General features: G+C 73.7%; 36 protein-coding genes and 1 tRNA gene. 23 read left to right on the plus strand and 14 right to left on the minus strand.

The window, feature by feature from the left end; translation table 11 throughout:
- Window positions 1–122 precede the first annotated feature (122 nt).
- The 3 genes from ACZ6NC_RS28670 to ACZ6NC_RS28680 all read right to left on the minus strand — a co-directional run bounded on the left by ACZ6NC_RS28670 (window position 123) and on the right by ACZ6NC_RS28680 (window position 2,786).
- Complete coding sequence (locus tag ACZ6NC_RS28670; RefSeq protein ID WP_465736651.1) at window positions 123–1,547, minus strand: trypsin-like serine peptidase; 1,425 nt, start codon at window positions 1,545–1,547, stop codon at window positions 123–125.
- 105 nt (window positions 1,548–1,652) lie between these two features.
- Complete coding sequence (locus tag ACZ6NC_RS28675) at window positions 1,653–2,171, minus strand: DinB family protein (protein WP_465736652.1); 519 nt, start codon at window positions 2,169–2,171, stop codon at window positions 1,653–1,655.
- 39 nt (window positions 2,172–2,210) lie between these two features.
- Window positions 2,211–2,786 carry a nucleosidase gene (locus ACZ6NC_RS28680; protein WP_465736653.1) on the minus strand — a complete coding sequence of 192 codons (576 nt, stop codon included), beginning with the start codon at window positions 2,784–2,786 and terminating at the stop codon, window positions 2,211–2,213.
- Between the two features lie 327 nt (window positions 2,787–3,113).
- On the opposite strand from ACZ6NC_RS28680, the gene ACZ6NC_RS28685 reads away from it, so the two are divergent.
- The 10 genes from ACZ6NC_RS28685 (at window position 3,114) to ACZ6NC_RS28730 (ending at window position 16,541) form a co-directional block, all read left to right on the plus strand.
- The gene (locus tag ACZ6NC_RS28685) at window positions 3,114–4,499 is read left to right on the plus strand and encodes a hypothetical protein (protein WP_465736654.1); all 1,386 of its coding nucleotides are present in this window, start codon (window positions 3,114–3,116) and stop codon (window positions 4,497–4,499) included.
- Between the two features lie 16 nt (window positions 4,500–4,515).
- The gene (locus ACZ6NC_RS28690; protein WP_465736655.1) at window positions 4,516–5,460 is read left to right on the plus strand and encodes a glutamate ABC transporter substrate-binding protein; all 945 of its coding nucleotides are present in this window, start codon (window positions 4,516–4,518) and stop codon (window positions 5,458–5,460) included.
- Between the two features lie 225 nt (window positions 5,461–5,685).
- Window positions 5,686–7,059, plus strand: a complete 1,374-nt coding sequence (locus tag ACZ6NC_RS28695) for a hypothetical protein (protein WP_465736656.1) — start codon at window positions 5,686–5,688, stop codon at window positions 7,057–7,059.
- A 5-nt stretch (window positions 7,060–7,064) separates the two neighbouring features.
- A complete protein-coding gene (locus ACZ6NC_RS28700; RefSeq protein WP_465736657.1) occupies window positions 7,065–9,620 on the plus strand; it encodes a serine/threonine-protein kinase in 2,556 nt (851 codons plus the stop codon).
- A gap of 3 nt (window positions 9,621–9,623) precedes the next feature.
- A complete protein-coding gene (locus ACZ6NC_RS28705; protein WP_465736658.1) occupies window positions 9,624–10,955 on the plus strand; it encodes a PP2C family protein-serine/threonine phosphatase in 1,332 nt (443 codons plus the stop codon).
- Between the two features lie 123 nt (window positions 10,956–11,078).
- Window positions 11,079–12,434: a vWA domain-containing protein gene (locus tag ACZ6NC_RS28710; protein WP_465736659.1), complete on the plus strand. Its 1,356-nt coding sequence runs from the start codon at window positions 11,079–11,081 to the stop codon at window positions 12,432–12,434.
- A gap of 72 nt (window positions 12,435–12,506) precedes the next feature.
- Entirely contained in the window at window positions 12,507–13,793 is a 1,287-nt protein-coding gene (locus tag ACZ6NC_RS28715; protein ID WP_465736660.1) for an FHA domain-containing protein, read from the plus strand.
- A 147-nt stretch (window positions 13,794–13,940) separates the two neighbouring features.
- A complete protein-coding gene (locus tag ACZ6NC_RS28720) occupies window positions 13,941–14,858 on the plus strand; it encodes an ABC transporter ATP-binding protein (RefSeq protein ID WP_465736661.1) in 918 nt (305 codons plus the stop codon).
- Window positions 14,855–16,045, plus strand: a complete 1,191-nt coding sequence (locus ACZ6NC_RS28725) for an ABC transporter permease (RefSeq protein WP_465736662.1) — start codon at window positions 14,855–14,857, stop codon at window positions 16,043–16,045. The genes ACZ6NC_RS28720 and ACZ6NC_RS28725 overlap by 4 nt, the downstream gene beginning before the upstream one ends.
- Before the next feature lie 91 nt (window positions 16,046–16,136).
- Entirely contained in the window at window positions 16,137–16,541 is a 405-nt protein-coding gene (locus ACZ6NC_RS28730; RefSeq protein WP_465736663.1) for a globin, read from the plus strand.
- 128 nt (window positions 16,542–16,669) lie between these two features.
- Here ACZ6NC_RS28730 and ACZ6NC_RS28735 read toward each other — a convergent pair whose 3' ends face one another.
- The 5 genes from ACZ6NC_RS28735 to ACZ6NC_RS28755 form a co-directional block, all read right to left on the minus strand.
- The gene (locus ACZ6NC_RS28735; RefSeq protein ID WP_465736664.1) at window positions 16,670–17,362 is read right to left on the minus strand and encodes a DUF8185 domain-containing protein; all 693 of its coding nucleotides are present in this window, start codon (window positions 17,360–17,362) and stop codon (window positions 16,670–16,672) included.
- Between the two features lie 110 nt (window positions 17,363–17,472).
- Entirely contained in the window at window positions 17,473–17,931 is a 459-nt protein-coding gene (locus tag ACZ6NC_RS28740) for an acyl-CoA thioesterase (RefSeq protein ID WP_465736665.1), read from the minus strand.
- A gap of 109 nt (window positions 17,932–18,040) precedes the next feature.
- Window positions 18,041–19,705, minus strand: a complete 1,665-nt coding sequence (gene ettA, locus ACZ6NC_RS28745; protein WP_465736666.1) for an energy-dependent translational throttle protein EttA — start codon at window positions 19,703–19,705, stop codon at window positions 18,041–18,043.
- Window positions 19,706–19,956: 251 nt separating this feature from the next.
- Window positions 19,957–21,414, minus strand: coding sequence for a Cys-Gln thioester bond-forming surface protein (locus ACZ6NC_RS28750; RefSeq protein WP_465736667.1), 1,458 nt, complete (start codon window positions 21,412–21,414; stop codon window positions 19,957–19,959).
- Between the two features lie 346 nt (window positions 21,415–21,760).
- Window positions 21,761–22,309 (minus strand): single-stranded DNA-binding protein, encoded by a 549-nt coding sequence (locus ACZ6NC_RS28755; protein ID WP_465736668.1) that lies wholly within the window; start codon window positions 22,307–22,309, stop codon window positions 21,761–21,763.
- A 651-nt stretch (window positions 22,310–22,960) separates the two neighbouring features.
- Between ACZ6NC_RS28755 and ACZ6NC_RS28760 the strand changes: the two genes are divergently transcribed.
- Window positions 22,961–23,033, plus strand: a tRNA-Arg gene (locus ACZ6NC_RS28760).
- A gap of 361 nt (window positions 23,034–23,394) precedes the next feature.
- Here ACZ6NC_RS28760 and ACZ6NC_RS28765 read toward each other — a convergent pair.
- Window positions 23,395–24,027, minus strand: a complete 633-nt coding sequence (locus tag ACZ6NC_RS28765) for a TetR/AcrR family transcriptional regulator (RefSeq protein ID WP_465736669.1) — start codon at window positions 24,025–24,027, stop codon at window positions 23,395–23,397.
- Window positions 24,028–24,114: 87 nt separating this feature from the next.
- On the opposite strand from ACZ6NC_RS28765, the gene ACZ6NC_RS28770 reads away from it, so the two are divergent.
- Entirely contained in the window at window positions 24,115–24,663 is a 549-nt protein-coding gene (locus ACZ6NC_RS28770; RefSeq protein ID WP_465736670.1) for a GNAT family N-acetyltransferase, read from the plus strand.
- 192 nt (window positions 24,664–24,855) lie between these two features.
- On the opposite strand, the gene ACZ6NC_RS28775 is transcribed toward ACZ6NC_RS28770, so the two are convergent.
- Window positions 24,856–26,331 (minus strand): MFS transporter, encoded by a 1,476-nt coding sequence (locus tag ACZ6NC_RS28775; protein ID WP_465736671.1) that lies wholly within the window; start codon window positions 26,329–26,331, stop codon window positions 24,856–24,858.
- 256 nt (window positions 26,332–26,587) lie between these two features.
- Between ACZ6NC_RS28775 and ACZ6NC_RS28780 the strand changes: the two genes are divergently transcribed.
- The 3 genes from ACZ6NC_RS28780 to ACZ6NC_RS28790 all read left to right on the plus strand — a co-directional run bounded on the left by ACZ6NC_RS28780 (window position 26,588) and on the right by ACZ6NC_RS28790 (window position 28,810).
- The gene (locus ACZ6NC_RS28780; RefSeq protein WP_465736672.1) at window positions 26,588–27,274 is read left to right on the plus strand and encodes a TetR/AcrR family transcriptional regulator; all 687 of its coding nucleotides are present in this window, start codon (window positions 26,588–26,590) and stop codon (window positions 27,272–27,274) included.
- Between the two features lie 68 nt (window positions 27,275–27,342).
- Window positions 27,343–28,152, plus strand: coding sequence for an enoyl-CoA hydratase/isomerase family protein (locus ACZ6NC_RS28785; protein WP_465736673.1), 810 nt, complete (start codon window positions 27,343–27,345; stop codon window positions 28,150–28,152).
- Between the two features lie 70 nt (window positions 28,153–28,222).
- A complete protein-coding gene (locus ACZ6NC_RS28790; protein ID WP_465736674.1) occupies window positions 28,223–28,810 on the plus strand; it encodes a hypothetical protein in 588 nt (195 codons plus the stop codon).
- A 37-nt stretch (window positions 28,811–28,847) separates the two neighbouring features.
- Here the strand turns inward: ACZ6NC_RS28790 and ACZ6NC_RS28795 are convergent, their stop codons facing one another.
- Window positions 28,848–30,068, minus strand: a complete 1,221-nt coding sequence (locus ACZ6NC_RS28795; protein ID WP_465736675.1) for an acyl-CoA dehydrogenase family protein — start codon at window positions 30,066–30,068, stop codon at window positions 28,848–28,850.
- A gap of 152 nt (window positions 30,069–30,220) precedes the next feature.
- Between ACZ6NC_RS28795 and ACZ6NC_RS28800 the strand changes: the two genes are divergently transcribed.
- Both ACZ6NC_RS28800 and ACZ6NC_RS28805 read left to right on the plus strand, forming a co-directional pair.
- On the plus strand, window positions 30,221–30,847 hold the full coding sequence (locus ACZ6NC_RS28800) for a TetR/AcrR family transcriptional regulator (RefSeq protein WP_465736676.1): 627 nt from the start codon (window positions 30,221–30,223) through the stop codon (window positions 30,845–30,847).
- Window positions 30,848–30,968: 121 nt separating this feature from the next.
- Entirely contained in the window at window positions 30,969–32,435 is a 1,467-nt protein-coding gene (locus ACZ6NC_RS28805; RefSeq protein ID WP_465736677.1) for a glycoside hydrolase family 5 protein, read from the plus strand.
- A gap of 42 nt (window positions 32,436–32,477) precedes the next feature.
- Here ACZ6NC_RS28805 and ACZ6NC_RS28810 read toward each other — a convergent pair whose 3' ends face one another.
- On the minus strand, window positions 32,478–34,502 hold the full coding sequence (locus ACZ6NC_RS28810; protein WP_465736678.1) for a M3 family metallopeptidase: 2,025 nt from the start codon (window positions 34,500–34,502) through the stop codon (window positions 32,478–32,480).
- A 171-nt stretch (window positions 34,503–34,673) separates the two neighbouring features.
- On the opposite strand from ACZ6NC_RS28810, the gene ACZ6NC_RS28815 reads away from it, so the two are divergent.
- Window positions 34,674–36,389 (plus strand): bifunctional 3'-5' exonuclease/DNA polymerase, encoded by a 1,716-nt coding sequence (locus ACZ6NC_RS28815; RefSeq protein WP_465736679.1) that lies wholly within the window; start codon window positions 34,674–34,676, stop codon window positions 36,387–36,389.
- A 20-nt stretch (window positions 36,390–36,409) separates the two neighbouring features.
- Here the strand turns inward: ACZ6NC_RS28815 and dhaM are convergent, their stop codons facing one another.
- Window positions 36,410–36,802 (minus strand): dihydroxyacetone kinase phosphoryl donor subunit DhaM, encoded by a 393-nt coding sequence (gene dhaM, locus ACZ6NC_RS28820; RefSeq protein ID WP_465736680.1) that lies wholly within the window; start codon window positions 36,800–36,802, stop codon window positions 36,410–36,412.
- Between the two features lie 160 nt (window positions 36,803–36,962).
- On the opposite strand from dhaM, the gene dhaK reads away from it, so the two are divergent.
- Entirely contained in the window at window positions 36,963–37,958 is a 996-nt protein-coding gene (gene dhaK, locus ACZ6NC_RS28825; protein ID WP_465736681.1) for a dihydroxyacetone kinase subunit DhaK, read from the plus strand.
- A gap of 14 nt (window positions 37,959–37,972) precedes the next feature.
- Complete coding sequence (gene dhaL / locus ACZ6NC_RS28830; RefSeq protein WP_465736682.1) at window positions 37,973–38,605, plus strand: dihydroxyacetone kinase subunit DhaL; 633 nt, start codon at window positions 37,973–37,975, stop codon at window positions 38,603–38,605.
- On the opposite strand, the gene ACZ6NC_RS28835 is transcribed toward dhaL, so the two are convergent.
- Window positions 38,596–39,771 (minus strand): PP2C family protein-serine/threonine phosphatase, encoded by a 1,176-nt coding sequence (locus ACZ6NC_RS28835; RefSeq protein WP_465736683.1) that lies wholly within the window; start codon window positions 39,769–39,771, stop codon window positions 38,596–38,598. The genes dhaL and ACZ6NC_RS28835 overlap by 10 nt on opposite strands.
- 106 nt (window positions 39,772–39,877) lie before the next feature.
- On the opposite strand from ACZ6NC_RS28835, the gene ACZ6NC_RS28840 reads away from it, so the two are divergent.
- The 3 genes from ACZ6NC_RS28840 to ACZ6NC_RS28850 form a co-directional block, all read left to right on the plus strand.
- On the plus strand, window positions 39,878–40,198 hold the full coding sequence (locus tag ACZ6NC_RS28840; RefSeq protein WP_465736690.1) for a PrsW family glutamic-type intramembrane protease: 321 nt from the start codon (window positions 39,878–39,880) through the stop codon (window positions 40,196–40,198).
- 391 nt (window positions 40,199–40,589) lie between these two features.
- Window positions 40,590–40,808 (plus strand): heavy-metal-associated domain-containing protein, encoded by a 219-nt coding sequence (locus tag ACZ6NC_RS28845; RefSeq protein WP_465736684.1) that lies wholly within the window; start codon window positions 40,590–40,592, stop codon window positions 40,806–40,808.
- Between the two features lie 85 nt (window positions 40,809–40,893).
- On the plus strand, window positions 40,894–42,911 hold a 2,018-nt coding region (locus tag ACZ6NC_RS28850; RefSeq protein WP_465736685.1), incomplete at its 3' end, for a heavy metal translocating P-type ATPase.

Here is a 42,911-nt window from a genome sequence, read left to right on the forward strand (position 1 = left end):
GGGGGGAGCGGTTTCGGGCTTGGCTTCTTTCGGGAGGGGGGGAGAGAAAGAACCAAGAAAAAACACAGCCCCCCCCCCCCCCGTCGCCTGTGTATGCCCGGTCCTCGTCAGCCGGCGGGGGCTCAGCCCTTCTTCGACAGGAAGTCGTAGGCGCCGGCGGCCACGTCGTCCAGGTACGGACCGGCCTGGAACTTGGGCTCGTGGTCGTGCTGGCCGATGGAGACGTTGCTGACCAGGACGGGCTTGCCGTCCTTGGTGGTCACCCAGCCGCCACCGCTGGAGCCGCCGGTCATGGTGCAGCCGATGGCGAGCATCGGCGGCCGGGTGGCGTCCCAGGACATGCGGCTCGGCTTGCCGCTGTCGCAGCGGTGCAGCTCGTTGCCGTCGTACGGAGGCGCGGCCGGGTAACCGTACTCGGTGATGCTCAGCTGGTCACGCGGGGCGTTGAACCAGACGGGCAGCGCGCCGCCGACCGTCTCCTCCAGCGACTTGCCGGTGTCCTTGTTCGCCTTGACCTTGACGATCGCGAAGTCGTACTGCGTCGCCGCGGAGCCGGTCTGGCCACCCTCCGCCTTCCACACCGGGGAGGTGACGTACTGCGTCGCCGTCCAGGTGCCGAACGGGGCGAGCTGCGACATGTCGGCCGCCTTGCCGCCGCTGCCGGAGCCGTTGCTGTTGAAGGCGGGGATGAAGGTGACGTTGGACCAGGGCGAACCGCCCTTGCCCTGGTGGACGCAGTGGCCGGCGGTCCAGACCAGGTTGCTCTTGCCCGGGTTCGCCGGGTCGGCCACCACGGTGCCGGAGCAGACGCGGTTGAACTCCTTCGTCCCCGGCTCGGCGAACATGATCTTTCCGTACGCCGCGAAGCTCTTGGTGTACGGGTGCGGAACCGGCTGCGCGTTGACGGTCTTCGGCTCCGGGTCGTTGCCGTTGTCACCGGGCTGCTGCGGCGCCTGGCCCGTGGGCTGCGCGGGGGCCTGGGTCGCCGGCGGTGCAGGTGGCTGGCTGGCAGGAGGCGCGGGGGCCTGGGTCGCCGGCGGCGCGGGCGCCTGGGTCGCCGGCGGCGCGGGCGCCTGGGAGGCCGGCTGCTGCGTGTTCGACGGCTTCGGCGCGGGCTGCGACGGCTGACCGGCCGGCGGCTTGGAGGCGGGTGCCGAGGTGGCCGGCGGCTTGGAGGCCGGTGCCTGGGTGGCCGGCGCCGAGGTGGCCGGCGCCTGGGAGGCCGGCGCCTGCGGAGCGGGCGGCGCGGCGGGCGGCGCGAGGTCGTCCGGCTTGGCGTGGAGGAGCCTGTCGAGGGTCCAGTACCCGTCGACGGCGGCCGGGAGGGCGTAGTCCTTCGCCCACTTCTCCCAGTCCTCGAACTTCCACTTCTTCAAGTCTTCGAGATTGGTCGGCAGCGCGGCGGCCGCGGCGCTGACCGCCGCGCCCGCGTCCGCCGAACTGTTGTCCGGACCGCACGCCGACGTGGTGGCGAGCAGGGCCAGCGTGAGCGCGGACGCGCCGGCGGCGGCCCGGGCACGCCGCATGGTTATACGTGGCGATGACATGAACTCTTGTTCCCCCTGTGTGAAAACGCACGGCGCCGTCAGAGCCGCGCCGTGGTGCGCGGGGGAGTATTCCACTGCCCGTCAGGAACGGGTGCACCGCCCCCGCTACCGCCCGACCGCGCCGTCCAGCTGCTCACGGATGATGTCGGCATGGCCGGCGTGCCGGCCGGTCTCCTCGATCATGTGCACCAGCAGCCAACGCATCGACGGCGCTTCGGCGTTGGGCCGCAGCGAGCGGACGCCCGGGCGGTCCAGGTCACCGGCCGCGGCCGTGATGACCTCGTTGGCCCGGGCGATCGCCTCCCGGTAAGCGGCGACCGACCCGGCCACCGTCTCGTCGCCGGGCGAGGGCGCGTCGTCGTCCCAGGGCTCGACGTCGTCGCCGCGGTAGGCCCAGAGGAACCAGTTGAGTTCGACCGCCGTGAGGTGCCGGACCAGCCAGAGCAGGCTGGTGCCGGAGGCGACGCCGGGGCGGCGGGCGTCCTCGTCGGAGAGGCCGCCGGTCTTGCCGATGACGGCCTCGCGCAGGTAGTCGAGGAAGGTGAGCAGGGTGGTCGGCTCGTCGGCGTTGAGGCCGGGCGGGCGGGAGTCGGAGCGCTTGCGCGCGACGGTGTTCTCGGTCACGCCCGCCAGCCTAGCCACAACCCCATGACTGACGAAGCGTCACCAACCTTGCCCGTGGAGCCACTCCGCGAGGTGGCGGGAGCAATCGTCGACCGACTCCCGCCAGGTGTGCCCGGCGCCGTCGCCGGCCTCGTCGCTGACGTGCTTGACCAGCCGGACGGGCACCCCGGCCCGGTGGGCGACGGCTGCGAGCGCGTAGCCCTCCATGTCGACCAGGTCGGCGTGCTCGGCCAGCCGGTCGCGGGCGGCGGAGGAGGAGACGAAGAGGTCGCCGGTGGCCAGGATCGGGCCGTCACCCTTGCCGACCACCAGCGGGGCGCCGTAGGTGCGGCCGGTGAGCTCGAACAGGGCCGGGCTGTCCAGGTCGTGCTGGATCACCTGGGTGACCGCGTGGGTGCCCTCCCAGCCGGGCCGCAGCGCGCCGGCGGTGCCAAGGTTGAGGACTTCGGAGGGGTGCTCACCCTGGGCCAGCACGGTGGCGAGCGCGGCGGCCGCGTTGACCTTCCCTATTCCGGTGAGCAGCACCGGCAGCCGGTCGCCGAGGTGGGCGGCCTCCTCCCGGACGGCGACGACGACGAGCGGGCGGTCGGCGGAGATCGTTCCCATCAGACGCATACCGCCATGGTACGGACGAGCACCCGTCCGACCACCGATCACACACACAACCGGACCCCTACCCTCCGGCTGTCCGGGGAACCGCATAGGGTGCATCCCGCGTCGACCCGATCGCCGCCCGCCCCGCATCCGGGGGCCCGGCAGTGTTCGGCGACAGTGCTTCGAACCGGCGCTCGGGGAGAGTGCCGGCGGAGAGTGCCCTTCGGACGGCACTCGGAGATGCTCAAGATCGGCGCAAGTCGGGTGTGGCCGCGGGGAGCGACGGCCATACTGCAGGCAACGGCCGGGCCCGGACGACGGGCCGGGCCACAGGGGAGGGTGGGGCAGGTGGCGACACCAGTACGTACGGAGGGGCCGGGCACGGTGGCGCCGGGGCCGGGCGGATCGGCCGCGGGCCGCGGCCCGATGGCCAGGCTCGGCCGGGCCACCCGGACGGCACCGGGCCGGCTGCGGCTGGCCGGGGCGCTGCTGGTGGTGGTCACCGTCGCGTTCGGCGCGCTCACCGCCTGGCAGGTCAACTCCCGGGCGCAGGCCGCGGAACGGGTGGTTTCGCAGCGCCAGCCGCTGAGCCAGGCGGCCGCCGACATCCACCGCTCGCTGGCCGACGCGGACACGACGGCGGCCACCGGCTTCCTGCTGGCGGGTGCCGAGCCGAAGGCCGTCCGGGACCGCTACGAGCAGGACCTCGCGACGGCCTCCCGGCTGATCGCCGAGGCTGCCGCGCGCACCACCGCCTCCTCCCCCGCCCAGGGCTGGCTCGCCACCCTCAACCAGCAGGTGCCGGTCTACGCCGGCCTGGTGGAGAGCGCCCGCGCCGACAACCGGCAGGGCTTCCCGCTCGGCGGCGCCTACCTGCGGTACGCCTCCGACCAGATGCGCACGGTGCTGCTGCCGGCCGCCGCGCAGCTCAGCGCCGCCGAGAACGAGGAGCTCGCGGCCGACTACCGCGAGGCCCGGGCGGTGCCGTGGGCCGCGTACGGGCTGGGCGTGCTGGCGCTCGCGGCGCTGGTCTCGGTGCAGGTGGTGCTCCTGCGCCGGACCAACCGGGTGTTCAACATCGGGCTGCTGGGCGCGACCGCGGCCGTGCTGGCCGGGGTGCTCTGGCTGACGGTCGCCGGGACGGGCGCCGACTCCGCGCTGCGCGACAGCGAGCGCAACGGCGCGGCCCCGCTGCGTGCCCTGAACGCGGCCCGGGTCGACGTGCTGACGGCCCGGCTCGCGGAGAACCTGCACTTCGTCGCCCGCGGCTCCTCCACCAAGTACTCCGAGCTCTGGACGAAGACCACCGAGCACATGACCGGCTCGGACGGCGCCGCGGGCGCGCAGACCGGCACCCTGCCGGACGCCCTGCGGCTCGCCCCGGCGGACGCCCGGGCCGCCATCGCCGACGCACAGCAGCAGTACCAGCAGTGGCGCGACCGGCACGTCGCGGCGAGCAAGCTGGAGAACATCGACGCCGACTACCAGGGGGCGCTGGACGCCACGGTGACGGTCAAGGAGGCGGACGTGCCGAAGACCGCCGACGCCTCGTTCAACGCCGCCGACCAACGGCTGGCGCAGGCCGCCGACACCGAGCTGAAGCAGTTCAAGCGGGCGGCCGAGGGCACCGACGGGGATCTGCGCACCGCCGCCGCCGCGGTCGCGGTGCTGGCCCTGGTGGCGGCCGCCGCGGCGGTCCGCGGCCTCGGCCGGCGACTGGCCGAGTACCGGTAGAAGGGGGACGGACACGATGGGCAAGGGAACGGTACGGGCCCGGGCGGTGGCGGCGGTCGCGCTGCTGGCGTCCTGCGCGGCGGCGCTCGGCGCGGGCAGCCCCCAGGGCGCGGTGCTGCCGGCCGCCGCCACGCTCCGGCCGGCGCTGGCGCCGCAGCAGGAGCAGGCGAGCGACTGCGACACCTACCAGAGCGTGCCGCCGAGCAGCGAGGACGGCCCGGCGGTGAAGGCGATCAAGGCCAAGCGGAGCCTGGTGATCGGCGTCGACCAGAACAGCTACCGCTGGGGCTCCCGCAACCCCAACACCGGCCAGATCGAGGGCTTCGACATCGACCTCGCCAGGGCCATCGGCACGGCGATCATGGGCGACCCGGACAAGGTGACGCTCAAGGCCGTACCCACCGCCGAGCGGATCAGCTTCATCCAGGAAGGCCGGGTCGACCTGATCGTCAGGACCATGACGATCACCTGTGACCGGCTGCAGCAGGTCGCCTTCTCCAAGCCGTACTTCAAGACCAGCCAGCGCGTCGTGGTGCCCAAGGCGTCCCCGGCGAAGAGCATCGACGAGGCGGTGGACGGCAAGACCGTCTGCGCGGCGTCGAGCTCCTCGGCGGAGGACGAGCTGAAGGCCCGTCCGAAGGTCGGGAAGATCGTCTCGGTGGAGAACCACCTCGACTGCCTGGTGCTGATGCAGCTCGGCAAGGTCGACGCGACCATGACCGACGACGGTCTCGCGGCCAGCCAGGCCGCCCAGGACCAGACCGTCCGGGTGGTGGACGGCGAGGTCCGGCCCGCGGTGATGGGCATCGCGATGCTCAAGAACAGCACCGACCTGACGGCCCGGGTGAACCAGGTGCTCGCCGACTACCACACGGGCGGCGCCTGGCGGGCGGGGTACGACCGCTGGCTCAAGCCGTACATGCTGAACGACGCCGACCACTACTGGCCGGCCCAGCGCTGACCCGCGTGAGACGCACCGGCCGGGCCCTGACGGCCTCTTGACGACCGGGCCCGGTCCGGACACAAGATCGCAGGCTAGGGTCGGGGCGGGCCGTCCGGTCCACCGCACAGGCCGGGCCACACGGGCAGGGGAAGCACGGGCCGGAGCAACACCGACCGGAGCAACGCAGGACAGCACGGCGAAGACCAGGACAGAGACGACCAGGACAGCGAAGGAGAGACGGCGTTGGCAGCTTCGGCCGGCCCGGCACTGAGCCGGGAGGAGGTGGACCGCGCGCTGGCGCGCCTCGGCGCCGAGCGCGACGCGGTCGAGTCGGCACTGCTCTCGCTCCAGGACCACCCGGGCCTGCGGCTGCTCGACGGCGCCGGGCTGGCCGGCCGCACCCAGGAGCGCTGGTCCGTCGCCGGGCAGGGCCTGCCGCTGCTCTGGGCCCTGTTCGACCGCTACTCGGAGGCGCTGGCCTCGGCCCGCGCGGTCCGCGCCCGCAAGGCCAAGCCCGGCTCGGCCGAACTCGCCGAGCTGAGCGAGCTGCTGACCGGCGAGGCGGTCACCGTGCCCGGCGGCGCGGTCCCGGACGGCCCCCAACTGCTCGGCGCACCCGCCAAGCTGGTCGAGCGGGTCAGCCTGGACGAGCTGATGACCCGGATGAACTCCTGGTACGCCACCGTGCTGGAGGTGGTCAGCGCCGCCGACGCCGTCTGGTCGGCGCTGCCCGCCCGGATCGACCTGCTGCTGGCCGAGCTGCGCCGGGTGCAGACGCTGGCCGGCTCGCTGGGCGTGCACGCCGGCAGCCACCCGCTCGGCGACGACCTGGTCGGGCTGGAGTCCGATCTGACGGAGCTGCGGACCGAGGTGCGCAGCGACCCGCTGGCGCTCTGGCGGCCGGCCCGGGTGCCCGCCCAGCGCGGCACCCGCCCGGACGGCACCGCGCTGGCCACACCCTCCGGGGTGGTGGACACCGAGCGGTTCGACCGGGCCGGGCGGGCGCTGGACGGCGTCCGGGTCGAGCTGGAGGACCTGCTGCGGCTGCGCGACGACGCCGAGGAGCGGTTGCAGGGCGTCGGCGACCTGCTGCAACGGGCGGACGCCACACTGGCCGAGGCCCGCCGGGCGCGCGGCGAGGTGCTGGCGAAGATAGCCGCCACCGAGGTCCCCGCGGTGCCCGGGCCGGCCTCCGCGCTGCGTGAACGGATCGTGCTGGCCCTGGAGTTGCGCCAGGGCGGTCAGTGGCACCGGCTGGCGCCGCTGCTGGACGCGCTGGAGGACGCGGCCGCCAAGGAGCTGGCCCGGGCCCGGCAGTCGCTCACCGAGGTGACCCAGCCGCTGGCCGTCCGGGCCGAGCTGCGCGGGCGGCTGGACGCGTACAAGGCGATGGCGGCCCGGCTGCGGGTCGCCGAGGACCCGGAAGTGATCGAGCGGTACGAGAAGGCGCGCTGGCTGCTCTGGAGCGCGCCGTGCGACCTGCGGGCGGCGGCCGCGGCCGTGGGCCGGTTCCAGCAGTCGCTGCGGCCGGCCCCCCAGGCCGAGCCGCCCGGCGGCAGGCAGGCCGGCGGTGGGCCGGTCGACGGACAGGCACAGGGACAGGGACTGGGGGGCTGAGGTTCATGGGCGAGGCGTGCGTACGGCCGGACTGCACCGGCGACGGGACGATCGACGCGGACGGCTACTGCACCGAGTGCGGGCTCGCACCGGCGGGCACGGTGTCCGTCAAGACCGGTCCCGCGACCGGGGCCGGGACGGGGCCGGCCACCGGCGCGGCGGCTCCGGCCGCCTCGGCGGGCCCCGGCTCGCCCTGCCCGCGCGACTGCACCGGCACCATCGACGAGGACGGCTACTGCGACGAGTGCGGTCTGACCGTCCCCGGCGGTGACACCGGGCTCACCCAGCCGCACGTCCCCTCCGCCCGGGTCTCGCCGGACTCCGTGCGCTCCACCCGGACGGGCTCGGCCCGCTCGATGTCCGGCCGCTCCCGCTCGCACCGCTCCACCCGGACCGGCAGCGGCCGTTCGGTCTCGGCGCGCAGCAGCCGCGGCAGCGTCAGCGCGGGCACCCGCCACCGGCTCGGCGCCGGCCTGGTGACGGTGCCGACCGTCCCGTCGGCCGACCCGGCGCAGGCGGTGCTGGCCAACCCGGAGGTGCCGGAGCGCAAGCGGTTCTGCTCCAAGTGCGAGGCCCCGGTGGGCCGGGAGAAGAACGGCGTGCCGGGCCGCCCGGACGGCTTCTGCACCAAGTGCGGCACGCCGTACTCGTTCACGCCCAAGCTGCGCCGGGGGGATCTGGTCGGCGGGCAGTACGAGGTGGTCGGCTGCCTCGCGCACGGCGGGCTCGGCTGGATCTACCTGGCGGTGGACCGGCGGGTCAACGACAAGTGGGTGGTCCTGAAGGGCCTGCTGGACACCGGGGACGAGGACGCGCTCGCGGTGGCCGTCGCCGAGCGGCGGTTCCTGGCCGAGGTGGACCACCCGAACATCGTCCGCATCATCAACTTCGCCGAGCACCCGGACCTGCGCACCGGCTCCACCGACGGTTACATCGTGATGGAGTACGTCGGCGGCAAGTCGCTCAAGGACATCGCCAACGAGCGCCGCACGCCGGACGGGCGGCGCGAGCCGCTGCCGGTGGAGCAGGCGATCGCGTACGCGCTGGAGGCGCTGCCCGCCCTCGGCTACCTGCACGGCCGGGGCCTGATCTACTGCGACTTCAAGATCGACAACGTGATCCAGAGCGGCGACGCGCTCAAGATCATCGACATGGGTGCCGTCCGCCGCCTCGACGACGACGGCCCGATCTACGGCACCATCGGCTACCAGGCGCCCGAGATCGCCACCGACGGCCCCTCCCCCGCCTCCGACCTCTACACCGTCGCCCGCACCCTGGCCGTCCTCACCTTCGACTTCCAGGGCTACAGCACCACCTACCGCGACTCGCTGCCCGGCCCCGAGTCCGTCCCGGTCTTCGCCGCGTACGAGTCGTACTACCGCTTCCTGGTCCGCGCGACCGACCACGACCCGGCCCGCCGGTTCGCCTCCGCCGAGGAGATGGCCGACCAGCTCACCGGCGTGCTGCGGGAGATCCTGGCGCTCCAGGACGGCCGGCCGCGGCCCTCGCTCTCCACCCTGTTCGGCCCCGAGCTGCGGGTGGTCGACACCGAGCTCGTGCAACCGACCGTCCGGCCCGGCGAGCTGCGGGTCACCGCGCTGGACCCGGCCGCCGCCGCGCTCGCACTGCCCGTCCCCCGGGTCGACCCGGCCGACCCCAACGCCGGCTTCCTCGCCACCCTGCTCGCCGCCGACCCGGCGGAGGCGCTCACCGCCCTGGCCGGCGCGCCCGCCGACTCCGTCGAGCGCCGGTTGCGCGAGCTGCGCGCCCACCTCGAACTCGGCCACCACACCACCGCCGAACAGGCGCTGGCCTCGCTGGAGCGGAACCACCCGGACGACTGGCGGGTGGTCTGGTACCGCGGCCTGACCGCCCTGGCCGGCGCCACCGCCGGCGCGGCCTCCGATGACGGGACGCCCGGCGAGAGGGCGCTGCGCGCCGCCGCCGAGGCCTTCGACGCCGTCTACGACGCGTTCCCCGGCGAGAGCGCCCCGAAGCTGGCCCTCGCCATCTGCGCCGAACTCCTCGGCGACGGCGGCGACGCGGCCGAGTTCTACCGGCTGGTGTGGAGCACCGACCACGCCTACCTGAGCGCCGCCTTCGGGCTGGCCCGGGTCCGCCTCGCCGACGGCGACCGGGCGGGCGCGGTCACCGCGCTGGAGTCCGTCCCGGCCACCTCCAGCCAGTTCACCGCCGCCCGGATCGCGGCCGTCCGGGCCAGGCTGCGCGAACGGCCCGCCACCGACCCGCTCGGCGCCGACCTCGGCGCCGGCTCCGAGCAGCTGACCGCGCTGCGCCTGGACGACCGCCGCCGCGAGGAGCTCTCCGTCGAGGTGCTCAGCACCGCCCTCGGCTGGGTCACGGCCGGCTCGGCCGGCGAGACCGGCCTCGGCCGGACGACCGGCGAGGTCACCGTGCTGGGACGGCCTGCCGTCGAACGGGAACTGCGGTTCGCGCTGGAGCAGTCCTACCGGGTACTCGCCCGGTTGGCCGACCGGGCCGAGACCAGGATCGAGATGGTGGAGCGGGCCAACCGTGCCCGCCCCAGGACGTGGGTGTAACCAATGCCGCAGCAGACCGTGTGCCAGAGCTGTTCCGAGCCGCTGGACCCGGAGGACGTCTATTGCGGCTCCTGCGGGGCGGGCCGGGACGGCCGGCCGGCCCCGGGCGCGATGCCCGCGAGCTGGTCCGCCGCCCGGGGCGCCGCCGGCGCGGAGCACCCGCCGACGATGCCGAACGCGCCCGCCACCCCGGCCGTTCCGGCCCAGGGCGGGCCCGGCTGCGTCCACTGCGGCCTGCCGCAGGTCGCCGCCGACGGCTACTGCGAGGCCTGCGGGGGCGCCCAGCCGCGCCCGCGCGACCACATGGAGCGGTCGCTGGCCGGCGTCGCCGGGGTCAGCGACCGCGGTGTGCGCCACCACCGCAACGAGGACTCCTTCACCGTCGCCGCCTCCTCGCTGCCCGGCGGCGAGCCGGTCGTGGTGGCTGTGGTCTGCGACGGGGTCTCCTCCTCCGAGCGGCCCGACGAGGCCTCCGAGACCGCCGTCGACGCTGCCTCAGAGTCGCTACTCACCGCGCTGGAGGCCGGCCGCGAGCCCAACGCGGCGATGCGTCAGGCCGTCGCCGACGCGGCCGCCGCCGTCGCCGCCCTCGCCGAGGACGGCGCCTCGCCGCACCGGCCCGACGTCAACGCGCCCGCCTGCACCTTCGTCAGCGCGATCGCCGCGGGCGGCCGGGTCACCATCGGCTGGGTCGGCGACACCCGGGCGTACTGGATCCCGGACGACCGGGTCGCCGCCGAACCGTTCCGGCTCACCCAGGACGACTCCTGGGCCGCCCGGATGGTCGAGGCCGGCCTGATGAGCGAGGCCGAGGCCTACGCGGACCCGCGCGCCCACGCCATCACGGGCTGGCTCGGCGCGGACGCCGAGGAGGTCATCCCGCACACCCTGGACTTCACCCCGCACGTCCCCGGCGTGCTGCTGATCTGCACCGACGGCCTCTGGAACTACGCCGAGGCCGCCACCGACCTCGCCTACTACGTCCGCCAGGACGCCCGGACCGAGCCGCTCGCGGCCGCCCAGACCCTGGTGAAGTTCGCGGTCGCGGCCGGCGGGCACGACAACATCACCGTCGCCGTCCTGCCGATCGACCCGCCGACCGGGCTGGCCGGCGCCGGGCGGGCGGAGGACGCGGCGGACGAGGACGCCCGCACCGCCACCGCGCTGGACCTGCCGGTGATCCGGCCGGCCGGCAGCGGGACGGGCGACGACGAGGACCACGACCCGACGCTGCCGGACCTGCCGGTGATCGGCTCGCCCGCGGCCCCGCTGCCGCCGGCCCCGCCCGCGCCTCCCGCCGTGCCCCCGCAGCCGCCGCACCCGCCGGTGGGCTAGGGGGTGCCGTGCGGATCAGAGCGGAGCCACGCCGCCTGGTCCACACGACACGCCCCCGACCCGCCCGCGCCCACCCCACCGACCGTACGCACCAACCGACCACCCGACGGGAGCCACCGGCCCATGGCAACACTGGCTAAGCCGAACCTGCCCAGGTTCGACGTGGAGATCTTCCAGAACGCGTTCCTCGCCGACGGCGCCCGCGAGGTGAACGCCATCGTCACCGTCACCTCGACCGGCGGCGGCACCTCCGGCGGCCGCCCGCTCGGGGTGTCCGACGCGAGCCCGCTGGGCGCGGGCGCCCCGTCCGCCGCCGTGGTGATCATGGTGGACTGCTCCGGCTCGATGGACTACCCCGCCAGCAAGATGCGCGGCGCCCGGGAGGCCACCGCCGCCGCCATCGACACCGTCCGCGACGGCGTCGCCTTCGCGGTCGTCGCCGGCACCCACGAGGCCAAGGACATCTACCCCGGCGAGGGCACCCTCGCCATCGCCTCGGACGCCACCCGGGCCCAGGCCAAGGAGGCGCTGCGCCGCCTCACCGCGGCCGGCGGCACCGCCATGGGCACCTGGCTCGCCAAGGCGGACAAGCTCTTCCTGACCCGCCGCGACATCGCCATCCGGCACGCCATCCTGCTCACCGACGGCAACAACGAGCACGAGAACGCGGCCGACCTGGACCGCGCCATCGAGCGGGCCTCCGGCCACTTCACCGCCGACTGCCGCGGTGTCGGCACCGACTGGCGGGTGGACGAGCTGCGGAAGATCTCCTCCGCGCTGCTCGGCACCGTCGACATCGTCGCCGAACCGTCCGGCCTCGCCGAGGACTTCCGCGCCATGATGGAGGGCGCGATGGGCAAGCAGGTCGCCGACGTCGCGCTGCGGATCTGGACGCCCGCCAACGCGGTGGTGAAGTTCGTCAAGCAGGTCGCCCCCGCGGTCGAGGACCTCACCGGCCGCCGCACCGAGGCCGGCCCACGGGCCGGCGACTACCCCACCGGCTCCTGGGGCGACGAGAGCCGCGACTACCACGTCTGCGTGGAGGTCCCCGCCGCCGCCGTCGGCAACGAGATGCTGGCCGCCCGGATCAGCCTCGTCCTGCCGCCGCAGAGCGGCAGCACCCCCGAGGTGCTCTCCCAGGGCCTGGTCAAGGCCGTCTGGACCGACGACCTGGCCTCGTCCACCCGGATCAGCCCGCAGGTCGCCCACTACACCGGGCAGGCCGAGCTGGCCTCGTCCATCCAGGAGGGCCTGGAGGCGCACCGGGCCGGGGACGTCGACCGCGCGACCGCCAAGCTCGGCGCCGCCGTCCGGATCGCCCACGCGACCGGCAACGAGGGCACGTTCAAGCTGCTGCAGAAGGTGGTCGACGTCGTCGACCCGAAGGAGGGTACGGTTCGGTTCCGTAAGAACGTGAGCGAGGCCGACTCGATGACCCTCGAGACCCGGTCGACCAAGACCGTCCGTGTGAAGAAGTGACCGCTGAAGAAGCCGACCGGGCCGGGGCCCGGTCGGACGCTGCCCCAGCTGGCTGGAATTGAGGGGGACCTGATGCCGATCTGCCCAAGGGGGCATGAGTCGCAGGCCGAGGACTGGTGCGACTTCTGCGGCTTCCCGATGACACCGCCGCCGCCCGTCCCGCCGCCGCCCGGCACGCTCCCGGGCACGCCCGGGGCTCCCGGGCACGGCCCGCACGGCGGCCACCCCGGCCAGCCCGGGCACGGCCCGCACGGCGGGGCGCCGTTCGGCGGGCCGGTGCCTGGTGCGGTCCCGCCCGGGGCCGTGCCGTCGCCGGGTGCGCCGCCGGCCGGCCAGGGCTTCCCGGACCTGACCGAGGGCCTGGTGATCTGCCCGATCTGCCGCAGCCCGCAGACCGGGCGGTTCTGCGAGGAGTGCGGGTACGACTACGACCTCTCCACGCCCTCGCGCCGCCAGCCCCCGGCCGCCGGTGCGCCGGTGCCCGGGCCCGCCCACGCGCCCGCCCCGCTCAACATCCCGGCGGCGTACGGCGGCCCGCAGCCGCCGGAGCAGCCGTTCCCGCCGGCCCCGCCGCAGCACCAGCAGGGCCAGCAGCCGCAGCCGCAGCCGCAGCACCAGCAGACCGGTGCGCCGTCCGGTTACGGCTACCCGCCCGCGGCCGGCTCGCCGTACCAGGAGACGCCCTACCAGGAGCCCGCGTACCCGGCCGAGCCGGCGTACCAGGAGCCCGCGTACCCGGCTGAGCCCGCGTACCAGGAGCCGGCGCCGCGCGAGGACTCCGGCCCGGTCTACGCCCAGCCGGGCCCGACCGGCCGCGGCGGGGAGTTCGGCACCTCGTTCAACCTGGCCCCGCCGGTGCCCCCGCAGGCCCAGCAGCAGCCCCCGCAGGCGCACCAGCAGCCCCAGCCCGGCCAGCCGGGCCAGGCCGCCCAGCAGCCGGAGCCGGTCCGGTCCAACTGGATCGCCGTGGTCGCGGCCGACCGCGACTACTTCACCGACATGATGGCCCGCAGCGGCCCGGAGGCGGCGGGCCTGTTCTTCCCGCCGTACTGCCCCGAGCGGCGCATCCCGCTGACCGGCCGCGGCCAGCTGCGGATCGGCCGGCGCAGCCAGCACCGCGGCACCGTGCCGGAGATCGACCTCTCCGTCCCGCCGGAGGACCCGGGCGCCTCGCACCAGCACGCGCTGCTGGCCGAACAGGCCGACGGAAGCTGGGTGCTGGTCGATCAGGACTCCACCAACGGCACCACGGTGAACGGCGGTGGCGAGTCGATCACCCCGCACACCGCGATCCCGCTGAACGACGGCGACCGGATCCACATCGGGGCGTGGACCACCATCACCCTGCACCGGGCCTGAGTCCGGCCGGAACGACGGCGGCCGGGCCGGGCCGAACGGGCGTCAGCTCCCGTTCGGACCGGCCCGGTTCCGCGATCCCGTGAATGATCTTCAAATCGCGCTCAGATCCCTCCCCAACGCCGTCCGGTACCCGTAGTCTCAGGCCCCATGACTGCAGCTATATCCGCCGACGGAATCCGTCAGCGGTACGGGGACGTACAAGCCGTCGACGGGGTGTCACTCACCGTCGAGGCCGGCGAGTTCTACGGGATCCTGGGGCCGAACGGCGCCGGGAAGACCACCACACTGGAGATCCTGGAAGGGATCCGCAAGCCCGACGAGGGCCGGATCGAGCTGCTGGGCCTGGCGCCCTGGCCGCGCAATCCGAAACTGCTGCCGAGGATCGGTGTGCAGTTCCAGGCCTCGGCCTTCTTCAACAAGCTGACGGCGCGGGAGACGATCCGCACCTTCGGCTCCTTCTACGGCGTCGGCCCCAAGCGGGCCGACGCGATGCTGGAGCGGGTCGGCCTGACCGAGTCGGCCGGGGTGATGACCGACAAGATGTCCGGCGGCCAGGCCCAGCGCCTCTCGATCGCCTGCGCGCTGGTCCACGAGCCGGAGCTGGTCTTCCTGGACGAGCCCACCACCGGCCTCGACCCGCAGGCCCGCCGCAACCTCTGGGACCTCCTGCGGACCATCAACGCCGAGGGCCGCACGGTCGTCCTGACCACCCACTACCTGGACGAGGCCGAGGTGCTCTGCGACCGCGTCTCGGTGATGGACCACGGGAAGATCCTGCGGACCGGCGCCCCGGCCACGCTGGTGCGCGAGATCGACGACACCGTTCGGATCAGCGTCGAGTCCGGCCTGCTGACCGCCGAGCGGGCCCGCGAACTGCTGGCCGCCACCGGTGCCGAGGTCGAGACGGTCGACGACGACGGCGTCTCGCTCACCGTCTCCACCCGCCTCCCCGCCCCGGTGCTCTCCGTGCTGGCCGAGCAGAACGCCCTGCGCGGCCTCGAAGTGCGCGGAGCCACCCTGGAGGACGTCTTCCTCCAGCTCACCGGACGGGAGTACCGCGCATGACCGCCGACCCCACCCAGGCCGACCCAACCCAGGCCGGCAGCACCGGGGCCGCCGCCGTCCCCGCCCAGCGGAAGCCCGGGACCCCCGCCGCGCCCAACGGGCAGCCGGAGCGCGAGCGGGTGAGCGCCTTCGTGAGCCTCTCCCGGGTCATGCTGGTCGCCTTCTTCCGGGACAAGGCCGCCGTCTTCTTCGTGCTCCTCTTCCCGCTGATGTTCCTGCTGCTGTTCGGCACGCTGCTCAAGGGCGCCGGCAGCCCGCACGCCAAGGTGGAGCAGGTCGGCGCCGTCCAGCTGCTGGACTCGGTGCAGGGTGACGGCCGGGCCGAGCTGGAGAAGGTCCTGACCATCAGCAGGAGCGACGACGAGGCCGCGTCGCTGGAGAAGGTCCGCAAGGGCGACCTGGACGCGCTGATCAAGCAGGGCCCGGACGGCAGGATCGAGCTGCGCTTCAGCGCCGCCGACCAGGTCCGCGCCGGCACCGTCCAGGGCATCGTCAACTCGGTCGTCCAGCAGGCCAACCAGGCCGCCACCGGCAAGCCGCCCGCCTTCGTGCTGGATGCGACCCGGGTCGAGGACGAGTCGCTCAAGCCGATCCAGTTCCTCACCCCCGGCCTGCTCGGCTGGGCGGTGGCCACCGGCGCCGTGTTCAGCGCCTCGCTGACCCTGGTGTCCTGGCGGCAGAAGAAGGTGCTGCGGCGGCTGCGGCTGGCCCCGGTGAGCGCCGGGTCGATCGTGGCCTCCCGGATCGCCGTCTCGGTGCTGACGGCGCTGGCCCAGACCGCCATCTTCCTGGTGATCGCCACCACGCCGTACTTCGGGCTCAAGCTCACCGGCAACTGGTGGCTGATCGTCCCGCTGGTGGTCTGCGCGACCATCGCCTTCATGTCGATCGGCCTGCTGGCCGGGGCCATCGCCAAGACCGAGGAGGCGGCCAACGGCATCTCGCAGATCATCGTGCTGCCGATGTCGTTCCTGTCGGGTTCGTTCTTCCCCACCGACGACATGCCGTCCTGGCTGAAGGCGATCTCCAACGCGCTGCCGCTGAAGCACCTGGTCACCGCCGCCCAGTCCGTGCTCTCCAAGGGCGGCGGCGTGATGGACGCCCTGCCGGCCATGGGCGGGCTGCTGGCGTTCGCCGCCGTCATCACCGCGATCGCCTGGCGGTTCTTCCGCTGGGAGGACGCGTAGCCGCACAGCGGTCCCCGCGGGGTCGTACACCGGGAGCCCTGGTCCTCAGGTCCCGGTGTACGGCCCCGGCGGCGTCTGCGACCATGGTCGGGTGAAAGAGATCCGGCGTGGCACGCTCAGCGAGGAGAGCTTCTTCGAACAGGTCGGCGGCGAGCCGACCTTCCGTCGGCTGGTGCACCGGTTCTACCAGGGTGTCGCCGAGGACGAGCTGCTGCGGCCGATGTACCCGGAGGAGGACCTCGGCCCCGCCGAGGAGCGCCTCACGCTCTTCCTGATGCAGTACTGGGGCGGCCCGCGCACCTACAGCGAGCAGCGCGGCCACCCGCGGCTGCGGATGCGGCACGTGCCGTTCAAGGTGGACCGCGCGGCGCACGACGCCTGGCTGAAGCACATGCGCGCGGCGGTGGACGAGCTGGCGCTGCCGGCCGACGCCGAGCGGCAGCTCTGGGACTACCTCACCTACGCCGCCGCCTCGATGGTCAACACCGAGGGCTGAGCGCGCCCCAGGGCCTTCGCCGGAGCCCCGCCCGCCGCCCGCCGCCCGCCCGGCGGCAACGGGACCTCGCCTCCGGAGCGACGGCGTGTGCCTGCGGAGCGACAGCGTGTGCCTCCGGACCGAGGGCCCTAGCGGACCGGGCTGAGCCCCAGCCCCGCGCCGGGCGCGGCCGCCGTGCGGACCGCCACCGACCCGGCCGGGGCGTTCAGCCGCAGCCAGCCGCCGGCCCGGTGCACGGTCAGCGGGGCGGCCGGCTTCAGGAAGCCGATCACGAAGGCCGCGTGCGCGGCGCGCAGCGGCAGCTCGGGCAGCGCGGTCACCGGCCGGGACCAGATCTCGTCGGCCAGCGCGTCCAGCACCGCCCGGGTCCGGTGGTGCACCGGTACGGCCTCGCTGCGCTCGCGGAACTCCCGCACACCGGCCATCAGTTCGGGGTACACCTCGGCCACCGGCGGCTCGCCGAGCAGCCGCCAGCCGGTGCGCGGCGGCAACAGGCCGGCCCAGGCCGGGCCGGTGACGGCGGCGGGCAGGGCGGCGGTGTTCGCCCGCTCGTCCAGGCCGTCCAGCAGCCGGCCCGCCGAAACGGTGCGGTCGGCCGGCCCGCCGAGCGCGGTCAGCCGCGCGGTGCGGATCGCCAGCGCGCCCGAACTGCCCAGCGGAAGCCGCCCGAAGACCGCCAGCACGCCCGATCCGTCCGCCGCGGGTACCGCCTGCAACCGCACCGCCGCTGCCTTGTCGAAGCGGAGCAGCCGGACCAGGAAGGCGGCGAGGTCGGCGGCCTCCCCGGCATCGGCGAGGGCGAGGGGGGCGGTACCGGTCAACGCGTGTCAGCTCGAATCCGTGTGTCGGTGGTTGGTCGTACGCCAGGCCGAACCGGCCGGGCCGGGCGGCCCTGGGCAGGCCGGGGCCGGTCGGCCCGGTCGGCCCGGGCTCAGGCAGCCGCGCCGACCGGCTCCGCGTCCAGGCTGTGATCGTCCGTGTAGCGGCCGAGGAACTCCCGCTCCACCTCGCTGATCCGGCGCGGCCGGCCCTCGGCCAGGTCGTAGGGCACGACCACGGTGGAGGCCCGGACGTAGACCGTCTCGGTGCCGTCCTCGGCGGTGTCCTTGATCTCGTACGCGACCGTCAGCGAGGCGACGCCGATCTTGGTCACCCAGGTCTCGATGGTGACCGGCTCGGGCCGGTGCACCAGCGGCCGCTTGTAGTCGATCTCGTGGCGCGCGACCACCGAACCGCCCGCGAACTCCCCGGCACCGGCCGCGGCGGCCTGGGTGAACATGAAGTCGATCCGGGCCTCCTCCAGGTAGCGCAGGAAGACGACGTTGTTGACGTGCCCGAAGGCGTCCATGTCGGACCAACGCAGCGGACAGGCGTAGATGTGGCGTGCCACGGGTGTTCTCCTCGACGTCCGGTGACCCTCCGCGCGGCTGTGGCGGTGGGCCGCGGCCCGGCAGGCCGCCCAGGAGGGCAGTCTGCCGGGCCGTTGTGACAGCTGGGTGTCAGCCTCGGGTCAGCTTCTTGTAGGTGGCCCGGTGCGGACGGGCGGCGTCGGCGCCCAGCCGCTCGATCTTGTTCTTCTCGTACGACTCGAAGTTGCCCTCGAACCAGAACCACTTGCTCTCGCCCTCGTAGGCGAGGATGTGGGTGGCCACCCGGTCCAGGAACCAGCGGTCGTGGGAGATGACCACGGCGCAGCCGGGGAACTCCAGCAGCGCGTTCTCCAGCGAGGAGAGGGTCTCGACGTCGAGGTCGTTGGTGGGCTCGTCGAGGAGCAGCAGGTTGCCGCCCTGCTTGAGGGTGAGCGCCAGGTTGAGGCGGTTGCGCTCACCACCGGAGAGCACCCCGGCCGGCTTCTGCTGGTCCGGGCCCTTGAAGCCGAACGCCGAGACGTAGGCGCGGGACGGCATCTCGACCTGGCCGACGTTGATCCAGTCCAGGCCGTCGGAGACGACCTCCCAGAGCGTCTTCTTCGGGTCGATGTTGGCCCGGCTCTGGTCGACGTAGCTGATCTTGACGGTCTCGCCGACCTTGACGGTGCCGGAGTCCGGGGTCTCCATGTCCTGCAGCATCTTGAACAGCGTGGTCTTGCCGGCGCCGTTCGGGCCGATGATGCCGACGATGCCGTTGCGCGGCAGGGTGAAGCTGAGGTCGTCGATCAGGACCTTCTCACCGAAGGCCTTGTTGAGGTTCTCCACCTCGATGACGATGCTGCCCAGACGCGGGCCCGGCGGGATCTGGATCTCCTCGAAGTCCAGCTTCCGCATCTTGTCGGCCTCGGCCGCCATCTCCTCGTAGCGGGCCAGACGCGCCTTGGACTTCGCCTGACGGCCCTTGGCGTTGGAGCGGACCCACTCCAGCTCCTCCCGGAGCCGCTTGGCGCGCTTGGCGTCCTTCTGGCCCTCGACCTTGAGGCGCGACTGCTTGCTCTCCAGGTAGGTGGAGTAGTTGCCCTCGTAACCGATCGCGCGGCCGCGGTCGAGCTCCAGGATCCAGCCGGCCACGTTGTCCAGGAAGTACCGGTCGTGGGTGACGGCGACGACGGTGCCGGCGTACTTGGCCAGGTGCTGCTCCAGCCAGTTCACCGACTCGGCGTCCAGGTGGTTGGTGGGCTCGTCGAGCAGCAGCAGGTCGGGGGCCTCCAGCAGCAGCTTGCAGAGCGCCACGCGGCGCTTCTCGCCACCGGAGAGCTTCGTGACCGGCCAGTCGCCGGGCGGGCAGCCCAGCGCGTCCATGGCCTGCTCCAGCTGGGCCTCGAGGTCCCAGGCGTTGGCGTGGTCCAGGTCCTCCTGGAGCTTGCCCATCTCGTCGAGCAGCGCGTCCGAGTAGTCGGTGGCCATCAGCTCGGCGATCTCGTTGAAGCGGTTGAGCTTCCCCTTGATCTCCTTGACGCCGTCCTCGACGTTCTCCAGAACCGTCTTGGACTCGTCCAGCGGCGGCTCCTGGAGCAGCATGCCGACGGTGAACCCGGGCGAGAGGAAGGCGTCGCCATTGGAGGGCTGCTCCAGGCCGGCCATCATCTTCAGCACGGTGGACTTGCCGGCGCCGTTGGGGCCGACAACGCCGATCTTCGCCCCGGGGAGGAAGCTGAGCGTCACGTCGTCAAGGATGACCTTGTCTCCGTGCGCCTTGCGCACCTTGCGCATCGTGTAGATGTATTCCGCCACGTGAGATCGCTCCGGCGTCGTCGGGAGTATTCGGCTTGCAGCCTTCCATTGTGCCGCACCCGGCCCCGAGACCCGAACCGACTGCCGTGCCCCACCGGGGTATCCGGCCGATCCCTGCGCCGCATCTGCCACCCCGCCTCCCCCCGCACCCAGCCGGAACGCACTCCGGCCCGGCTCCCCGCAACGGATGCGGGGGCCGGGCCGGAGTGCTTCAGGCCCTCAGGAGCTCAGGACCTCGGTGCGCTGTTGCCTCAGGCGGCGCTGCGACCGTGGCGGCCGCGACGGCGCAGGACGAAGACCGCGGCACCGCCGGCCACGACCAGACCGCCGGCGACGGCGGCGAGCACCGGGGTGGCGTCGTTACCACCGGTCTGGGCCAGACCACCGGTGGTGCCGGGGGCCGGGCTGGTGGCGACCGGAGCCGGCTTGGCAGCGGTGGTGGTGGCGCCGGCCGACGGCGTACCGGCCGGAGCCGGGGTGGTGGCGGCCGGGGTGGTCGGGGCGGCCGACGGGGTGCCGGTCGGCGTGGTCACGCTGGTGACCTTGCAGTCCAGGATGCCCTTGAACTCCTTGCTGAAGCCGTTCGGGCCGGTGACGGTGATGTCGTAGGCGGCGTCCTCCGCGACTGGGACGACCACGCTCTCGACCTTGCCCGGCTGGACGGTGACCTTCTTGCCCGGCGTCACCGTGACGTCGGCCGCCTCGTCGCCGCCGTTGGCGACGGAGACGCGGACACCGTTGGAGTCGCACTCGACCTGGGCGGCGCTGTCCACCAGCGCACCCTTGCCCTGCTTCCAGGTGGCCTTCGCGGCGTCGGAGACGCTGAGCTTGCTGGAGCCGGCCAGGATCATGGTCTGGCTGTGCTTCGCCGGGGTGTAGCCCTTGCTGAGGAAGACGCGGCCGCTGGGCACGACGGTCTCGGCGTTGGCCGTCACGGTGGCCGCGCCGTCCGGGGTGCCGGCCGGGACGTCCAGGAACAGCTGGGTGTCCTTGGCGACCGGGCCGGTCAGGCCGGTGACCGGCTTGCCGTCCTTGTCGACCAGCTTCACCTTGCCCGCGGCGTCACCGGCGACCGCCAGCTTCACCTCGGAGGCGCTGGAGTTGATGGTGAACGGACCGAGCTTGTTGCCCGGCTTGCCCGACACCGAGTCCGGCGTGAGGCTCAGCGAGGGCTTGGGCTCGGCGGCGATGCCCTTGTTCTTCTCGCTGACCAGGTAGTCGCGCAGCTGCTTGGCCTGCGAGTCCTTCGGGACGGCGTTCTTGCCGTCCGAGAACTTCCAGATCGCGGCCTGGGTGCCGGCGGCGGCGTCCTCCTTGGTGAGCTGACCGTCGACGCCGGCGTCCTTGGCCAGCTTCACGAGGTCGGTCACCTGCGGGTAGGAGTTCTCCAGGATCCAGCGGATCTTGGCGGCGTCCTGAGCCTTGTCCTTCGCACCGAGGGAGCTCGACTTCCAGTCGGACTCCTGGTACTCGACCCCGCTGGTGATGTTCACCGGGTGGTCGATGTCGATGCAGTACGTCTGGATCGAGCCGTTCGGCGTCTTGAGCGTGAACAGACCACCCTGGAGGCCGTGGCCGTCGACGGTGATCTCCTCGGCCTCCATGGTCGGCTGGATCACTGCCGTGACACCCGCGCCGGGCGCGTCGGCCGCAACCGCCGTACCCGCCGCGAACAGGCTTCCGCCCAGCGCGATGCCGGTCGTGAGCATGACAGTGGTTATGCGCGGAAGACTCCGCCCCTGCCTCTGGAACATGTGGGATCCCTCCGGGCCGGGCCATGCCGATGGGCTGCCCGCCTTGCATTGCCGCGCCCCCTGTGGCGCCGCTGCACTTGTGTGAACCAGACGAATCCTATTGAGCCCCGGAGGCGCGCAAACCCCCATGCGAAATCAGGACCATTCCGTATCTGGATCGTTATCAACCATCCCATCATCCACACAATCTGACGATCAACCAGAAAGTCGGGAGCTTTCGGTTAACCGATCCGGGATTGCTCGTGCGGCCCAACAACCGTCTCGATCAACATATTTGTCGACAGTTGAGATCTCCTGGGCGTCAGATCAAGGCCACCTGTCCTTCACCCACGGTCGGCATGCCGTCCACCCGCTCCTCTGCCACCGCAGCCTCCCCCGCACCCGTCGGCAGGGCCCCGGCCGGCGCCAGCGCCGAGACCTTCCGAGCCTGCAGTGCGTCCGCGATCCACCCGGGCACCGCCTCGTCGAGCGCCTCCCCGCCACCGCCCGGCGGCTCACCCCGCACCCCCGCCGCCCACTTGAAGGCCGCGGTACCACGACTGAGATCGTGCCCGACCGATCGGGCGTCGATCTCGACCCGGCTGCGCCGGGCCTCGCCGTCCGTCCACTCACGCACCCTCAGCCGGCCGCTCACCACCACCGGATCCCCCTTCGACAGCGAGCCGATCAGATGACCCGCCAGCGCCCGCCACGCCGTCACCGTCACCCACTGCGTCTCGCCGTCCACCCACCCCTCCTTCTGCCGGTCGTAACGCCGCTCCGTCGACGCCAGCCGGAAGTTCGCCACCGGCACTCCGGCGGCCGTCTGCGTGTAGGTCACCTCGGTCGCGACATTGCCGATCACCGTCACCTGAGTCCCGTTCACAGAACACGCTCCGTTCTCTCTGATGCACCGTACGGAATCGACCGGCGCGAGTTGAGAGTGCACTTCCGGAGAAATCCGGACCAGTGAGATCGGAAATCCTGTGGACAAGTCGGCCCTGTGGAAAACCGGCGTCACTCACAGGGGTGAATTTCGGCCTTGCGGTACTACTTCCGGCCCCTCTTCTGCGCGGCCATGACAACAAACGCCCCGCTTCCCGCCCCGGCAGGACACCCCCAAGGGTGGCTCGGCCGGCCGTCCGCCCACGTCATCCGACCGAACGAACCCGAATACGGCCCCCCACCCGTGGTGACGGCGGCACTTTCTCCGTGCCGAATCCATAACGGGTGGGGCGGCAGCCCCGTAACGACTGCACAACGTCCGGCGCCGAAGACCGCCAGACCGCTGCATGTACGGCCTTCACCTGCGATTATCGGACCGCTCCACCGAAGCCGACACACCCGCGACGGTGTCGTTACACCCGGCCGAGGAACTGGACACCCTTATCCTGTCCCGACAGGGCAAGGGTCCGCCAACCCCCACCCCCCACCCTCAGGTACGGGGCCGGACAGCGGGCGCCGCACGCGCCCGTCGCCCGATCCCGGCAACGGTCACGCCCGCCAGGGCGCCGCCCGTCCCGCCCCCATAGCTCAGCGGATAGAGCACCCGCCTTCTAAGCGGTAGGTCGCAGGTTCGAATCCTGCTGGGGGCACCCACGCGCGAATTCCCGCAGGCCACCACGCCGGTGGGGCCTATGCCGGCCAGGCCGCCGGGAAAAGCACGCACACCGACCGCACATAACCCGTGACAATGCGTGTTGTGGCGACACCGGAAACGACCTCACGGGAAACACCGGCACCGGCCGACCGCACCACCGGGACGGGTCGGACTCGAACGGAAACCGCGGGCCGATCCGGCGCCGGGCCCCGGGCCGGCAGCAGCCGACGAGCACCGGGCCACGACCCGAGGACACGCGCCCACCGCCGTGGGCCAGGGGGCCGCGACTGTGAGCCACAACCGCGGGCCACGGCCGCACGCCACACGACCCGCGCTGCACCCCGGCCGGGCCCGCGCTACGACCCGGGCCGGGCCCCCGAGGCCACCAGCCCCGCCACATAGGCGTCCAGCAGCTCCTCCTGCCGCGCGGGCGGGAACTCCGCCGGGGCGAACAGGGCCTGCACCACCAGCCCCAGCGCGAAGGCCTGCGCCCCCGCCGCGAGCTGCGCCGCATCCACCCCGGCGGGCAGTTCGCCGAGCCGCTGCGCGGCCGCGACATGCCCGGTCAGCGCCTCCCGCGCCCGGGCGTACCGCGCCGCGTGCGCGTCCGCCAGCTCCGGATCGGCCAGTGCGACGTCCCAGGAGCCGACCCAGATCCGGTTGCCGGCCGTGGCCGGCCCGTCCAGCGGGAGGATGTCGAGCAGCGCCGCGCGCAGCCGGGCCAGCCCGGCCGGCGGCGGCGGGCTGCCGTCGGCGGGCGCGGTGCGGCGCGGGCGTTCGAGGGAGCGCCGGTCCAGCTCGTCGAGCGCATAGGCCACCAGGGCCCGCTTGTTGGGGAAGTAGTGCGTCAGCAGCCCGGTCGAGGCCCCCATTTCGACGGCCACCGCGCGCAGCGTCAGCCCCTCGAAGCCGCGGGAGGAGAGCACCCGCCAGACCGCCTCGGAGACTTCCAGGCGACGGGCGTCATGGTCTCCACGGGCTGGCGTCATGGGGGCTATCGTACATACCAAACGTTTGTTATGTATGTATGGACCACCCTGGACCGCCGACCGGACCGCTCTTCGAAAGGCCTGCCCATGTTCACCGTCCCGCTCGCCGACAATGCCGAACTGCGCCCCCTGGAACCGTGGCAGGCCCCCGAGTTCCTCGCCCACATCGACCGCGCCCGCGCCCACACCGACCCGTGGATCGGCTGGGCCGGCTACTCCACCGACCTCGACTCGGCCCGCGCCACCCTCCAGCGCTACGCCGACCGGCAGGCCGCCGACGCCGGCCGGATCTACGGCATCTGGGTCGACGGCACCCTGGTCGGTGGCGTGATGTTCCCGCAGTTCGACACCGCCGCCGGCAACTGCGAGATCGGGGTCTGGACGGAGCCCGCCGGCGAGGGCCGGGGCCTGGTCGGCACCGCCGTCCGCCACCTGATCGACTACGCCTTCACCACCCGGGGCATGCACCGGATCGAGTGGTACACCAGCCCGGCCAACCTCCGCAGCCGGGCGCTCGCCCAGCGGTTGGGCATGAAGCTCGACGGCACGATGCGGGAGCACTACCCGCACAACGGCGTCCGGCACGACAAGGAGGTCTGGTCGCTCCTCGCCCACGAGTGGAAGCCCACCGCCTGACCCACCGCCTGATCAACCGCCCTTCCCAGGCCGACCCCGGCCGACCTGCCGCCGGACCTGCCGCCGGACCCGCCGCCCGCCCCGCGGCGGCCCCCCGGCCCGGCGGCGCGGATACAACAGGGGCCCGGCGGACCGAAGTCCACCGGGCCCGCGCCGATCCACGGAAACCACCCCGGCCCCGACCGGCCGGGTTCAGGCGGCGAGCACCCGCTCCTCGACGGCCGGCTCCTCCACCGGCTGCCGCGGCAGCCGCAGCGCGAGCACCACGACCAGCGCCATCACCCCGGCCGCCGAGAGGAAGACCACGTCCACCGCGTCGACGAAGCTCCGCACCGCGTGCTCCCGGGCCGCGCCGGCCATCCGGCCCACCGCGCCGAGCGGGGTACCGGGCTCTCCGCCCTCGAAGACCCGGGCCAGCACGGTGCCGAAGAGCGCCGCCCCCAGTGCGCTGCCGAGCGTCTGGAAGAACCGGATGCCGGTGGTGGCCACACCCAACTGGTCTGCCGGAGCGGCGTCCTGGACGACGGTGATGAGCCGGCCGATCAGCTGGCCGAGGCCGACGCCGAGCAGCATCAGCTCGGCCCGCACCAGCCAGAGCGAGGTGTCCGGGCCGCTCAGCCCGAGCAGCAGCAGGGCGACGGTGGCGCAGACCCCGCCGACGGCCAGGAGCGTCCTGGCCGGGAGGCCGCGCGCGGTCAGCCGGTTGACCACCACGCCGACGACCGTCATGCCGGTCGCCATCGGGATCAGGTAGAGGCTGGCCGAGGTCGCGGCGACGCCGCGGGCGACCTGCAGGTACAGCATCACGTACATGATCGCGCCCATCAGGCCCATGCCGACCAGGCCCTGGACCGCGAAGCCGATCCGGATCTCCGGGACGCGGAAGAGCGAGAGCGGCAGCACCGGCTCGGCCGCGGTGGCCTGCCGCCAGAGGAACAGGCCGAGGAAGGCCAGCGTGGCGACGGCCAGCGCGAGGATCTGCGGGGAGGTCCAGGCGTAGTCCTTGCCGCCCCACTCGGTCAGCAGCAGCAGCGAGGTGGCGAACGCGGCGGCGAGCGTGGCGCCAAGGAAGTCCAGGCCGCGGCTGCCGGCCCCCTTCGGGAGCTTGAGCAGGAGGGCGGCGCCGACCAGGACGAGCAGGCCGAGCGGCAGGTTGACGTAGAAGATCCAGCGCCAGTCGAGGTGGTCGGCGAGGAGCGCGCCGACCAGCGGGCCGATGGCCATGCCGGCACCGCCGACGATGCCTCCGATGCCGCCCCCGCCGCCCTTCTTCTCCTCCTCCGCGTCCTTGAGCTGGGCTATCACCACCATGGTCACGCTCATCAGCCCGCCGCCGCCGATGCCCTGGACGGCCCGGAAGGCGATCAGCTGCTCCATCGACTGCGCCGCCCCGCAGAGCGCCGACCCGAACAGGAAGGTGCCGACGGCCGCGAGCAGCACCCGCTTGGCGCCGTAGAGGTCGCAGAGCTTGCCGTAGAGCGGCAGCAGCGCGGTGGCGGCCAGCGCGAACGCGCTGACCAGCCAGGGCAGCCGGTCGACGCCGTGGACCGGGTCCAGGTCCCGGACGATCGGCACGGTGGCCGCCGACACGATGTTCATGTCGAGCACGGCCAGGATGATCGTGATCAGGCAGAGCAGCATGCCCAGCTTGCGCTGAGGCTCCGTCATCAGAGCTGCTGCCGGCACGGTGGCGGCCATCGGAAGTCCCCCCGGGGGTAGCGGAATTCGGGCGATCGAGCAGGAGCCGAGCCGCACCGGGAAGGCCCGGCCCGGCGGCACGGCTCCACCATGGCAGGGTTTTTTGACTCGGTCAATTCTTCATCCCGACCAATCTTCAGACCAAACCAATCTTCTGACTCGACACACATTCTGACCTCGTACATGCTTGATCTCGGTACATGTTTAGCCCTGGTACAGTCGCGTCATGGCGAAGCGAAGTGAGACCACCGCCCCCGACGGGCTGAGCCTGCGCGAGCGCAAGAAGCGCCAGACGGGCCGCCGGATCTGGAACAGCGCAATCGCCCTGTTCGCCGAGCGGGGCTTCGACGAGGTGTCGGTGGCCGAGATCGCCGCCGCCGCCGAGGTCTCCAAGATGACCGTCTTCAACTACTTCCCGTCCAAGGAAGACCTGGTCATGGCACCGATGGAGCAGCACACCGACGAGCCCGCCCGGGTGGTGCGCGACCGCGCCGCCGGCACCTCGGTGGTGGCCGCGCTGCGCACCCACTTCCTGGCCGCGCTGGCCGAGTTCGACCCGGCCACCGGCCTCAACGACGACCGGTTCACCGTCGACGTGGTGCGGCTGATCCACCGCACCCCCGCGCTGGCCCTGCGCGCGACCACCGCGTTCGGCCACATGGCGAACGAGCTGCTGGCCGCCGAGCTGCTGGCCGAGGACCCGGCGGGCGACCCGGTCCTCGCCCACGCTGCGGCCGCCCAACTGCTCGGTGTCCGGGCGGCATTGACCAGCGATAACCAGCGCCGGATGATGGCCGGCGAGCGGGCCGCAGAGGTGCTGCCGGAGGCCGTCGAGAATGCGAAGCGCGCCTTCGACCTGGTCGAGCACGGCCTCGGCGACTACGGCACCCGCCCGCCCCGGGTCCCCGTCTGAGGCCCCACGTCGGGGCCTCGCCCGCACCGCCTGAGAGAGTGGCCGCACCACGATCTCCGGAGGTGCGCATGGACCAGCCGCTGCTCACGCGGAACCGCTCCCCGCTGCCCACCCACGTCGACGGCCTCCGCGCCTACGTCGGCGAGGACGGCCTCGCCGTGCTGAAGTTCTCCCGGCCGGCCCGCCGCAACGCCATCACCCTGGCGATCTGGCAGGCGCTGCCCGAGGTCCTGCTCCGGATCGCCGAACAGCCCGGTGTCCGCGCCCTGCTGGTCACCGGCGCCGGCGGCACCTTCAGCGCCGGCGCGGACATCGCCGAGCTGTCCGAGGTCTACGCCGACCCGGACCACGCGGAGGCGTACCACGCCGTCAACGTCGCCGCCGAGGAGGCGCTGGCGGACTTCCCGCACCCGACGATCGCGGTGGTGCACGGCGCCTGCGTCGGCGGCGGCTGCCAGCTGGCGGTCGCCTGCGACCTTCGGTGGGTCGCCGACGACGCGCGGATGGGCATCACCCCGGCCAAGCTCGGGGTGGTCTACCCGGCCGTCCCCACCCTGCGGCTGGCCAGGCTGGTGGGGCCCTCCCGGGCCAAGCTCCTGCTGTTCTCCGGCGAGCTGCTGACGGGCCCGCGCAACGCGGCGATCGGCCTCGCCGACCGGGTCCTGCCCGCCGCCGAACTGGATGCCGACGCCCTGGAGTTCGCCCGGCTGCTGACGCAGCGCTCGCCGCAGACGATCGGCGCGGTCAAGGCCGCGCTGGGCGTCCCGCCGGAGGAGGCCGCCGAGGCGCTGCGGCCCTGGGAGCGCCGTTCCCGGGAGGCCCCGGACGTGCGCGAGGGCCTCGCCGCCTTCCTGGAGGGCCGCCCGCCACGGTTCTGATCACTCGCACACGGACCACTACGATCATCCGATCGAAGGTCCAGCCGAGCCGCCGGGAGCACCCACCGCGATGACCACGCCGACGAGCACCACCCTCTGGGCCCGCCGGGTCACCGACGGCGTCGAGCCGAAGAACGTGATCATCGCTATGCTGCCGCTGCTCGGCGTCCTGCGCTACGGCTGGCGGGGCCTCGGCTGGGCACTGTTCGCGGCGCTGTTCGCCGCCGTCATCCCGACCCTGTTCATCCGGCGCGGCATCCGCAAGGGCACGTTGGAGGACCGGCACGTCGGCCACCGGCAGCGGCGGCTCACGGTGTTCCCCTTCATCATGGGGTCCGTGCTGACCGCCTTCGCGGTGATGCTCCGGCTGGACGCGCCGTCCGACCTGACGGCGATGGTGCTGGCGATGTTCGCCTCGCTGGTGCCGATCCTGGTGATCACCGTCTGGTGGAAGGTCTCCGTCCACACCGCCGTGGCGAGCGGCGCGGTGGTCTGCCTGGCGATCGCGCTCGGCCCGTGGTGGCTGGTGCTCGCCCCGCCGGTGGCCCTGATCGGCTGGTCCCGGGTGGTGCTGCGGGACCACACCACCGCGCAGACGATCGTCGGCGCGGTGGTGGGCGCCCTCACCGCCGGGCTCACCTTCTGGGCGGCCCGTTAGGGCGTGTCCGACACTCCCTGACCGCCGCCGGCCGCGGTCAGCGGATCGGCATCCCGGAGATCGCCCGGGCGATCACCAGCCGCTGAATCTCGCTGGTGCCCTCGAAGATCGAGTAGATCGCGCTGTCCCGGTGCATCCGCTCCACCGGGTACTCGCGGGTGAACCCGTTGCCGCCGAGGATCTGCATCGCCTGCGCGGTGACCCACTTGGCGGTCTCGCCCGCGTAGAGCTTGGACATCGAGCCCTCGGCCGCGGTGAACGGCTGGTTGCCGGCCGCCATCCAGGACGCCCGCCAGACCAGCAGCCGGGCCGCGTCGACCCGGGTCTTCATGTCGGCCAGCTGGAAGGCCACGCCCTGGTTGTCGATGATCGGCCGGCCGAACTGCACCCGGGTCTTGGCGTAGTCGAGCGCCACCTCGTACGCCGCCCGGGCGATGCCGATCGCCTGCGCACCGACGGCCGGGCGGGAGGCCTCGAAGGTGGCCATCGCGGCGTTCTTGCCCTTCCCGCTCCGGGTGCCCTCGCGGGCCCGGGCCAGCCGCTCGTCGAGCTTCTCCTTGCCGCCGAGCAGGCAGTGGCCGGGCACCCGGACGGCGTCCAGCACCACCTCGGCGGTGTGCGAGGCGCGGATGCCGTGCTTCTTGAACTTCTGGCCCTGGCTCAGCCCCGGCGTGCCCGGCGGCACCACGAAGGAGGCCTGCCCGCGCGCGCCGAGCGCCGGGTCGACGGTGGCGACCACGACGTGGACGGCGGCGATCCCGCCGTTGGTGGCCCAGGTCTTGGTGCCGTTCAGCACCCACTCGTCGGTGGCCTCGTCGTAGACGGCCCGGGTGCGCAGCGCGGAGACGTCGGAGCCGGCGTCCGGCTCGGACGAGCAGAACGCCGCCACCTTGACGTCGTCCGGGGTGCCGAACATCTGCGGCGCCCAGGTGCCGATCTGTTCGTCGGTGCCGTTGGCGAGCACCGCGACGGCGGCCAGCGTGGTGCCGACGATGGACAGGCCGATGCCGGCGTCGCCCCAGAACAGCTCCTCCATGGCGATCGGGATGCCGACGCCGGAGGGGTCGAAGTACTGCTGGGCGTAGAAGTCCAGGGAGTAGATGCCTAGCTTGGCGGCCTCCTGGATGACCGGCCAGGGGGTCTCCTCCCGCTCGTCCCACTCGGCCGCGGCCGGGCGCATGACGTCGGCGGCGAAGCCGTGCAGCCAGTCGCGTACGGCGAGCTGGTCCGCGCCCGGGTCCAGCGAGAACGTGCCCATGATGCATACCTCCGATGAAGAGCCGGCTGCCGGGAGGCGGCCCGCCGCCGGCTGCTGCCGACGCGGCCACGCCGGGTGTTACCCCCGGTAACATCGAGGGAGTCTGCTACTGATTGGTAACTGATGTCAACGGCCCGACCGAGGAGCAGCGCATGTCCCCAGAGCCCCGCCGCGAGCAGCTGCTCAACGCCGCCGACCGGGTGATCCAGCGGGACGGCCCGACCGCCAGCATGAACGCCATCGCCGCCGAGGCCGGGATCACCAAGCCGATCCTGTACCGCCACTTCGGCGACCGGAACGGCCTGATCCGGGCGCTGACCGAGCGCCACACCGGCGGCCTGCTGGCCGCCGTCCGGGCCGCGCTCAGCGAGCCGCTGGAGCGCCGCGACCGGGTCGAGCACGTACTGGACACCTACCTGGCCGGGATCGAGGCCCGCCCGCAGGTCTACCGGCTCCTCACCCACCCCGAGCCCGGAGACCCGAGCGGCGTCGGCCACGCGCTCGCCCCGGCGCTGCGGCAGATCGCGGAGGAGATCACCCGGGCCGTCGAGAGCCAGGTCGACCTCGGCGCCGACCGCGAACTCCTCGCCGAGGCCTGGGGCCGCGGCATCACCGGCATGGTGCTGGCGGCCGGTGACTGGTGGCTGGAGTCGAGACCCTGCTCGCGCACCCGGATGGTCCAGGCGCTCGCCGACCTGCTCTGGGGCCGTCTCGCGGCCGCCGCCGACCTGCCCACCGCCGTCCTTCCCACCCCGGCCGCCGAGCCGCCGACGGCCTGATCCCCGCGCCGGCAGACGCCGAACCCGGCCCGAACTCTTGTGCAGTACACGGCGATCCGGGCATCATCGGGCCCCACCCCCGGCCCGCGAGCCTCGGCCCGCGAGATCCTGTGAGGTCCCGATGCGCCTGCGCCGCACCGCCGTTGCCCTCCTGCTCGCCGCCACCACCGTCCTCACCACGCCGCTCGCCGCCACCCCGGCCGCGGCCCGCGCGACACCGCACCGAGCGGAGTTCCCCACCGGGACGGCCACCGCCCCGGACGGCCGCACCAGCCTCACCGACGCCTCCGGCCGCCGGCTCCAGCTGCGCGGCTTCAACCTCGACAAGTACGCCGAGGCCACCGAGCAGGACGTCAAGTCCCTGGCGGAGCAGGGCTTCACGCTGATCCGGGTGGCCGTCTCCTGGACCAGGCTGGAGCCCGAACGCGGCCGCCTCGACCGGAGCGAGCTGGCCCGCCTGCACCGGCTGCTCGGCTGGGCCGACCGGTACGGCGTACTGGCCCTGGTCGACTTCCACCAGGACGTCTACGGGCCGAAGTTCGGCGGCGGCGACCGCGGCATCCCGCTCTGGGCCACCCGCGACGACGGCCTGCCGTTCACCCCGGACCCGGACGACTGGTTCGCCGGCTACTTTCAGCCCGCCGTCCAGGCCGCCTTCCGCCACCTCTACGACGACCCCGACCTGCGCGCCTGGCAGGCCGACTTCTACACCCGGCTGGCCCGCGAACTACGCGGCCACCGCTCCCTGTTGGGCTACGACCTGTTCAACGAGCCGTTCGGCCCGGTGGACGGCGACCCGACCGACCCGGCGGTGCTCGCCGCCGCCTCCGCAGCCCTCGAACAGGGCCGGCTCGCCGACATGTACCGCCGGCTGATCCGGGCCGTGCGCCAAGCGGACACCCGCGCCTGGCTGTTCGTCGAACCGACCGTCCTGGTCGGCCAGGGCGTGCCCACCCGACTGCCCGGCTTCACCGACCCGCGCCAGGGCGGCCCCCGGCTAGGCTACGCGCCGCACTTCTACGACACCGCGGTCGAGTCCGGCGCCGACTGGGACGAGAACGGCGGCTTCGTCGAGCGGTACACCGCCGCGGTCACCGCCTACCCGGCCGCCCACCGGCTGCCGGTCCTGGTCGGCGAGTGGGGGCCGCCCGACTCCCGCAGGCCGGGCAACACCCGGCTGGTCCGCCGGCAGGTCGCGGCCATGGACGGCTTCGCCGCCGGCTGGGCGATGTGGTACTGGTGCCGGGGCAATGGCGGCTACTGCGCGCTCGACCCGGCCGGCCGCCCCGCACCCGGCGACGAACCGGTCTTCGGCCCCTACCCGACGGCGGTCGCCGGGACGGACCCGGCCACCACCACGACGGCCGCCGGCCACACCGTCCGCTGGACCGCCGACGGCACCGGCCACACCACCGAACTGGCCCTGCCCGCAGCCGCTTTCCCCACCGGCGTACGGATCACCGTCACCCCGTCCGGCGCCCGGGTCGACCTCGACCAGCCGGCCGGCGACCGGGCCGGCACCGCCCGGATCCGCCTCCCGCGCACCCTCCCGGGCACCCCGGTCACCGTCACCGTCGTGCCCCGCTAGGACTTGGGTGGCCCGCCGTGCGCGGGCCACCCTCCGACCGCACTACGCCAGACCGCGGCGCGCCAGCAGCGGGCCGGTCTGCGGGTCGCGCCCGACCACCGCGCGGAAGGAGTCCAGCGCGTCCCGGCTGTCCCCGCGCGACAGCAGCTCGCGGCGGAACACCTCGCCGCTCTCCCGCACGCTCCGGCCGTTGCCCTCGAACCACTGCACCGTCTCGGCGTCCAGCACCTCCGACCAGATGTACGCGTAGTAGCCCGCGCTGTAGCCGCCGGAGAAGATGTGCGAGAAGTACGCCGTCCGGTAGCGCGGCGGGATCGCCGCCACCGCCACACCGGCCTTGGCCAGCGCCGCCGCCTCGAACTCCTCGGCGTCCGCGACCTCCTGGCCCGCCGGCAGGGTGTGCCAGGCCCAGTCCAGCAGGGTCGCCGCCAGGTACTCGACGGTGCGGAAGCCCTGCCCGAAGCCCTCGGCCGCGGCCATCCGCTCGACCAGCTCGGCCGGCAGCGGCTCACCCGTCACCTGGTGCTTGGCGTAGTTGGCCAGCACCTCCGGCCGGACCATCCACATCTCGTTGACCTGCGAGGGGAACTCGACGAAGTCCCGCGGCACGGCGGTGCCCGCGAAGTACGGGTAGCGGACGTCCGAGAAGAGCCCGTGCAGCGCGTGCCCGAACTCGTGGAACAGCGTGCGGACCTCGTCCCAGGAGAGCAGCACCGGCTCCCCGGCCGGCGGCTTGGCGACGTTCAGGTTGTTGAACACCACCGGCCGCTTCCCCAGCAGCCGCGACTGGGTGACCAGCTCGTCCATCCAGGCCCCGCCGCGCTTGGACGCGCGGGCGTGGAAGTCCCCGAGGAAGAGGCCCAGCGAGCCGCCGTCCTCCTCGAACACCTCGAAGACCCGCACGTCCGGGTGGTACGCGACGAGGTCCGGCCGCTCGGTGAAGGTCACCCCGTACGCCAGGTTGGCGGCGAAGAAGACGCCGTCCCGCAGCACCCGCTCCAGCTCGAAGTAGGGGCGCAGCGCCGCCGCGTCCACCTGGTACGAGGCCTGCCGGACCTGCTCCGAGTAGTACGCCCAGTCGTGCGCGGCGATCTCCTCGATCCCGTCGGCGGCGGCCAGCTTGGCCAGCTCCTCCGCCTCCCGGCGGGCGTTGGCCACCGCCGGCGGCACCAGCCGGGCCAGCAGCCCGTCCACCGCCCCGACGCTGCCCGCCGTCTCGTCCGCCACCACGTACGCGGCGTGCGTGTCGTACCCGAGCAGCCGGGCCCGCTCGGCGCGCAGCGCGGCCATCCGGATCGCCAGCGGGCCGTTGGTCCCGATCGCGCGGCCCAGCGAGGCCGCCAGCAGGCGCTCGCGCACCGAGCGGTCGGTGAGGAAGGCCAGCTCGGACTGGTTGGAGAAGTTCTTCAGGCTGAGCACGTACTTGCCGTCGTGCCCGAGCGCCCGGCCATTCTCGGCGGCGGCGGCGATCGCGTCCGCCGAGAGCCCGGCCAGCTGCTCGGCGGAGTCCAGCACCAGCGCACGGGCCTTCGAGTCGGCCGCCACGTTCTGCCGGAACTCCGACGAAGCGGTGGCCAGTTCGGCGTTCAGACCGCGCAGCCGCTGCTGCTCGGCGGCGCCCAGCCGGGCACCGGCCCGGACGAAAGCGGTGTGCCACCGCTCCAGCAGCCGCAGCGACTCCGCGTCCAGCTCCAGCCCCGCACGCCGCCCGTAGAGGTCCTCGATCCGGGCGAACAGCGCGGCGTCCAGGAGGATCGCGTCGGCGTGCGCCGCCAGCTTCGGGCTGGTCTCGGCGTCCACCTGGTCCACCAGCGGCGAGGTGTCCGCGGAGGACTGGTTGTCGAAGACGGCCCGGACCCGCCGCAGCAGCGCCCCCGAGTGCTCCAGCGCGGCCACCGTGTTGTCGAAGGTCGGCGACGCCGGATCGGCCGTGATCACGGCGATCTCGGCGAGCTGGTCCGCCATCCCGCGCTCGAAGGCGGGCAGGTAGTGCTCTTCCCGGATCTCGGCGAAGGGCGGCAGTTCGTAGACCAGGGTGCTGGCCTCGAAGAAGGGATTCTCGGTCATTTCGACGACCCTACGCGGTGTCACCGGCGCTGCCTACGGCCCCCGGCCGGTCGGCGGCGCACCGCCCGGGCAGCGGCGCACCACCCGGCGCGCGCGCCGTCCGGACGGCATTGTCGTACCCACCGGCTACCGTCGAGGTTCCTGCCCGTCCGCCCGAGAGGAGGAGCCCCCATGGCACCCCGGATCGCCCTCGTCCCCGACCCGCACGGCCCCGGCGGCCGGCTCCAGCCCCTCGACGACGCCGGCGCCCCGGTCGGCCCGCCCACCGCCGCCCCCGACCTCGCCACCGCCGTCGCCGCCGCCGAGCGGGCCGGCACCGTGCGCTGGGTCTGGGCCGCCACCGACAGCGCCTACGCCCCGCTGCTCCCCCGGCTGCCCGACCGGCTCGCCCGCTGCCACGACCTGCGGCTGGTCGAGGCGCTCCTGCTGGCCCACGAGGGCCGGTTCGGCGCGCCGCGCTCGCTCGGCGCCGCCTGGGCCCGGCTCCGCGGCCTGCCCGTCCCGGCCGACCTGCCCGAGCCCGGCTCCGCCGAGTACGACGACGGACAGGACACCCTGTTCGCCCCCGACCGGCTGCAGCTGCCGCCCGGCGCCGACCCGCTGGCTGCCGTCGTCGCCGTCCACGCCGAGCAGCAGCGCCGGCTGGCCGCGATCACCGACCCGGGCGCGCGCTCCCGGTTCCGGCTGCTGGCCGCCGCCGAGTCGGCCGGCGCGCTGGTCGCCGCCGAGATGGCGTACGACGGCCTGCCGTGGCGCGCCGACGTCCACGACCGGCTGCTCACCGAGCTGCTCGGCCCCCGCCCCACCGTCCCCGGCAGCCGGCCCAAGCTGCTCGCCGAGCTGGCCGCCGAACTCCAACAGGCCCTCGGCGGCCGCCCCTTCAACCCCGACTCGCACAGCCAGGTGCTGCGCGCGTTCGCCGACCGCGGCATCCAGCTCGGCTCCACCCGGTCCTGGGAGCTGAAGGCGGTCGACCACCCGGCCGCGAAGCTGATGGTCCGCTACAAGGAGCTCGCCCGGATCCACGCCGCGCACGGCTGGGCCTGGCAGGACGCCTGGGCCCGCGGCGGCCGGTTCCGCCCCGAGTACGTGGTCGGCGGCGTGGTCTCCGGCCGCTGGGCCAGCCGGGGCGGCGGAGCCCTGCAGATCCCGCGCATCCTGCGCCGCGCCGTGGTCGCCGACCCGGGCTGGCTGCTGGTCGTCGCCGACGCCGCCCAACTGGAGCCGCGCGTCCTCGCCGCCCTCTCCCAGGACGCCGGCCTGGCCCGCACCGCCGCCGGCGGCGACCTCTACGAGGCGCTGGCCGCCTCCGCCTTCCAGGGGGACCGCGACAAGGCCAAGCTCGGCCTGCTCGGCGCCATGTACGGGCAGACCAGCGGCGACATCGGCCCGCTGCTCGCCACCCTGCGCCGCCGCTACCCGGCCGCCATGGGCTACGTCGAGGCGGCCGCCCGCACCGGCGAGGACGGTGGCGTGGTCGCCTCCCGGCTGGGCCGGGTCTGCCCGCCGCCCTCCGCCGACTGGCTCGACCTCACCGAGGCCCCGGAGACGGCCGGGGACGCCGGCGGCCGCTCGGCCCGCGCCCGGGGCCGCTTCACCCGCAACTTCGTGATCCAGGCCAGCGCCGCCGACTGGGCGCTCGCCCTCCTCGCCGCGCTGCGCCGCCGGCTCGGCGCCCTGCCGGTGGCCGATCCGGCCGACCGGCCGCACCTGGTCTTCTTCCAGCACGACGAGGTGATCGTGCACACCCCTGCCAACCTGGCCGACGAGGTGGCCGCCGCCGTCACCGCCTCCGCCGACGAGGCCCGGCAGCTGGTCTTCGGGGACACCCCGGTCCGCTTCCCGCTCAGCACCGCCGTGGTGGACTGCTACGCCGACGCCAAGTAGCGGCCACGGCTCGCGGCCCCTCACAGTTTGCGGAAGGCCCGCGCCTCCTCGGCCGCCGCCACCACCTCGGCCAGCGCCGCCCCGGTGGAGGCGGTCACCGCCGCCGAGACCGCGCCCTCCACGAACGGCGCGTCCACCAGCACCACCCCGGGCCGCGGCTCGTCCTCCAGCACCGTGACGGCGGTCAGCACCGAGCTGCCGAGGTCCGGCAGCACCACCACGCCCGCCCCGCCGTCCGCCTCCGTGACGGCCCGGGCGATCAGGTCGTAGCTGGTGCCGAGCCCGCCCTCCTCGGTGCCGGCCGCCACCACCACCCGCACCGCGTCCGAGGCGAGTTCCCTCAACAGCTGCTTCAGCCCGGCGGCCAGCTGCGCGCTGTGCGAGACCAGGACGATGCCCACGTAGTCGCTCATACCGCCGACCCTACGGCCGCCCCGCTGCTCCGCACGAGTGACGGGCACCCGTGTCGCCCCGCCCCCGCCGCGCCGCATCCAAGGGCGCGCCACCTTGTGCCACCACCCCCCGTGCGGCGTAGCGTCGGGTCAGCATCGTCTGCCGAGGGAGCGAAGCGTCTTGAAGAAGCTGATCAACACCCCGGAGAGCGTCCTGGAGGACGCACTGGCCGGATTCGCCGCCGCCCACCCGGAGTTGACGGTGGACCTCGCGAACCGGGTGATCACCCGGGCCCTCCGTCCACCGGCATCGAAGGTCGCGCTGGTCTCCGGCGGCGGGTCCGGCCACGAGCCGCTGCACGGCGGCTTCGTCGGCCGGGGCATGCTGGACGCCGCCTGCCCGGGCGAGATCTTCACCTCCCCCGTACCGGACCAGATGCTGGCCGCCGCCAAGGCCGTGGACTCCGGCGCGGGCGTGGTCTTCGTGGTGAAGAACTACACCGGTGACGTGATGAACTTCGAGCTGGCCGCCGAACTCGCCGCCGAGGAGGGCCTGGAGGTCCGCACCGTGCTGGTCGACGACGACGTTGCGGTCGAGGACTCGACGTGGACGGCCGGCCGCCGCGGCACCGGCGCGACCGTACTGGTGGAGAAGATCGCCGGCGCGCTGGCCGAGCGCGGCGCCACGCTGGACGACGTGGCCGCGATGGGCGAGCGGGTGAACGCCGCCTCCCGTTCGTTCGCGATCGCGCTGACCGCCGCGACCGTCCCGGCGGCCGGCAAGCCCGGCTTCGACCTGCCGGAGGACGAGATCGAGGTCGGCGTCGGCATCCACGGCGAGCCCGGCCGCCGCCGCGAGAAGCTGCGCCCCGCCCGCGAGCTGGCCGCCGAGGTGGTGGAGACGATCCTCACCGACCACCACCTGACCGCCGGCGACGAGGTGATCGCCCTGGTGAACGGTCTCGGCGGCACCCCGCTGCTGGAGCTCTACATCGTCTTCGGCGAGGTGGCCGCGCGGCTGGCCGAGCGCGGCATCACGGTGGCCCGCAACCTGGTCGGCAACTACGTCACCAGCCTGGACATGGCGGGGTTCTCGCTCACCCTGGCGAAGGCCGACGCCGAGCTGCTGGAGCTGTGGGACGCCCCGGTGGACACCCCCGCCCTCAAGCGGGCCTGAGAAGAGGGACGGACATGGACGTCGACACCCCGCTCGCCGAAGCCTGGGTACGCGCGATCGCCGCCGCCGTCGAGAAGGAGCAGCAGCGGCTCACCGAGTTGGACTCCGCGATCGGCGACGGCGACCACGGCAGCAATCTGCAGCGCGGTTTCACCGCCGTGCTGGCCGCACTGGACGGCCTCGACCCGACGGGCCCGGGGGCGGTGCTGACCAAGGCCGGCACGACGCTGATCTCCAAGGTCGGCGGCGCCTCCGGCCCGCTGTACGGGAAGGCCTTCCGCGCCCTCGGCTCCGCCCTGCCCGCCCCGGCCGGACCGGCCGCGTTCGGCGACGCGCTGGCGGCCGGCCTCCAGGCGGTCCGGGACCTCGGCAAGGCCGAGCCGGGCGACAAGACCATCGTGGACGCCTGGACCCCGGCCCTGGCCGCCTACCGGGCCGCGGTGGCGGCGGGCGCCGGCCTGCCGCGGGCGGCCGGCGCGGCCGCGGACGCGGCCGAGCAGGGCGCGCTGGACACCGTGCCGCTCCAGGCCCGCAAGGGCCGCGCCTCCTACCTGGGCCCGCGCAGCGTCGGCCACCAGGATCCGGGCGCGACCTCGACGGCCCTGGTCTTCCGCGCCCTCGCCGAGGTCACCGCGGCTCAGACCTGATCGGTCCGGGTGATCAGGAGCAGCAGGGCGTCGTCCCGCAGCTCCCCGCCGGTGTGCTCCAGCAGGTCGGCGTAGACCCGGCCGACGGCCGCCTCCAGCTCCGCCGAGGAGCGGGCCGCGCCCCGCACCAGCGGGCCGACCCGCTCCGCCAGCGGGTAGAACTCGCCGTTCCGGCGGTGTTTGGCCTCGATCACGCCGTCGGTGCAGAGCACCAGCACGTCGTCCTGGCCGAACGGCTGGTCCCAGCTGGTCGGCTCGCCGGCGGCCAGCCGGCCGAGGCCGAGCGGCACCCACGGATCGGGCGCGTCGAGGACGTGCACCCTGCCGTCCGGGTCCACCCGGATCGGCGGGACGTGCCCGTACTGGAGCAGCTCCATCACGCCGGGCGTGCGGAACTCGGCGAACAGGGCGGTGGTGAACTCCCCGTCCGGCGCGTGCCGCTCGACGCTGGCCTCGATCCGGGCGGCCACCCCGCGCAGCCCGGCCTCGTCGTACGCGGCCTCGCGGAAGGCGCCGAGCACCACGGCCGCGGTCTGTACGGCGCCCAGGCCCTTGCCCCGGACGTCCCCGACCGCCACCCGGGTGCCGTGCGGGGTGTCCAGGACGGAGTAGAGGTCCCCGCCGATCCGCGAGGCGTCGGCGGCGGAGACGTACCGCACCGCGAGGTGCAGCGGTCCGACGACGGGGCCGGGCAGCCGCAGCAGCGCCCGTTGGGCGGCCTCGGCGACGGAGCTGACGGCCGCGAAGGCCGCGGCGCGCCGCATCCTGAGGTGGGCGACCCAGGCGGAGAACACGGTGAGCAGCAGGTAGCTGACCATCGCGCCGTAGAGGAAGCGCTCGTCGTTGACGTTGTCGACCTGGTCGTAGTGGCTGAGGCCGAACACGGCGAAGAGGCCGAGCAGGCAGACCAGCAGCAGTTCGACCGGCCGCAGGGTGAGTGCGGCGATGGTGGGGACGACCGTCATCAGCGGCGCGAGGTAGCGATCCCTGCCGGAGAGCAGGTCCGCGAGCCCGACCAGCACGATCGCGATCAGCGCCGGGGCGGCCCGGCGCCAGAGCGGCACGTCCTGGAGGTCGGCGGCGAGCAGCGCGCCGCGCCGCCGGCCCGGCGACAGTCCCGCGGCCGTCGGGACCGCGGGCGACTGGGCTCGGCGGATCGGGAACACATATCGAACATAACGGACGATCAGCCACCTCACCCCCGCACCCCGGAGCCGGCCCGACCCGTCCTCCCCGTACTGGGCCAATCGGTACCGAAATGACTGATTTGTCATACAGTGCGACCAAAGCGGCTACGCGTTCAACGCGGCGCTCAGCATCCGGGGCCTCTCGCTCGAGAACCTGGTGGAGACGGAGATCCGGCGCGGCGTACTGACGTCGGTCGGCCACATCCTGTGGACGGCGATCCTCGGCGGGGTGCTCTTCCGCGAGCGGCGCGGCGGCCACTTCCGCTTCACCCTTCCGGTCGCGCTCACCTATCTCGGCGTCGCGCTCCTGCACGCGCCCTGGGACTCGACGGGCGGCATCGCGGTCCGGCTGGTCGCGAGGACCACCACCAGCGACTGGCAGCGCGCCCTGTTCGACCTCGGCTAGCTGCCGGACCCGACCGGCGAGCAGGTCCACCTCTACACGCTCTACGACACCATGGGGCTGGTCGTGGTCTCGCTCGGCGGCCTGCTCTGGCTGCGACTGCTGGTCCGCCGCGAGCGCGCCACGATCCCGGCCCAGTTCCCTGCCGCCCCCGCCCGAGCCACCGCGCAGGTCCGCACCGCGCCCGAATCCGCCCGCCGCCCGGCGCGGATTCGGGCGCAGCGTGTTCAGGCGCATACGCTCTGCTCTCGGACCGCGTCCGCGTCGCCGGCGGCCGGATGCGATCCACGCCACATCACCCCCTTCCCTGCGAAATACCCCGCAGGGGTATGGTGTTATCAAAAGAGCGGCCCGGGCACGTGCCCGCGGCGGCACAGACCTCCCGGAGGCCCCGATGTCCAGCACCATCACCTACACCGTGACCGGCATGAGCTGCGGACACTGCGAGAGCTCGGTCAGCAAGGAGCTCTCCGCGCTGACCGGGGTCACCGAGGTGGCGGCCGACGCCAAGGCCGGCACCGTGACGGTCTTCGCGACGGCCGAGCTGGACGACGAGCAGGTCCGAGCGGCCGTCGACGAGGCCGGCTACGAGCTGGTCGGCCGGTCCGTCTGAGCCCCCAGCCCTCGAAGACGGACCCCACGGCGGGGGCCCGTACCGCGCGCCCCCGCCGTACGCTCTGACCTAGGAGCTGATCAGCATGAGCACCTCCACCCCGGGCGTGACAGCCCTACGGGAGCGCGTCGAGCTGTCCATCGGCGGCATGACCTGCGCGTCCTGCGCCGCCCGGATCGAGAAGAAGCTCAACCGGATGGACGGCGTCGAGGCCACCGTCAACTACGCCACCGAGAAGGCCCGCGTCGACTTCGGGCCCGGGGTCAGCGTGGCCGACCTGATCGCCACCGTCGAGCACACCGGCTACACCGCCGAACTCCCCCCGCCGCCGGCCGCCGCCCCCGAGGCCGCGGCAGCGGCCGGCGCCGACGCGGCGTCCGAACAGCCACCGGCCGACCCCCTGCTGGACCGCCTGCTGGTCAGCGCCGTGCTCAGCGTCCCGGTGGTCATGCTGTCGATGATCCCGTCGATGCAGTTCACCAACTGGCAGTGGCTGGCCTTCGCGCTCACCGGCCCGGTCGTCGTCCACGGCGGGCTGCCGTTCCACCGCGCCGCCTGGACCAACCTCAAGCACGGCGCCGCGACCATGGACACCCTGGTCTCCCTCGGCACCCTGGCCGCCTTCGGCTGGTCGTTCTGGGCCCTGTTCTGGGGCGACGCGGGCATGGCCGGGATGCGGCACTCGTTCTCGCTCTCGGTCGGCGCCACCGACGCCTCGTCCACCCTGTACCTGGAGACGGCCGCCGCCGTCACCGTGCTGATCCTGCTCGGCCGCTACCTGGAGGCACGCTCCAAGCGACGGGCCGGCGCCGCCCTGCACGCCCTGCTCGACCTCGGCGCCAAGGACGTCTCCGTCCTCCAGGACGACGGAAGCGGACGGGAGCTCCGGCTGCCGGTGGACCGGCTGACCGTCGGGATGCGCTTCGTGGTCCGCCCGGGCGAGAAGATCGCCACCGACGGCGTGGTCGTCGAGGGCGCCTCGGCCGTGGACGCCTCGATGCTGACCGGCGAGTCCGTACCGGCCGAGGTCGCGGTCGGCGACGCCGTCACCGGTGCCACCGTGAACGCCGGCGGCCGGCTGGTGGTCGAGGCCACCCGGGTCGGCGCCGACACCAAGCTCGCCCGGATGGCCCAGCTGGTCGAGGAGGCGCAGAACGGCAAGGCCGCCGCCCAGCGCCTGGCCGACCGGATCTCCGCCGTCTTCGTGCCGGTGGTCATCCTGATCGCGCTCGGCACCCTGGTCGGTTGGCTGCTGGTCTCCGACAGCCCCACCGAGGCGTTCACCGCCGCCGTCGCCGTGCTGATCATCGCCTGCCCGTGCGCGCTCGGCCTGGCCACCCCGACCGCCCTGATGGTCGGCACCGGACGCGGCGCCCAGCTCGGCATCCTGATCAAGGGCCCGGAGGTGCTGGAGACCACCCGCAAGGTGGACACCATCGTGCTGGACAAGACCGGCACCGTCACCACCGGCCGGATGACCCTGCTCGCCGTCCACACCGCCGAGGGCGTCACCGAGACCGAGGCGCTGCGCCTGGCCGGCGCGGTCGAGCACGCCTCCGAACACCCGATCGCCACCGCGATCGCCACCGCTGCCGCCGACCGGACGGGCGAACTGCCCGGCGTGGAGGGCTTCGAGAACCTCCCCGGCCTCGGCGTCCGGGGCAGCGTCGAGGGCCGCACCGTGGTCGCCGGCCGCGCCGCCCTGCTGGCCGACCGCGCGCAGCCGCTCCCGCCGGCGCTGGCCCGGGCCATGGCGGACGCCGAGGCCGCCGGCCGCACGGTCGTCACCGTCGGCTGGGACGGCGAGGCGCGGGCCGTGCTGGAGGTCGCCGACGCCGTCAAGCCCACCAGTGCCGAGGCCGTCGCCGAGCTGCGCGCCCTTGGGCTCACCCCGATGCTGCTCACCGGCGACAACGCCGCCGTGGCCCGGGCCGTGGCGGCCGAGGTCGGCATCAAGCCGGCGGACGTGATCGCCGGGGTACTGCCGGAGGAGAAGGTCGCCATCGTGCAGCGCCTCCAGGCCGAGGGCCGGGTCGTGGCCATGGTCGGCGACGGCGTCAACGACGCGGCCGCCCTCGCCCGGGCCGACCTGGGCCTGGCCAT

The organism is Kitasatospora sp. NPDC041988 (genome assembly GCF_055588525.1).

What these genes read in the sequence shown, in the direction of transcription:
- ACZ6NC_RS28770 (WP_465736670.1), top strand. Translation starts at nt 24,115, where the DNA reads ATGTTCACCGTCCCGCTCGCCGACAATGCCGAACTGCGCCCCCTGGAA.
- ACZ6NC_RS28790 (WP_465736674.1), top strand. Translation starts at nt 28,223, where the DNA reads ATGACCACGCCGACGAGCACCACCCTCTGGGCCCGCCGGGTCACCGAC.
- ACZ6NC_RS28720 (WP_465736661.1), top strand. Translation starts at nt 13,941, where the DNA reads ATGACTGCAGCTATATCCGCCGACGGAATCCGTCAGCGGTACGGGGAC.
- ACZ6NC_RS28845 (WP_465736684.1), top strand. Translation starts at nt 40,590, where the DNA reads ATGTCCAGCACCATCACCTACACCGTGACCGGCATGAGCTGCGGACAC.
- ACZ6NC_RS28775 (WP_465736671.1), bottom strand. Translation starts at nt 26,331, where the DNA reads ATGACGGAGCCTCAGCGCAAGCTGGGCATGCTGCTCTGCCTGATCACG.
- ACZ6NC_RS28785 (WP_465736673.1), top strand. Translation starts at nt 27,343, where the DNA reads ATGGACCAGCCGCTGCTCACGCGGAACCGCTCCCCGCTGCCCACCCAC.
- dhaL (WP_465736682.1), top strand. Translation starts at nt 37,973, where the DNA reads ATGGACGTCGACACCCCGCTCGCCGAAGCCTGGGTACGCGCGATCGCC.
- ACZ6NC_RS28705 (WP_465736658.1), top strand. Translation starts at nt 9,624, where the DNA reads ATGCCGCAGCAGACCGTGTGCCAGAGCTGTTCCGAGCCGCTGGACCCG.
- ACZ6NC_RS28780 (WP_465736672.1), top strand. Translation starts at nt 26,588, where the DNA reads ATGGCGAAGCGAAGTGAGACCACCGCCCCCGACGGGCTGAGCCTGCGC.
- ACZ6NC_RS28715 (WP_465736660.1), top strand. Translation starts at nt 12,507, where the DNA reads ATGCCGATCTGCCCAAGGGGGCATGAGTCGCAGGCCGAGGACTGGTGC.
- dhaM (WP_465736680.1), bottom strand. Translation starts at nt 36,802, where the DNA reads ATGAGCGACTACGTGGGCATCGTCCTGGTCTCGCACAGCGCGCAGCTG.
- ACZ6NC_RS28680 (WP_465736653.1), bottom strand. Translation starts at nt 2,786, where the DNA reads ATGCGTCTGATGGGAACGATCTCCGCCGACCGCCCGCTCGTCGTCGTC.
- ACZ6NC_RS28700 (WP_465736657.1), top strand. Translation starts at nt 7,065, where the DNA reads ATGGGCGAGGCGTGCGTACGGCCGGACTGCACCGGCGACGGGACGATC.
- ACZ6NC_RS28810 (WP_465736678.1), bottom strand. Translation starts at nt 34,502, where the DNA reads ATGACCGAGAATCCCTTCTTCGAGGCCAGCACCCTGGTCTACGAACTG.
- ACZ6NC_RS28800 (WP_465736676.1), top strand. Translation starts at nt 30,221, where the DNA reads ATGTCCCCAGAGCCCCGCCGCGAGCAGCTGCTCAACGCCGCCGACCGG.
- ACZ6NC_RS28815 (WP_465736679.1), top strand. Translation starts at nt 34,674, where the DNA reads ATGGCACCCCGGATCGCCCTCGTCCCCGACCCGCACGGCCCCGGCGGC.
- ACZ6NC_RS28725 (WP_465736662.1), top strand. Translation starts at nt 14,855, where the DNA reads ATGACCGCCGACCCCACCCAGGCCGACCCAACCCAGGCCGGCAGCACC.
- ACZ6NC_RS28690 (WP_465736655.1), top strand. Translation starts at nt 4,516, where the DNA reads ATGGGCAAGGGAACGGTACGGGCCCGGGCGGTGGCGGCGGTCGCGCTG.
- ACZ6NC_RS28795 (WP_465736675.1), bottom strand. Translation starts at nt 30,068, where the DNA reads ATGGGCACGTTCTCGCTGGACCCGGGCGCGGACCAGCTCGCCGTACGC.
- ACZ6NC_RS28710 (WP_465736659.1), top strand. Translation starts at nt 11,079, where the DNA reads ATGGCAACACTGGCTAAGCCGAACCTGCCCAGGTTCGACGTGGAGATC.
- ACZ6NC_RS28670 (WP_465736651.1), bottom strand. Translation starts at nt 1,547, where the DNA reads ATGTCATCGCCACGTATAACCATGCGGCGTGCCCGGGCCGCCGCCGGC.
- ACZ6NC_RS28805 (WP_465736677.1), top strand. Translation starts at nt 30,969, where the DNA reads ATGCGCCTGCGCCGCACCGCCGTTGCCCTCCTGCTCGCCGCCACCACC.
- ACZ6NC_RS28750 (WP_465736667.1), bottom strand. Translation starts at nt 21,414, where the DNA reads ATGCTCACGACCGGCATCGCGCTGGGCGGAAGCCTGTTCGCGGCGGGT.
- ACZ6NC_RS28765 (WP_465736669.1), bottom strand. Translation starts at nt 24,027, where the DNA reads ATGACGCCAGCCCGTGGAGACCATGACGCCCGTCGCCTGGAAGTCTCC.